Below are 57671 nucleotides of genomic sequence, written 5' to 3'. Positions count from 1 at the left end.
CTTTCAGGCACATAATGTTTTACAGGCAGTTGTTTCTGCGAAAACCAAACAACAGTATCAAATCGATGTGGTAGAGAAAGGATTGGATCAATATATGTTTACCGCTATTTTAGCGGATGATACACAACAACATAAACCAGATCCACAGCCATTATTAGAATGTTTAAAACGTCTACAACTACAGCCTGAAGAAGTTATTTATATCGGAGATGCATTATCTGATTATCTGGCTGCGAAAAATGCACATATAGATTTTGGATATGCAATGTGGGGAAGTGTATCAAGTGAGGGAATTATAGATCCTGCATATATGTTTGAGAAGCCGTTGGATGTTTTAACTTTATTGGAAAAAACAGAAATGGAAAAAATGCTCGCAGGAGAATTATATGATTGTGGGGATCCTCAGCTGATGGCACAATGGCATAAAGCCAAGAATCTCATGCGCACATATAATCAATTAGATTCTGAAGATTCAGATGGTAAACAAAAGATTTTAAAAAGTTTATTAGGAAAATGCGATCAGGTATGGATTACCTCTCCATTTTATGTAGATTATGGCTGTAACATTTATATTGGTGAACACACGGAAATCAATATGAATTGTACATTTTTAGATGATAATAAGATCGTCATAGGAAAACATGGACTAATTGCGCCGAATGTAAATATCTATACAGCATATCATCCAACACATTATATGGATCGTTTTGGAGAAGATACAGGGGATGGTTTTCAATTCTGTAAAACTGAAACTGCACCTGTGATCATTGGTGATTATGTGTGGATTGGTGGAGGCAGTGTGATACTACCGGGTGTACATATTGGAGATAATGTTGTAATAGGCGCAGGAAGTGTTGTGACACATGATATCCCATCAAATGTTATCGCATATGGAAATCCTTGCAAGGTTATAAAAGAAAATAAACGTCAAAAATAGGATGAAAAAAAGGAAGCTTATGACTGATTGACACGTATCAGTATAAACTTCTTTTTTGTTATATTTTTTCAAATACGGAGGCTGGAGCACCACATACAGGACAGATATAATCTTCAGGTAAGGTTTCACCTTCATAAATATATCCACAGATGGTACAACGCCAGCCTTTCTTTTCACTGTTTGCCTGATAACTGCTGGCATTCTTAGGTGTTGTACCATTTTTTACTTTGTGATAATACGCATAAGTCATCACTTCTTCATCAGATAAAATCTGTGCGTCTACAACTTCTCCAATGAATAACATATGGGTACCAATATCTAATTTCTGTACAACATTACAAGAAAGAAGTGCTGCCACATGTTCGTTTACATAAGGAATGCCACGTGCATCACGTTCATATGATATCCCATCAAATTTGTCATGATCTTTACTGCTTTGAAAACCAAAGCGTTTAATCATATCCATGGATACATCCTGTGTTAATACAGTTGCGTTAAACATACCGGATTTTTCTATTATCTGTTGTGTAAAATTGTTTTTATTGACCGCAACACTAACCTGTATAGGCGTTGCCGTCACCTGATGAAGGGTATTGACTACACATCCTGCATCTTTACCTTCATGGGTAGCTGAGATAATATATAAACCATAACTTAATTTAAACAATGCTGTTTCATTCATATTGAAATCCTCCTTTTTAAGAATTATTCTTAATTTATATTTATAGTATGAACCAGAAAAGGGGTTTTGTATACTCAAATGCTCTTATATTTTTTCGTGATTATAAGAAAGGAATTTGGTATAATAGAAATACATAAAAAGGGGATGGAAACCGTGAAAGTACAAGATAAAACACGATTTAAGCTGGCAAAATCTATGAAAGAACTAATGAAAAGCAAACCACTTGATAAAATAACCGTCACAGATATCGTGGAAAACTGTGATGTCAGTCGTCAAAGCTTTTATCGTTTGTTTCAGGATAAATATGATTTGGTGAACTGGTATTTTGAAGTACTTGCCCAACAATCTTTTAAACAAATGGGTGTTTTATATACGCTAAAAGAAGGCTTGATGAAAAAGTTTCAGTTTATTGAACAGGAATATGTGTTCTTTGCGCAGGCATTTGCTTCACAGGATAATAATTCATTGATTCATTATGATTTTGAATGTATTTATAATTTCTATAAGAATCTGATTGAAACCAAAAATAAAGCACCATTGACTTCAGAATTATCTTTTCTCTTAGAGATGTACTGCCATGGTTCTGTAAGCATGACTATGGAGTGGATTGCGACTGACAGAAAACAGGCGATTGAAACAATCGTGGACTTATTGATTGAAGCGCTGCCTGATAAATTGAAGGAACAATTAAAAGAGTTATTGTAAGGTAAGAAAATATTATAATATGAGTATTGAAGATGAGAGGAGGGAATACACAAAAAGGCATCAATAGAGGCTTGCCATTGGAAAAACTATCCTACACATATATAAAAAAGATGTTTGATGATTCAAATTGTGAAAAATGTGACAAACATGAATATCTGTAACTTGCTTATGTGAAAGCGCTTTATTAAAATAAAGGTAGCGAAAAACAAAGAAAAAGGAGTGTTGAAACATGGCAAATCGCTTTATTTTAAATGAAACTAGTTATCATGGATATGGGGCAATCAAGGAAATTGTCACTGAGGTAAAAGCAAGAGGCTTTCAAAAAGGATTGATCGTTACTGATGCAGATTTAGTAAAATTTGGTGTTGTGAAAAAAGTAACGGATCTATTAGATGAGGCTGGATTACCTTACGAAATTTATGATAAAGTAAAAGCAAATCCATCTGTATCTGTTGTACAGGGTGGTGTAGAAGCATTTAAGCAGGCTGGCGCTGATTATTTAATCGCTATTGGTGGAGGTTCTCCACAGGATACTGGAAAAGGTATTGGTATTATTATCAATAATCCAGAATTTAGTGATGTCGTATCCTTAGAAGGTGTTGCGCCTACAAAAAACAAAGCGGTACCAATGATCGCAGTTGCTACTACTGCTGGTACTGCCGCAGAAACTACAATCAATTATGTAATCACAGATGAAGCAAAACGTAGAAAATTTGTATGTGTGGATACACATGATATTCCAGTTGTGGCTATCGTTGATCCTGATATGATGAGCAGTATGCCAAAAGGTTTGACAGCATCTACTGGTCTTGATGCATTAACACATGCCATTGAAGGTTATACAACCTTAGGCGCATGGGAATTAGCTGACACATTAAACTTAAAATCTATTGAATTGATTGCACGTTCTTTGCGTAAAGCAGTAGAAAATGATCCAAAAGGTCGTGAAGATATGGCACTTGGACAATATGTCACAGGTATGGCATTCTCTAATGTTGGATTAGGCGTTGTTCATGGTATGGCACATCCATTAAGTGCATTTTATGGTACACCTCATGGTGTTGCCAATGCGGTATTATTACCATATGTTATGGAATTCAATAAAGATTATACTGGTGAAAAATTCCGTGAAATTGCACGTGCAATGGGTGTAGAAGGCGTTGATGAAATGAGTCAGGAAGAATATCGTCAGGCTGCTATTGATGCAGTACGTCAATTATCTTTAGATGTAAACATTCCTCAGACATTACATGAAATCGGTGTAAAAGAAGATGACTTGGAAGACTTGGCACATGCGGCAATGGCTGATGTATGTACTGGAGGCAACCCTAGACCTTGTACATTTGAACTGGTATTAGAAGTGTATAAAAACGCGTTTTAAAGTTATTAGAGATACGTATGGAAACATATGTATCTCTTTTTTATGGAGGAAGGTCAAGATTCATTTTTAAGTGATTGCATTGGATGATCTGAAGGAATTCAGTGATATTTTAAAAGAAACAATCCAGAATTTATATAAGACAGGAATGTAGGGATATTTGAAAAAATAAATCTGATGAAATGCATACACAAATGTTTTTTATGAATAGAAAAAGTATCCAAATCAGATACTTTTTGCTAGTGGTGTTCTTTTTTCATAGCATGATAACCAATATATACTGTCCATATATAAGCACAAGTCTTTGGAATCATCAACATGCCAATCATCGGTACGATATCTGCGAATAAAACGACGGGAAGATAAAAACCAAAGCTGATGACAATCGTTAGCCACATATATTGAAAGTCCTTATCGTGGTTTTCTTTTGCACTATTATAAAACAAGTATATAATGATGAATCCCATAATTGTAAATGGTATATTGCGATAAATGCCCCAGGATAATGAAGAAGCAGCACTTGTCCATGCATTTTGTGGGAATAGACACAAAGCAATACGAATGATTGCTAATGCATTAACTGCAATTGTAATATTGTTTTTACCCTGAATTTGATAGCGTAAGCGCCAAGCATAGTATAAGATGATGTAAAATATCGTCATTGTTATAGATGTGATAAATTTTCCTATTCCAAGTGCAAACGTATAATCCTGTAGCCCTGTTGTACATAAAGCAAGAGCTCTTGGCACTAAGTGGAAAGAATCACCAAGACCTAAGACGATAGCCATAATACCAAATAACAGATATTGTTTATTTCCATTGTTTTTTTTGATCATGAGAAGTCCCAGGATCATGACACCAGTCAGATAGATACTGTCAAATAATGTTTCAATAATTGCCTGCATATGCAATTCCTCCTTTATCTTTGAAAATTCAGATATTTATGACCAAAGCTTGCACCAGCGAATACCAACGCTAGACCTAGTCCTGTATAAAATACTGCGATAAATAATTGTGGCATCAAATGGAAGTTTCTAATCAGAATACCAAATGTCATCATAAATGCCATGATACAAAAGGATTTTATATCAAAAAAATTCCAAAAGTACTGTTTCTCAGTGGTATATTGTTTGATACGTATGGTATGTTTTTGTACCAGCTTTTGAAAAATCATTGACCAGAAAACAATGAATATAATCAAAGATAAAATGATATTGATAATGGATATATACCCTTGATAAGAAAGAAATCCTATACGGGCGATATTAATACCGGCAATCATCCATACCATGCTGGCAAGTAGTAATAATGTTTTATTTTTTACTTTCATAGTGTCCTCCTTTTTTTATTGTGAACAATGTTCATTTTGATTTAAAATAATAACCCACATCAATTTTCGTGGGATATTTATATATGTGAACACTGTTCATGTTGATGATACAGCGGTTTTGTATTTTTGTCAACACTTATAGATAAAACAAATTTCCGTCTGTATGTATCTTTCATATTGAAGAAAGTCATGTTATAATCAAACCCGTTGAAAGAAGGAATGTTCATGAATATCAAAGCAGTAGTTTTTGATTTAGATGGATTGATGATTGATAGTGAGCGTCTTGTACAAAAGACGTGGAATATAGCGGGAGAAGCGATGGGATATGGCCAGTTGGGTGAACATATTTATCACACCTTAGGCTTTAACGTGCAAAAAAGAAAAGCATATTTTCAAGCAGTATATGGACAGGATTTTCCTTTTGATGAATTTCGTGCAAAAACAAAAGAAGCATGGAATACAGCTATCGCAAAACAGCATGTTCCTGCCAAAAAAGGATTATATCATCTGTTAGATGTATTGAAAAAGCATGATATCAAAATGGGAGTGGCAACATCTTCTTCTAAAGAATATGCTTTCGGAGAATTAAAAGATAAGCAAATTGATACGTATTTTGATGCCTTTGTATTTGGCGATATGGTTAAGGAAGCAAAGCCATCTCCTGAAATATATCTTCGCTCTTGTGAACTCTTACAGGTGGAACCAAGGCATGCAGTTGCGTTAGAAGATAGTAAACATGGTATTCGTTCTGCCTATGATGCAGGAATGATGAGCATATTTGTGCCTGATCTTGTAAGTGATTCATCTGATATTGATGATATCATCAGCGCAAAATTAAAGGATTTAGATGAAGTTGCGCAATGGATTTTGAAACATAAGTAAAAAGAAAGTGATGGCGATACGTTTGATAAAGTGAGAAACACCAATCAGAGCTTGACATTTCAATATGCTGAACAGTTTTAAAGAGAATCAATTAGCGTTTGTAGATGAACAAAAGAGGAACTTTTCATTTGATTGATCATAATGGCTATTAGATATCCTTTTGTAGAATGAAGAAATTCAAAAACATCTAGCCAAACATATTATATAAAATCATATGATAGATAGAAAAAGCAGTTATGAGTATATACTTTTTAAAAATAAAAGCACATCTTCTTATATAGGAAAATGTGCTTTTCTCTTTATTTTTGATTTTGAGCAAATTCCACAAATGTGAAATTGTCTGGTGTATGTCTGGATTCTGTATATTCAAACATCCTGCCATCTTCGATAAATGTATTACTGATGATTACACCAACACAGTTATAGTCTTTTAAAGCTAAAACATCCATATCTTCCTGCGTTGCTTTTTCTACACGAATCATTCTTCGTGATGAAGGTATTTTTAAACCTAAATCATGTTGTATGTAGTGATAAATCGATTTTTGGGCAATTTCAACAGTTAAATCTTTTACTACATCACATAAAAAATAATTAATATCAAGAATCAAAGGTTCATTATTGATATAGCGTAATCGATGAAGATGATATACTTCACTGCCGGTTTTAAAACCAGTTTTTTGGCTGAGTGTTTCATCTATCATCAATCGTTCAAAACTTAACACACTGGTGGCTGCAGACACATCTTTATTTTTTGTGATGATATTTAACCCGCTAAAATTAGAAATACTTAAATTGAATGGTGCAGCATTATTCATTTCTAAAACAACTACACCTTTCCCTTTAATACTTTGAACATAACCTTCACTATTTAATTGTGCAATGGCACGACGAATGGTATTTCTACTACAGTGAAATTCTTCTACAAGTGATAGTTCAGAGGGAAGCATATTTGTTTCCTGATATTTTTTTTGTATGATATTATCTTTCAATGCTTCGTAAATAGATGTGAATTTTTCTTTTGGCACGCAAAATCCCTCCTTGTATATCTATTTTACTACAGAAAAAAATGAATAACAAGAAAATGAATGAGATGTTTAAACATTTGTATGAATGATTATAAAGCGATAAAAGGATATCCTACGATAAGATTATGGAAAAAGTAAAACCTGTTTGAACATGGGACGAGATAATGTATGAAATTTAGAAAATATTTATAAAAGATTGATTTGTCTATGAAAATATAGTGATAAATAACAAAATGTGCAACATGTATGAACAAGATGATTGATTATGATATAAGAAAATAAGGCTTTTTATATGAAAAAAATCGTTACAATCACACCTGTTTAAACAAATTTTATTTTTTCTATTGACAACATGTTTAAACAAGTATAAAATATCAATGTAATCATTGATAACCGCTTACATGTGGTGAGGAGAGGAGATTTTATGAAAAAGTATTTAAGTAAATTAATGCAGCAGTTCTCATTGCTGGGGAAAGCAATGCTAGTACCAATTGCTGTAATGCCGGTTGCAGGTTTGATTGGATTGATATTTGGCGCAAATATGTTAAATATTCCGGCAATTGCAAATGTTTCTTCCGTTGTATTTTCAAATATTGACTTCTTATTTGTATTAGGTACTGCAGGTGCTTATGCAAAATCAAAAGATAAAACAACAGTTCTTGTTGGTGCAGTTGTTGCATTCTTGATTTTTAAAGCTAATTTGACATTATTAGATGATACTTTAAGTCCTGGAGTGTTTGGCGCAATTATTCTAGGAGCTTGTGTAGCAACTACTTACAATAAAACATATAGCCTGAAAGCACCAGCTATTTTAAGTTTCTTCGCTGGAGAAAAATGCGTTGTTTCACTTTCACCAATCATTGGTCTGATATTATCTTATATCTTTAGTTTTGTTTGGGGATATCCTCAAGCATGGATGAACAGTTTTGGTATTTGGTTAGGCGGCATGGGAGCACTTGGCGTATTCCTGTTTATTTTCTTAAACCGCGCATTGATTCCTTTAGGTTTACACCAGGTATTAAATGCTTATATCTTATTTGAAATGGGTTCTTATACAACAGCGGCAGGTGAAGTCGTAAAAGGTGAAATACCTAGATTTATTGCGGGTGATCCAACAGCTGGATGGTTCTGGACAGGATTTTATGTCATTATGATGTTTGGTATTCCGGCGATTTCTTATGCAATGTATAAAACTTCAAATCCAAACAAAAAAGAAGAAGTAAAAGGTATAATGTCTGCAGGAGCATTAACAGCATTTACCGCAACTGTTACTGAACCAATAGAATTTTCATTCCTGTTTGCTTCACCCAAATTGTATTTAATTCACTCTTTATATTCTGGTTTAGGTGGATTAGTATTATATCTGTTAGGATCACGTCTTGGTACCTTTAGTGGTGCAGGTATTCTAGATTATGTATTGTCTTTCCAGTATGGAGATCGTGCATGGATAATTATTCCTGTAGGTATTGTATTCTTTATTCTATATTATGTAACTTTCAAATTTATCATTATTCATGATGATGTACAAACACCTGGACGTGAAAAAGAAATCGTTATTGGAGAAGAAGTAAGTGATGAAGAAAAAGAATTAAAATTAAGTCACAGCAATTATGCTTATATGGCAAAGAAGATTCTTCAAAATTGTGGTGGAGAAAGTAATATTGTGACGGTAAATAATTGTATTACACGTCTACGTTTAGAGGTAAAAGATGCTTCTTTGTTGAATGATGAAAATATCAAAAAGACAGGAGCAAAGGGAATTATTCGCTTATCTGATACATCTGTACAAATTATTATAGGTACAGAGGTTGCAAAAGTTCGTGAAGAATTTGATCTTGTATTAGAAGAACAGCGAAAAGTGGCAGGAAACCTATGAAAAGTCTATTGATACGTGCAGATGATATTGGCTATAGTGAAGCTGTTACTGCTGGAATTAGAAGTGCATATCAAAACGGTATCGTAAAAAACGCAGGCATCATGGTGAATATGCCTTACTCAAAAAAAGCAATGCGTATAGTAAAGCAGGATGTTATTTGTTTTGGACTACATGTAAATCTGGTGGTTGGGAAGCCTTGTTGTTCAGACTTATCAAAAATCCCACATTTGATTCATGAAAATGGAATGTTTATATCAAGTGCAATCAGACGATCACAATTAAAAGAAGGACTACATCCTTTCCCATATAATGAAGTATATATCGAAATACAAGAACAAATAAAAACATATATCAGATATATGGGGAAACTGCCAGAATATATTGATTTACATGGTGTAGAAGATGAAATTATCATCAAAGCGGTGTGTGATATCGCAAGCCATTATGGGATTTTAGAATGTCCTTATACAGAACATTCATTGATTAAAATGCCAAAAGAGTTTCCACAGCATACATTTTATCAGACCAAAAGACCATATGTAGAATTATTTTCAAAAGGCTTTTTATCGATACCGGATGGGGTAAGCATGATGGTAACACATCCAGGCTTTATTGATGAAACATTAATTAAAACATCATCACTGATACAAGACCGTATATATGAACATGCAATGCTGTGTGATCTTGAAGTAAAAAGATGGCTGATTCAAAATCAGATACAGCTTGTGGATTATCGTTCATATCGTAAATATTTAAAGGAGATATAATAAATGAATACATGGTGGAAAACAGCAACTGTCTATCAGATTTATCCAAGAAGTTTCAAGGATACAAATCATGATGGTATTGGAGATATATCAGGAATTATAGAAAAATTAGATTACTTAGCATATTTGGGTGTTGATCTTTTATGGATTACGCCAATGTATGTATCTCCACAAAGGGATAATGGATATGATATTGCGGATTATTATGCGATTGATCCACAATATGGAACAATGGAAGATTTTGAAAAACTTTTAAAAGAAGCTCATGCTAGAGATATCCGCATTATGATGGATATGGTATTAAATCATACATCTACACAGCATGCATGGTTTCAACAGGCTATTTCAAGTAAAGACAGTCCATACAGAAATTATTATTTCTTTAAGGATGAAAAGGAAGATGGCAGTGTACCAAATAACTGGATTTCACGTTTCTCAGGTTCTGCATGGAAAAAAGATGAAAACAGTAATCAATACTATCTTCATTTGTTTGAAGAAACGCAGGCGGATTTGAATTGGGAAAACCCTGAGGTTCGGGAAGAATGTTATCAGATATTAGAATATTGGGCTAAAAAAGGTGTAGATGGATTTCGTCTCGATGTGGTAAATCTGTTATCCAAAACACCAGGATTGCCAGATGATCCTATTGTTGGTCCAAAAGGCGATGGCAGAACACATTATGCCGATGGACCAAGAATTCATGAATACTTACACAGCATGAATGAACGTGTATTTGAACCTTATCAATTGGTCACAGTTGGTGAAATGTCTTCAACAACAGTTGATGAATGTATTCGTTATACAAAAGAAGATAGAAAAGAATTGTCCATGGTTTTTAGTTTTCATCATATGAAAACAGATTATCGCCATGGAGTTAAATGGACAAACGAAATGTTCTCATTACAAAAATTGAAAGACGCGCAATCAGAATTTCAATATAAGATGCAGGAAGGCGAGGGATGGAATGCTTTATTCTATTCTAATCATGATCAGCCGCGAGCGTTATCACGTTTTGGAAATGACCGCTTCTATCGTCAAGAAAGTGCAAAGATGCTGGCAATCACCCTGTTTGGTATGCAAGGGACTACTTATATCTATCAGGGGGAAGAAATAGGTATGACAAATGCATATTTTACACATATTGAAGATTACGATGATCGTGAAAGCCTGGGAGCATATGAACAAATGTTAAAAGATGGAGTAGAAGAACAGGAAGCATTATTGATTCTTCAGCAAAAATCAAGAGATAACGCAAGGACGCCTATGCAGTGGAACCATGAAAAGAATAAAGGTTTTAGCGATGTAAAACCATGGTTAAAAGTCAATCATGACGATATCTGTGTAGAAGATGAATTGAAAAATCCAAATTCTGTATTTTATACTTATAAACGTTTGATTCAGTATCGTAAGCAATATGATGTATTTATGGATGGAAAATATACATTATTGGAAAGAAAACATCCACAGATTTTTGCTTATGAACGTGTATTACAAGATCAACAATTATTGGTTATCAGTAATTTTACATCATCCTATGCACAAATTGAATTGCCATCAAATTATCAAAACAGAGCCTGCCAGATATTAGAAACGAATTATACAAGAACGAGCATAGAGAATCATATGGAATTAAAACCATATGAAAGTCTTATGATAATTTACTGAATCATTGTATAAAATAATTGTTAAAACATAAATAAAGACCCATTCATGGATAATATGAATGGGTTTTACTTACTTAAAATATAGTGATGAATCGCCTCTGCGACTGCACCTTCATTATGATCTTTTTCACAGACATAATCAACGATATCGAGCACATGGTCACTGGCATTTGCGACCGCAACACTGATACCAGCAGCTTTCAACATCGAAATATCGTTATCATTATCACCAATCGCCATCGTTTCTTCCATAGGGATATGAAGATATGCAGCAAGTTGTTTTAAGGCTGTTCCTTTATCTACGCCAATAGGGTTGAGTTCTAAATAGCGATTGCTGGAAAATGAATGACTCACTTTATTTTCTAACAGTGGCTGCATGTTCTTCGCAATATTTTGTAATACTCGTAAATCTTGATTTTCAAATAAGATTTTCACAATAGGTTCATCTTTTAAGAAATCAATCGTATCATCTTCACAAATGATCGCATCATCTTTAAACATCATCAGCCATTGCTTTTCATCATCATTTAAATGAAAGGCATAGACGTCATGATCTGTAAAGACTTCAACACAGACATCCTGTGACATACCATAGGTAAACAAGGCATTCGCTAGTTCAAATGAGAAATGATGAAAACAAATATGTTTAAAATCTTTATTTTCTACAACAATTCCGCCATTATTGCTGATGGTATATTCATTCGCTTTTTGATAACTGTCTAATTGTTTTAAAATGGTATCCATGCTTGTATATCCTCTTCCACTGGCACATACAAAATAAATACCAGCATCTTTTGCTTTTTGGATAGCATCGAGGTTAGAGCGGGGAATGTTTTTGTGTACATCTAATAAGGTTTCATCTAAATCACAGGCAATTAATCGTATCATAGCATATCCTCCATAAATTCGTTCATCATTATAACATGCTTTTTTCATGAAAGACAGTATTCTTATGTAAACATTGCTTGCAATTTCCTGAAGCATCATAGTATCATGTTGTTAGGTGATGGAAATGAAAGAAAAAATAAACGATATGATATTGGATTGGGATGTAGATCAACATCTGCGTATATGTGCGGATGGAGTATTATGGGAAACGATTCCCGAACAGGCATATATGGAGCATGATACAGAAGGCAGGATTTATTTAAAAGATGCATTGCATAAGACATTAAGAAAAATTGATACAGGATTTTCAAAAGGTATGCTGATGGAATTATCAGATTTTAGGCAGAGTGAAATTGCTTTGACATTAAGTGTGAGTGTGGATATAACTAGCAATGAAGTGTATTGCTCCTTATCTACGATAAAAGAAGATCATCAGATTCATAAAATCAATTGGCCGGCGCCATTTACTTTTGAAGAAAAGAAGGATACTCATTATACGTTATTGACTGTGCAACAGGGAATTTTGTTGCCAAATACATGGGAAAATGAAGTAAAACGTTTACCATTTCATGGACAGTTTTGTTGTGCAGACGCATATATGCCATGGTTTTCTCAGATAAAAGATGGAAATGGATATATCGCAATCATAAGACAGCCCTGGGATGCAGGATATGACATAGATCATCCAGCCAATGGACCTTATACACATGTTGGGGTATATTGGCTATCCTCCCTTCACGAGATGCGCTATACCAGAACAATCAGTTATCAGTTTGTAAAACAGGCAGACCATAATACTATGTGTCAAATATATAAGCGATATGTAAAGGAAATCGGTCATTTCACTACATTAAAAGAAAAGGCAATAAGAAATCCGCACGTGGAAGATTTAATTGGGTGTATGTTTGTGCATAAAGGTATTAAAACACATGTTTCAAAGAATTCTGATTTCTTTGATCCTCAAAATCCGGATAAAAACAACTCTTTGACAACATTTAAAAAGCGGGAAGAAGAAGTTAAGGAATACACGAAAAAAGGTGTGAAACAATTATATTATCATTTAGATGGATGGGCACAGCCGGGTTACGATAATCAGCATCCGGATTATTTTCCAATATGTGAGGAAGCCGGTGGGCAAGAGGGTTTACACCATTTATTGGATACAATGAATACATATGGCTATTTATTAGGCCTGCATGATCAATACCGTGATTTTTATCATGAGGCAGACAGTTATCATGAAGAAATGGCAGTATGGGATGCTCATCAGCACATGCCATCGCATAAATACTGGGCAGGAGGAGTACAAAGTTATTTATGCTCTTCCATAGCCCCAATGTTTGTGAAACGTAATTTTGAAAAGCTGTTTCAGGAAGGCATCTATCCACACGCCAGTTATCTGGATGTATTTACCTGTAATGAACCGGATGAATGCTACCATCCGCTTCATCGTGTAACACGTAAAGAAAGTCTTGCCTATCGTGAGCAGTGTTTTGCATATTTAGAAAGCAAGGGAATCCTTGCCAGCAGTGAAGAGGCAAATGACTGGGCAATTGAACATTTGATTTTTGCACATTATGGACCATATCATTCCATGATGCATGCACCTGATGCTTTAACAATTGGAATTGATGTACCATTATTTAATCTGGTATATCATGAATGTATGATCTTACCTTGGCCAATGGAAAAAATCAAAGGACATGATGATCAGATGTTATTCGCATTATTAAATGGAGGCGCACCATATTTAGAAAAGGATGGCGCATATCCTAATACAGATGGTGTTTTTACTGAAATGTATGAGCAGCTTACTTTGGATGAGAAAATCAGAAGAAGCCAGATTGTTTGTGATTTACAAAAGAAAGTAGCACATTGTGCGATGATCAATCACAGCTTTGTGGAAGGCGATTATCAGGTACAAACTATTACATATGATAATGGGATAAAGGTTCTCATCAATCTACATACACAAGAATATCAGATTATAGAAGAGTCCTCACATTGAGGATTTTTCTTTTGGGAAAGTGAGCGGTAGAAGGTATATAGTATGCCAAGGAAAATCGCAAAAGTAATGGAAAATAAAATGGCAAAAAGATTGGTTTGTGAAATGATTTGTAAGAAAAGTGTGATAGGATGAAGAATATCCCAGGAGTTTAGACGAAGAAAGCGCCCCAAGAATACACCATAGCCAGTGGATAAAAATATAAATACCATTAAGATAGCTACAACACAGGTAGGAAATCTTTTTTTGAAATCATCGTGAATGATTGATAGGCTTTTAAATCCTGCAAGCACGCCGATAAAAACACCAAATGCAATATGTAATAATTGTATCCAGGTAAAAATATTTTGAAGATAGATACTGCCTGTTGCAGTAAATTCATAAAAACTAAGCGGTGCAAGATGAATGAAATCTGTGATCATATAAGGGGCATTTGGGAATAATAAAAGCCAGGCGATGAAGGATAGAATGTGAATAACTTGATGATGTGAGGCAGTATGTGTGTAAATGATGGAACATAATAGGGGAAGTACAGCTAAAAAAAGATTCCATACGATTGCACTGTGGATGAATAATCCACTGATCTGTGTCAGATAGACGCTATTAGCAATATATAAAAGTGCAAACAGAATATAAAGCAACAATTTGGTGGATGTTTTGTTCATGACCACGTACCTCCTATAAAAAATTATATGTTAGCATATCTGAATGTTAGATAAGAAGCCCTCTTTATTATGAAACAAAAATGGACGAATTACGATAAAAAAATAAAATTTTTGTTGCCATATTTTTTAATCTATGGTAATATAAAAAGGCAGAAAAACTAGGGGTATAGTACAATGGTAGTATAACGGTCTCCAAAACCGCTGATGGGAGTTCGATCCTCTCTACCCCTGCCAGATGAAACAGATAAGTCCTTGTAGAGAGGACTTTTTTTGTGCGACAGCGGACGCCCATTGTTGCGTACATAAAAGATTTGAAAATAAAGCTTGCCTTTAGTGGAATCTGTGTTATACTGAATAAGTAATAAAAAGCAAAATAACTATGATTCACATGTAATGTTGATTGTAATTATATCTCAGGCTTAACAATCTACATTTATATGTGATTTTTTATACCTAGAGGGCTTCTTATTAAATTTATAGGAGGTACTAAAATGAGTACAGGTAAAGTAAAATGGTTTAATGCAGACAAAGGATACGGATTTATCACATGTGATACAGGAAAAGATATTTTTGTTCACTATTCTAAATTAAATATCGAAGGATATAAAACTTTAGAAGAAGGTCAGAAAGTAAGCTTTGATATCGTATCAGGTGATCGTGGAGATCAGGCTTCTAACGTTAGCTTAATCTAATTGCTGATAATTAACTGCTCAATGCTGGGCAGTTTTTTTTGTATGAAAAAACCAATCATAAGATTGGCTTTATAGAACTAAATTGTAATTTGCGTCATAATGGACACCTGTATCCCTACAGATTCGATCATTAAAGGCTTTTAATGCGTCATAATATTCTTTGTATGAGGGACTTAAACGTATCATATTTGGAATAAAAATATCGTTATAGCCACTGTCCTGTAATCGTTTCATGAACTTGCGATGCATTATCATTGTTGGCTGGTATTTTATAAACCAGTGTTTTCTTAGTTTTGCCTGTTTAATCATCATGGACTTCGCTTTTTCATATTCTTCTTCTGTAGGATGTAGCATGCTTTGTAGTTTTTGATCCATCGCCAGTGTTTGTTTTTCTAAACTGGTATTGGTTTTCTTTTGAATAAATAAGGCGAAACGATAATTCCATGGGATTTTTATATTTGTACGATCACAAAAGGCTAATATGTTACGATAGGCATCTTTTTGTTCTTCACTTTCCAGTTTGATTTGAAGATATGGCTGGAAATGATAGAAAAGATAATCTCCAAAACTGCCAGGCACCATATCTTTGAGCGCATGGGCAATATTTAAATAATCGACTTTCTCTTCTATATTTTCATAATCATCTGTTTTTTCATCAATCAATTGACGAAGCAGCTTTAGACGAGCATTATATTCCAGCTGCTCTTTTTGTTTTTCTTCATAGATCTGTGATAGAATCTGATGCTTTCTTTCGGGATATTCAAGTATTTCTTTGATCTTTTGAATTTCAATATCAAGTTTTCGATAACAGTTGATTTCCTTTAAACGTTTGACATCATCTGTTGTATAACAACGATAACCATTTTCATCTTTTTTTATCTTTATCAGGTGCTTTTCTTCATAGTACTTAATTGCTCTTTTTGTGATATTACATATTTCACTTACTTCATTGATTCTCATATTGGGAAACCTCCTTACAACAAAAGGATATACCTGTACGTCGCGTTCAGGTCAAGTGATTTTTTGATATTCATAAAAAAACCGGAGTTTTTTTCCGGTTTAGCGTTGTGTATAAGCGTAATTTCTCTGGCGGTTTACCTGTTCATCCTTTGTTTCTTCCTGTTTCTTGAAGGTATCATTTAAACGAGCATTGGACAACATCAGTTTTAAACGGTTTTCCTGATTGACCTTTGTGGCACTAGGATCATAATCCACCGCAACGATATTTGCCTGAGGATAGACATTTTTGATTTTTCTCATCATACCTTTGGCAACGATATGGTTAGGCAGACAGCCAAATGGCTGACAACATACAATGTTATCGACACCACTTTTTACTAATGCGACCATTTCACTGGTTAATAGCCAGCCTTCTCCCATTTTACTGCCTCGATTGATGATACCCTCACTGGCTTCAATCACTTCATCAAAGCTGTCCGGTGTACGGAAACTGCCTTCTTCTTTGATGAGTTTGATAGCTTTTCTTTGGATATGCTGGATGTATTTAGAAGCCATCTGTGTTAGACGATAGCTTCTTTTATTTCGGTTGTAGTAGGCATGATCGACACTGCTGTTTTCTAAACAGTACAAACCAAAATCCATTACACCGCTGACAACTGGTTCACAGCCTTCCTGCATAAGGAAATCTTCCAATTCATTATTGCCTAATGGAGCGTATTTCATGTAGATTTCACCAACGATACCTACACGAATCTTTTCTTCTGAACTGCGTTTGATATTCGCAAAGTCAGATATCATTTGACGATAATTCTTTTTCATATGCATAAAGGAAGTTGAATCAAATTGTTTTGTGATTTTATCGATCCATTTATTTACGATGGTATCTGTGGCACCAGCTTCTAATTCATAAGGTTTTACCTGGTTTTTTAACCACATCATTGTATCCGCATATAAGAAGCCAAACATGATTTTCACCAGCATTTTTGGTGTTAAAGAGAAACCGCTGTTTTTCTCCAGATTAGAAAAATTAACGGATATGACCGGTACATGAGGGAAGCCTGCCTGAACAAGTGCTTTACGAAGTAAATGAATATAGTTGCTGGCACGGCATCCACCACCTGTCTGTGTGATTGCCAAAGCGATATGATCGATATCATAATTACCACTTTTTAACGCATCAATCATCTGTCCAATGACTAATAAAGCAGGGTAACAGGTATCATTGTGTACATTTTTTAATCCTTCATCTATGATCTGTTGACCTTTTGTCTGAAGCAGTTCTACCTGATAGCCTTCTTTCAACAGAATGTTTTTTAGAAATTGAAAATGGATAGGCAACATCATGGGAATCAACACTTTATGTGTTTTTCTCATTTCTTTTGTAAATTCTACACGTTCCATTATGCTTCCTCTCTTTCCTCCATTGCCGCAAGTAAGGAACGGCAACGAATTTTGATTGCGCCAAGATTATCGACTTCATCGATTTTAATCTGTGTATATAATTTTCCTTGATTTCTCAGGATATCTTTGACCTCATCACCGGTTATGGCATCAATACCACATCCAAAGCTGACAAGTTGAATCAGCTCCATATTCTTTTGGGTTGTCACAAACTGTGCCGCATTATACATGCGGGCATGGAACGTCCATTGATTTAACACATGTAAACTAGGACGCTGTGGCTGTTTTACTATGGCATCTTCACTGATGACCACAAAACCTAAGTTGGTAAGCAGACGATCAATTCCATGATTGATCTGTGGATCAATATGATAAGGACGACCAGCCAATACGATGACTTTATGATGGTTCTCTTGTGCAAAGGCTAAAGCACGCTGACCTTCTTTTAAAATATCATCTTTAAAGCGATAATAAGCTTCATAAGCATTCTTTGTGGCCATGGATACTTCTTTTTTATCAACATCTAATCCATGCTCCATAAAGTATTCATAAATCTTCTTTTCAAAGGTCTTTGGATCATTCATATACAAGTAAGGATACATGAAATCAATATCCTGTACATCCATGTTTCCTTCTATGACTTCAGGATAATATGCAACAACCGGACAGTTGAAGTGATTATCACTCATGGATTCATCCATGTTATAAGACATACAAGGATAGAAAATCGTTTGCAAGCCTTTATCCAGTAAAGATTGGATATGCCCATGTGTCAGTTTGGCTGGATAACAGATGGTATCAGAGCTGATTGTATGTTGTCCAAGGGCATATAGCTGTTTGCTGGAACGATCGCTTAATACAACTTCATAACCCAAAGTTGTAAAGAAGGCATGCCAGAATGGCAGGGTATCAAACATGTTTAATACAAGTGGGATACCGATTTTTCCACGGCGTCCTTTCTGTGATTTTAATTCCATCAGTTTTTTATATTTATACTCATAAAGATTTGGTAGTTTATCTTTATTGGCTTTTCCAGTAATCGGACGTTCACATTTATTGCCGGCGATATGTTTTGTACCATCCGCAAAGGTATTGATGGTCAGATTACAATGATTGGTACATAAGCCACAGTTAATTGCCTGGGATGTGTGGGTGAATGCTTTCACTTCATCTTTTGAAAGCATTGTGCTAGGTTTTTTATATTTATTTTTTGCCAACAAGGCAGCACCATAGGCTCCCATCAAATGGGCAATTCCAGGACGAATAACATTTCTTCCCAGTTCTAATTCAAAACTTCTTAAGACGGTATCATTTAAGAAGGTACCACCCTGTACAACGATTTCTTTACCGATATCTTCCGGACTTTTCGCACGAATGACTTTATATAAAGCGTTTTTTACAACACTCATACATAAACCAGCAGATATATCTTCCATGCTGGCACCATTTTTCTGCGCCTGCTTTACACTGGAGTTCATAAAGACAGTACAACGAGTTCCTAAATCAACCGGATGCTTCCCAGCTAGTCCCATAGTTGCGAACTGCTGAATGTCATAACCCATGCTTTTAGCGAAGGTTTCAATAAAGCTTCCACATCCACTGCTGCATGCTTCGTTCAATAAGATATCATCAATGGTATTGTCTTTGATTCTAAAGCATTTCATATCCTGCCCGCCGATATCAATAATGAAATCAACATTTGGGTTAAAATGTTTGGCAGCGGTATAGTGAGCGATGGTTTCTACAACACCGATATCTAAACGAAAGGCATTTTTCATCAATTCTTCACCATAACCAGTGACTGCACTTTGTGCAATTGTGATACGATCTTCGATAAGCTCATAAATATTTATCAGTTCTTTTTGAATAACATCCACGGGATTTCCCATATTATTGGTATAACTTTCATATAGGATATTGTCCTGTTCATCAATCAAAATAAGTTTTGTTGTTGTGGAACCTGCGTCAATTCCAAGATACGCATTGCCTGTATAGGTATGAATATCACCTCTGGCAACACTTGCATGGTGATGACGTTCTTTAAAATCTAAATATTCCTGATCGTTTTTAAACAATGGCGGCAATCCAGCATTTACAACTTTTTTCTTTGCCATCGTTTTCATTTTATGTGACAGTTCTTCATAGGTATAGGTCTTTGTTTCACTTGTGGCATATACAGCAGCACCGAGTGCCACAAAGTAAGGGGCTAAATCAGGGAAGTTTGCTTCACCCTCACGAAGCTTCAACGTTTCTACAAAGCGTTCCTGAAGGCCTTTTAAAAAGTGTAAAGGACCACCTAAGAATAAAACATTTCCTTCAATATTTCTACCCTGGGCAAGACCTGCGATACTTTGATCGACAACTGCCTGAAAGATACTGGCAGCAAGATTGCTTTTTTCTACACCCTGATTGATAAGTGGCTGTACATCGCTTTTTGCGAATACGCCGCAACGTGAGGCTATAGGATAAAGCTTGGTATGCTGCAGGGATAATTTATCCATGGTTTCCAGATCAACATTCAACAGGGAGGCCATCTGGTCAATAAATGCCCCCGTTCCACCTGCGCAGGTAGAATTCATTCTTTCTTCTAATGCACCTTTTAAGAAAATAATTTTTGCGTCTTCGCCACCAAGTTCAATGACAACATCTGTTCTTGGATAATATTTCTTTACAGCCTGTGCACTAGCAAATACTTCCTGTACAAAGGGAAATCCTCCATCATCTGCCACACCAAGACCGGCACTTCCGGTAATGGCTAACGCAATATCATGTCCGGATAATATAGAGGAGAGCTCCTCTATTTTTTCAACGCTCATTTCTCTTACTTTTGATTTATGGCGTTCATAGCTTTTATATATGATTTCGTCCTCATCGTTTAAGACAACGGCCTTTAACGTGGTAGAACCTACATCAATTCCTAGTTTATAGGTCATATGGTAACCTCCTTATTTGCATAACTTTTCAACAGTATCCATGATGAGTGGTTTAATCTCTGTCAGGGAATCCGGCTGTTGATAAAAAATGGCATTGTAGCATAGAAAACTGGTTGTTTCCATAATCAGTACAAATTTGTTTAATGCCTGTCTGGTTGATTCATGTTCCTTCTTTAATATAGAAAGGATATCCTGTAAACGTTCAATCTCTTTTAATACCTGATCTCGATGTTCCATCGTATCCAGTGTATTGGTGATATTTTTTTGTATCATCCGCAAGATGTCAGGATTGTTTTCATAGAAAGAAATCATTTCTTCTACCAATGCCAGCATCCAGTGCTTTCCTTCCTTCATCGCTTTTTCGTATGAAGTGTTTAAAAGATCATTCAACATGCGTCCGTGTTTCTTTGTAAGGATTTGGGAAATCAGTTCCTTCTTATCCTTATAGTATACATAAAACGTTCCTTTTGCGACATTTGCTCTTTTTACGATTTCATTCACAGAAGTAGAATCTACACCCTGTTCCTGAAACAGCTGCATAGCGGCAAGCTGTATTCGATTTCGTTTACTGATGTTTTCCATGTAAAAAAATAGCACTTCCTTTTTTCATACTTATTTAGTTTACCCCCATAATGACCACCGGTCAATAGCTTTGCCTGACTTTTTTTCCAATCTCTTTCTTATATCATAAATGTAATCCCTTTCGCAAAATAATTCATTTCTTTTACTTTTACTATTTACAATGTAACAATGTTTTGATATTATGATAGTGTAATAAAACAATGTTACGGAAGAAGGGCGATTATGGATATATCAAAGAAAGATTTATTGAAAGAGACAGGCATCTCTTATGGACAGTTATATCGATGGAAACGTGAAGGGCTGATCCCGGAATCATGGTTTATAAAAAAATCCAGCTATACCGGACAGGAAACCTTTTTTCCAAGAGAAAAGATATTAAAACGTATCAAAGCAATCCAGCAGTTAAAGGATAAATATTCGTTAGAAGAATTAGCCAATATGCTGGCACCGGAAATCACCAATCGTACATTTACAGAAGAAGATTTAGAAAAGTTTGAAGAAATCGATGTGGATGTTGCGGCCTGCTTCATGGATCATATGGAAAAAGATGAATTCACATTTGTGGAAATTCTGGTTATGATGACCTTAAGTGAATGGCGTTTAAAAGAAGGCATTCCATATGAAGATTTAGATGCCATGATTTCAAACATGATCAAGAATCTGGTGGTTATGAAGGATGTAGAAAAAGATATTTTAATGTTAAAGATTGATCAAAAACGCTATATTATCTTTATTTCACAGAAGATGGATCCCATTGATGATTTTGTGATTTATTTAGATAAACGCATGGAGGTTGTATTTCGGGAAAGTCTTTCAGAACTAAGCAATGTGATGAAAATCAAGTACCAGCGAATTTTTAATTTTGAATTTGATGAGGAGGAGAATATATGAGAACTTATTGTAGTCGTATTTTATTTGGCGCATTATTACTTGTTATTGGTATTGGATATCTTGGCGCAGCATTACAATTATGGGATTTCACCATTTTTGTGCCAGGCTGGTGGACTGCATTTTTGATCCTACCTGCCATCAGTTCTATGTTGCATTATGGGTTAAAAATATCAAATCTGTTTTTTCTGTTATTTGGCGCTTATCTGTTGGCATATGCCAATGAATGGATCACTTTTCGCATTTCATGGATGCTGATTGGTGCTGTATGTTGTATTTATCTGGGATGTCGTATCCTGTTTGGAAAGAAGGTAACGTATTATGAATACAAATTTTTCTAAAGCAAGAAATGTAAGTATAGAAGCTATTGGCACCATAAGTGAAGGAGAATATGGCAAGATCGATATCGAAGGTGTTGGTAAGATCAATGGCGATATCGTATTTGATAAATTATGTGTAGAAGGCACCTGTAAAGCAACAGGACGATTAGAAGGCAGTGTGATGGAGGTGGAAGGTGTATTCAATGGACAGGGCGATATCAAAGTAAAACGTCTGGATATCGAAGGTGTGATGAAAACGGCAGATACCAAAATCTACGCAGATGAAATCATTGTAGAAGGGATTTTAAGCAATGGCGATGAAGTGAACGCAGATCGTGTAGAGGTAGATGGCTGTATCAATTTCAATGACTTGTTTGGCGATGAAATATATATCAATTATGCATTCCATGATTTCAGTAATTTCTTCTCTTTTGGAAAAAAACTACAGACCAAAATGAATCAGGCAAACAATATTGAATGTACCACTTTAAAAGCATGTAATATTACCTGTCATAGTATTTCCGCAACGGATATCTACTTAGAAAGTCATTGTGTAGTGGATCATATTTACTGTAATGGAACCCTGCATTATGATTCTACATGTAATATCAAACATATCGAAGGAGAATGTGAACAGTTCACTAGATAAGGGATATGAATACAAAAAATACAATAGAAATCAGAAAATATGGAACTATACATGCAGGAGATTATGGAGAGATTTTCATTCATGGTGCTGGGAGTGAAATTGTATCATAGACTCCATTCAATGTGATGGTATTCTGCGATATGATTGCTCTTGTCAAATTAACCATATCGAAGGCGATTGTGATATTATTCAGGATGAAAAAGGCAGATCAAAAATATCTGCCTTTTTGATTATGTTTTTTTTAACTATATAAATTTTTGGTATTCTGGATTTTATTATATATAGGTTTTTTTGCTTTTTGTAAAAGTTTTTTAGGATTTTTGGACCTTTTTTACGTATGTAATAAGTATAAGGGTATGCACCCCCTGGAAAGATAGAGGACAACGATGAAAAATCTTAAAAAGCGAAAAGAAGAAAATCTTCGTAGACAGCAAAGGAAACTTGTAAAAAGATTAGAGGGGATTGTAGTTCCTTACGACAATGATTACTGTTTTAAGGACTACTTCGGTATGGATGATTTAGATTCTATGGAAATGCGCAATTATATTTGTGAGTATTCTATAGGTAATGGTGTTAAAATCGTAAAATCAACGATCTTAAACGTTGAGATATTACCAGATCAGCTTGGCAACAAAAAAATTATTTTGGATATTTTAGCTGAAGATTCTAAGGGGAATCTTTACAATATCGAAATGCAAAGAGCTCCTACGATTGCTGATTATTTTCGGTGGGAGTATTACGGCGCAAGAAATCTTAGTTCACGTTTGAAAAAAGGTGGAAAGTATATAAATTTAAAACCTGTTTACCAGATTATTTTTATGCGTGGCTATGCTTATGGTAATCATAACCTTATCAATCGTTATATTATGCGAAATGATAATGGCCAACAGGAACATGAAAATCCTTTGATGCACCGTATATATGTAAGCCTTCCAGCAATTGATCACATTGTAGCAGAAAAAGGAAAAAATAATTTAAATGAATTTGAAAAAATCATTTACCTATTTGAACATAACGAGCCTTGTGATACAATAGAACCAGGAAAGATGGTGAATGTTATCATGAGTAGATATAAAAGAATGAAACAAAACAAATCTATATGGACAATGGCCGAGAAACTTGAGGAAGCGCAGATGATTGAAGAAAGTTTGATTGAAATCAGTAGAAAAGAAGGTTTAGAAGAAGGAATCGAAAAAGGCATGGAAAAAGGTATTGAACAAGGTAAAAAAGAAAGAACAGAAGAAATCATAAAACAAATGCTTTCATTAAAATATCACACGGATGCTTCTGCTTGGTTATCATCTTTATCATCTGATCAATTAGAACAAGTACCTGCCCTCATTTTAACATGTGATACTTTTGATGAATTTCAAAATAAAATCAATCAAATATAACCATAAAATAAGAAAATACATAATGGAGCTTTCATTGAAAAAAGGATGTACGAAATCAATTCATACATCCTTTCATCTATTTTATAATTAAGCTGATAATAGCACAAAAAGAGGGGAAATGCTTACGAATATTATGTGGAATATTGTGATAAAAACAAACGCGAAAAAACAGTAAAGGGTGTACAGCTTGTATTCTAACATACTTGTCGCCGTTGAAGTTGGTGCCTTCTGCCTGTTTTTGGATAAAAATTACAAATATTTCGCATTTACAATCTTTTCAACAAATGATAAAATGACCTTGAAACTTGAGGAGAAATAAAATCATGGATAAAAAAGATATAAAGCAGTTTGCCGGTGTGATCATTGGCGGGTTTTTATTTGCGTTAAGTGTGAACTTGTTTATCGTTCCACTGGATCTATACAGTGGTGGAATTATCGGTATTGCTCAGATCATTCGTACATTGATGATTCAGTATTTAGGATTAGATATATTAAATTCATTTGATATCGCAGGTATCATTAACTTTTTAATCAATATTCCATTATTCATCATGGCTTATAGAAGTATTTCAAGAAAGTTCTTTATCAAAACATTATTATGTGTCATTGTACAAACAGTATCCTTTACATTGATTATGATTCCCCAGACAGCAATCTTAGACGATGTATTGGCAAGCTGCGTCATTGGTGGTTTAATTGGTGGTTTTGGTATCGGATTGGCACTTAGAAGCAGTGGCAGTGGTGGTGGATTGGATATACTGGGTGTATATTTCACAAAGAAATTTGATAATTTCTCAGTAGGAAAACTGTCACTTATCGTGAATGCATTTGTTTATATCGTATGTGCGATTTTATTTGATGTATCTACCGCAATCTATTCTATTATTTATATGGCATGCTTTTCACTTGTCGTAGATAAGACGCATTATCAAAACATCAACATTACCTGTATGATCTTTTCAAAAAACGAGAACATACAGGAAGATATTATGCGTGAAACAGGGCGTGGTGTAACCTATTGGAAAGGTGCAGGTGCCTATACCAAAACAGATACCAATATCATGGTAACGGTCATTAATAAATATGAAACCAATCAGATTAAAAAGATTATAGAGAAAAATGATCCCAAAGCCTTTGTGATTTTCCAAGAAGGCATGAATGTCAGTGGTAACTTTGAAAAGCGTTTATAACGCTTTTTTTGTTGTATGTAATCAATAAAGATTTAGATGATGAAATAATTATAACGATTATTGCGGCTAATTATATAAACAGTTAGACATATTTTTTTAAAAGAGTATGATATAAATACGAGGAGGTGTCATATGGATAAAAAATTATTACCAGTCTGTGTACTCAAATTACTTGAAGATTACTTAGATGAAGCTCATCCATTAACAAAAAATGATATCATACAATTATTAAATAAGTATTATGATTTAGAAATAGCCAGAAAAGCAGTTGGAAGTGTACTTCAAAATCTTTCAGATTTAGGATATGATATTTGTAATCAAAAAAGCTATTATTTAAATGAACGTCAATTTACAAAAAGTGAACTAAGTTTTTTGATAAATAGTATTTTAGCAGCTAATATATTAACAAAGAATCAAGCAAAGGATATCTTAAAAAAAGTATTATCAAAAGAAAGCACATATATGAAACGAAATTTTACATTTATTCATAATATTGGTTAAAGCAGTATGATGATTTTGCAGAAAGGGTAATTGATTATGGAAGATAATATGATAAGTCATAATTTATTTCATTATGCGACTAGTGAGTTATCACAAGATGCATTTTTTTGTTGGTTATTAAGTTATTCTAGTAAGGAAGGTAAAATGTTAAATTATGATACGTTCTCTCTATCACAGAAATTCTTAAAGGCAATGCTTGGTAAAAAAGATCAATTCGAATATTTTGTGACGTATATTAGGACTCAGAAAATAGTTTTATTAAATAAAGGAAAAGGAAGACTTGATATTTTTTTGACTATAGAAAAAAGTATAAATAAAGAAAAATTGTATTTAATTATTGAAGATAAGGTAAGTTCGTTGGAACATCATCAAATATATCCATATTATCAAGCAGTATTATACGAGGATAGCACGCTATATAATAATGATAATCTATTTATATCATTTGTTAAATCCGGTTATATGAATAAATGGGAACGTAATGTAATAAATAATAAAAATTCTAAGTATACCATTCTAACATTAAAAGATTTATATTACCTTTTTCAGGGAACAAGTGAAAATATATTAGATTATGTTAAAGATTATTATCAAATAATCAAGGAAAATTATGAATATCAAGAAACAATATATTCTGCTTTATTGAAAGGGAACTTCATAAATATTTATGATCATGAGGTAAATGCTTATTTGTTTTTTGATAGTTTATATGAACATCAAATATTACATGATTTTATATGGTGTGGGCATGTAAGCAAAAATAATTTCGAGTGCTTAACTTGGAATAAAAGAAAAATAAAAACAAAGCCAGAAGATGAAGTTTCAACATATCTTCAATTAGAAGTGCATCATCTCAAGAAAAAAAAGGTAAGAATCATGATCAGGATGAATACAAGTACTGATTTTGACAGTATAAAACTAAAAACAGAGATGAATCAAAATATGATAAAATATCTTAATTACGAATATAATTATAAAATAATAGGTAGTAGACAAGGTAAATCTTTAGGTATTGGATTTATTGATTTTGAATTAGACAATTGGAAGCATATCAAAAATACAATTTCTGATTTTGAAAAAGCATATATAAGAAGTATTGAAAAGCGTTTATAACGCTTTTTTTGTGCATGAGAATAGAAAAAGAACGCATACTTCTGTATGATAGAAACAAATAGGAGGATTTGATGATGAAATATTTTATGGTAGAAGGCATGTTGAAAAATGTGGATAAATTAAATGATGAAATTATGAAACAGCATATGGCATATACCCAAAAAGCAATGGATGAGGGAATGATTTTCTTATCCGGTTTGAAAAAGGATCAAAGTGGAGGTGTTTTTCTAATCAAAAGTGATACAGAAGAAAGATTAAAGGAATATCTGGATTATGAACCTATGCATCTACATGGGATACAGGATTATCGTTATGTGGAATTTGATGCACATTACATATCAGAAGATTCACACTGGTTTTCATAGCTATAAAATGATAAAATGGAGAAGATAAAGAAAAAATATTGACCTTCCTGTTCATGGAAGGTTTATCATATCTTCGAGGTGAGCTTATGAAAATTAAAGAAGTGAGTGAACAATGTGGCTTATCAAGCAAAAGTATTCGTTATTATGAGGCCATGGAATTATTAGATGTAGAACGCAGTGAAAATGGATATCGGGAATATGATGCATCGCAAATTGAACGGTTAAAAGAAATACGCTTATTTCGTGATTTGTTTATTCCAATCGAAGATATTCGTCAATACTACGAAAGTGAGCAATCCATGGATGAATTTATGGCACAGGCAATGAATAAACTACAGCAGCAAATAGAAGAGTGAAAGACTGCAAGAGATTTTTGTGCGTATATCCAGCTGCATTATAAAGAAAAAGATGGTCTGGTATCATATTATGAAAAATGGGGACAGACACATGGCTTTCATTTCGATTTGGAACAACAATACTATAAAAGTACCAAGAATGAAAAGCGCTTGTTATTGATTGGCGCAAGCTGGACGTTAATGATCGGGTTGTTTTTCAATATAGATTTTATGGTTACGATGAAGGGCTTTTATATGGTTGTGATTGGCATCGTATTGTTTCTATCCATTTTGATTTATATGAATGTGTTTTCCATTCATCGAGGCTTGTTGAAAATATTGGATTTCTTATTTATGACAGAGGAAATTCCACATCGTATCGAAAATAAATTAAAACGTTATTTTCCCAACCTGATTATCAGAAAGTTGATTCTTCTACTCATTGTGCTATTTTTATGTGCTTGTGTTCTCGGTGTCATAATAGCTATCATGATGTTTCTTTCTTATCTGATAAATATATAACAGGCTTCTACTTGGATAGCGTAAAAGCCTGTTTTTTTAGTCTTCAGATTTTAATGCGGACACCATATCAATACAAGTGACTTTCTTGGATACGATAAATATAATCAAAATAGATAACAACAGGGTACCACCACAGGCGAGTATGACAACATAGGCAGGAAGGTATAATATAACATCCATACTGTTTTGTACGGTTCCTAACATAAAGCTCAACAGCCAGTATCCTGCAAATATTCCCAAACAGATACCCATAAAGGTTAACCAGAAGTTTTGTTGGAGCATGATTTTACGCAAGGCTGTACTTTGAAAGCCTAATACTTTTAAAGTTGCTAGTTCATGGTATCGTTCCATATAGGAAAGTGTTCCTAAATTATATAAAATCACACTGCCAAGCAGTACTGCCGCAATCACAAAAACAGAAATCATCATCATGGTCGCATCCATCATCGTATCTAAATTCTTTTCCATATCCTCACGATATTGTATAGAAGTGATTTGAGAGGATTGTAAATATGTTTTTGCGGGAGCATGGCCAATGATGGCATTTGCATGATAAGGCAGATGTTGTTTCAGCATTTGAGATTTCATGATGGTAACCCCCTGTTCCATAGGGGTACGAAGGATTGCTTCAATACGATTTGTTTGCCATGTGGAGATACTGGAAGGCTTCCATGTAAGCATATCTCCTTGTTTCAAATGATATTGATCCGCAATATTTTTTGATATGGCGACTCCATTTGTCAAATGGATAAATGTATCTGTATCTGTGGCAAGATGTTGATAACGCGTATTCGATAATGCTGTCAATAAAAGTTGATCGGTTTTGCCATTTGTTTTAATATCTATATAAGCATGCATGACTTCATCACCATCCATTGCTTGTTGAAGCGTATTAATGGTATCCTGATCAAAGTTCCCATTTATTTTACAATCATATGTCTGTAACTTTTCAAATGTCCAAGTTGTTAAATGTGTCATGGTTGTATACATACCAAAGGCACCAATCAAAAGGGCAGTACAGCCAATGACACCAAAGATACTCATGATACTACGTAAAGGATTTCTTGTGATATCTTTGATATTCCATTGGGTAATGAAGGAAGCACGTTGAAATATTTTGGGTAAATGAATGGCATGCATGCGTTTTGTATGGCGGTTAGATAAGATCATCGCTGCAGGATAACGTAAATGTTGATGGGTAATACATAAGGCAATCATAAAGGATAGACCTGCACATAAGCAAGGGAGTGCATATGTGAACATGATCGAAGAAGCGGTTAGCTTTGGTAATGTATAGATTTCATTCATAAAAGGATACGTGATAGAAGAAAATGTCAGGGTTCCTAGGATACATCCAATCATTGCGCCACAAAAAGATATGAGTGTACCATGCGCTGCATAATGTAGGTATAAACGTGTTTTATGAAATCCCAAAGCTTTTAATATAGCGATGATAGATGTTTGTTGGTTCAATAAACGATGAATCGTTGTGATGGAAACTAGTAAGGCAATACTTAAAAAGGTGATGGAAAAGATCATACCCAATTCTTTATGTTGATGAATTTCATCCTGTAGCATACTGTAATTGGGATTATCCTTACGCATGGTAATATAGGCATTTCTACCATCAAAGTCCTTTAATAACACATCTTTTAAATCTTCACGATTACTTTTTACAAGTACCTTGGTAGGTGTGAAAGGGAAAGGGACATGGGATGTGTTCATATATAGAAAACCATTGTGGATATGATCTGCGACCATCGCATTATCTTTTACTTGATAGATATTTTCCGGTGTCAGGACAAGTGCTAAGATTTTCTTTGTGATTGGTTTACTTTGCATCGTAAATGTGATGGTATCATTCACCTGTAAATGGTGTGCTTTCGCAAAACGTTCATCTAGCCATACCCCATCACTGGTAGTATCAAATGGTTTTCCTTCTATGATTTTTATTTTGGATATTTTATTTTCCTTGATGATATGAACATCTAGTGAGGTATCATCATGATCTTGAAAGTAGGCAGAAAGTGACATGACCTCCTGTGCTTGTATATCTTGACTGTATTGTTTTGAAAAACTTTCTGCCATCACAGTTGCATCAGCCATATCACATTCTTTCATGAACGTATCCAGACTTTTTTGCATTCCCTGATATTCACTACTGATACCGGAAAAGATATAACAGCCCATTAACATAAGTAAGAAGATAGCAAGGAAACTGGTCTTTGATTTCCATACATCCCGTAACATTTTTCTAGTTAACATTACCATTCCACTTCCTTTATATCCATGGGATGTTCATGCGTGATGATCGAAGAAATCGTACCATTATGAATAGAAATGACTTTATCTCCACAAGGGGCGATTGCCGCATTATGGGTAACGATAATGGTGGTCTTATGATAGGTATGACACATATTTTGTAAAAGCGATAATATCATTTTGCCTGTATCACTATCCAAGGCACCGGTTAGTTCATCACATAATAAAATATTTGGATTTTTACATAAGGCACGCGCAATGGATACACGCTGTTGTTCACCACCAGATAATTGCCCTGGAAATTGTTTTTCATGATCTTTTAAACCAACATCCTCTAAGATTTGATGTACAGGTAGAATATCCTTTTTGATATCCTTCATCAAGGCAACATTTTCATATACAGTAAGGGTTGGAATCAAATTATAAAATTGAAATACAAAACCGATTTCTTTGGCACGATAATCACAAAGCTGCTGTTCATTTTTCTTCGATAATGCATGTTCATTTACAAGGATCTCTCCTTCATCTAATACATCAATGCCTCCTAAAATATTTAATAAGGTACTTTTTCCAGCCCCACTGGGACCTAAGATTACCACAAATTCACCATCTTCTATGGTAAAAGATACTTGTTTTAATGCATAGATATCCTGACTACCTACATGATAGATTTTAGATATGTTGTTTGCCTGAATCATAAAAATTCCTCCTTTTTTGGCATAATAAAAACATGTATGTGAAACACATGCTTTTTTGACTATTTTTTAATGGTCACAAGTCCTGTACATAACATACGAAACACCTTCATAAATTCCTGTCTGGTTTCTTCTGGGTTTTTCTTTTCTTCCAATACATGACGGATACAATCCACAAACATATTGGTGACAATATCCAAATAACCACTTTCATCATTTTCCATTTTCATATGAAATTTCATATGATTTCTGGCTTTCTCCATAAAAGCTTCTCGCAGTTCTACATAATGCGTTGTCTTTAAATCAAATAAAATCAATAAGCACTCATCCATGAGATAACGAAATTCGGTCAATTCTATTTGTGTATTGATTAAATCAAATGCTTCTTCAATATCATCAATGGTATAATCTTGATCATCCTGAACAAAATGTTCTTCTGCCAGATGATTCAGATTTTCGATAACCGGATCTAGCAGGGTAGTAAGCAGAGCTTCTTTATTATCAAAATAATGATAAATATTCCCCATGGTTGTATTGGCTTTTTTCGCAATCACACGCATGGAACTGTTTTCATAACCTTTATCTAAAAATTCCTGTTTTGCGGCTTCTAAAATCTGTTGGCGTAAATCTTCTTTCTTTACCTGCATAAGATCACCTCCATGCCTCTAGGATACAATAGTTAGATAAAAGAAACAATAGGAAAGGCGGTTAAAAAATCATTTGTGTTCAGGTGATCATTATTGAGTATTGGCTTAAAATAAGGCGATTCTCATATAACGGGAGTAATTCTCGATATACAGGATAGCGCAATGTGTATATATATGTCATAATATAGTTAGAAAAGAGGTGTCAGTTATGGAAAATTTCGCAAAACGTTTAGCACAGCTGCGTAAAGAAAAAGGATATACACAAAGTGAGCTGGCGGATAAAATCGGGGTCAGTAACAAGTCTGTTTCTCGTTGGGAAACAGGGGTTTCACTTAGATAAAGATACCACACCATTCCCACGCTGACTTTTGCTCAACCGATACAGCCGGAGGGCTGGATAACAAGAAAAGGCGGTATGCGCCCCGTGGAGGGGTAGCGTACCGCCTTTCCTTGTGGGGGTTTCCAAAGGGGGCAACGCCCCCATTTGGCACACGACTTTGCGAAGCAAAGTGTAGTGTGTTATACGCTCTGTCGGCGTTGCCGTGAAAATGCCGTTGCCGCCGGGGAGGGCAAGGGCATTTGAAGCGGCAGGAAAACAGGGCTGTGCTTGCGTGGCGTGGAGCCGTAAGCGCAGGTCTGGTTTCAACAGCAGACAGGGCGTATATGAAAGCCCCCGTCCCGCGTTCTACGCTCCGACTTGTGGACAAAGTGTCCCGAAGTTGTGGCTACACTCCCGGAAAAGTAACAGGACAGCGGGTAACCGTCAAGGCTGAAATGAACGGGTTTACACCCGGCCTTGACCGCCGCCCGCCGTCCCACTGAATGGGTGGACAAGGCGGTCAATCCCTCAAAGTGCTTGTCCGCGCTCTTTCTGATTTTGAGGTATTCAGTTTTTCAAAATTGAATAATCAAAATAAATTTTTTCGATTGAAAAAATTTTATTTGTTATCATCTTCAATGCCATATTTTTTCTTTTGCCGAATCACATAATTACTGATTTTTTCATCATATAGTGGATACTGGTAATCCAACTGGCATGCCACTTCTGACGAAACCTCCCGGAACAATGCCATACATTGTTCAAAGGATTCCCACATATGGGGATAGGAATCCATATTATAAGTGGATATAAGTCGTTCCCACAATTCCTCTGGGGCATATTGCTTCATAAATTTATAGTTTTTTCCCAAACTGAAATGAAATCCCTGTTTGATACCAATCAGCCAGGAAATCATGCGAAGCAATTCTTTTCGTACTATATCATTCATATGGTCAATAGCAAAAAGAATTTCTTTGCGGCATAAGCCCTTTACTACATATGTTGTAGTATTCCAAAATTCATTACAGCAATCGTCAAACATTCTTTGAGTAGGCTTCTGCAAGTGGTAGTCTATATCCGTTGGTATTGGCGGCTTTACGATACGGTTGTCTTTATCCAACAGTAACTTTACCAGTTTATCCCATGTAAAATACTCGTCTATCAGTTCCAGCGGCAGCAAAGTTAAATCTATCTTAACATCATCAGTAAACAGCATTAAATATGAAAATCCCTTTTCTACAGCTGGAAATAATTCCATATCTTCCGGCTTTTGCAGAATCAACCTTTCACCAAATATATCTAGCCATTTATCATCACTTGTGAAGCTGTCCATATCCGTAACAAAAAAAGTAATATCAAAATCCTGAAAATCATCAGGCGGAATATTTGTATTTGTTCTAGATCCTTCCAAAGTAACCATGCGAATGCGTTTGTCTGTTTTTGCAAAATTCAAAACAATATCATAAACTTCCTTTTCTGATCTCATTTTTATCTCCTCCAATTATTGAAATAGGTGTGAAACCATTTTAGGGCTTTCCCGCCTTGATTACCCTTTAGCAAAGACGGGCGGGGCTGTCAGCGGCGGCGCATTTATGCGCCGTTCATCTTGACCGTTGACTGGCTCGGCTGGCTTTGCCATTCTCGATAAATAAGAAATTTTGATTATTTTAACGTGTTTAAATATGCAAGTAACTCATTCTTCTTTAATGGCTCACAATGACTTAACACGCAATAATCGCAATCTATGGAATATATTCTCTCGATCAAATGCTGTAATTTTCTCTTGTCCATATAGCCGCCATTAAAAAAATCTTCACTTGTAGAGTCACCTAAAAATAAAACTTTCTCCTCCGGGATATAAATACAAGTTGTATCTTCGGAGTGTGGTGAAACAGTATGGAAAATATGAGCGGTTATATTCCCTAAGTTTAATGTCATTTTTTCTACATATTCAATATCAGCTATTACGATATTCAATTCATTTTCCCCAGCATATTCTTTAGCAAAATGAGTATCATCTTTTTTTAGGATGTCAATATATTTTTTATCATTTGCTCGATCCTGCTGTTCTCTTAAAAACAAGTTCGTTTTCTGGTGTGCGATGCTAACTCCACTTATATCATGTAAGCCAAATGTATGGTCATAATGCCAATGCGTAATGACCGTAAAATCGGGTTCTTTCAAATCGCAACTTCTTAATGCTCTATAAAAATCTTGCACATGTTTTTTTGAATATCCTGCGTCAACGGCTAAGGAAAATTTATCCCCTTTTACATAGGCCAGCATTGGCCTGTCAACTTCAGGCTCATGCGGCAAAAAGTAAATATTTTTGGTCAGATTTTTCAATCCCATTTTTTGTCCCATCTTTCCGGCAATAGTTCTTTTAGCCTTACTTCCTTTTCAAAATCGACGACAACCATTGTGTTTTCATTATAAAGGTCTAATTGTGACATCAATTCTCTGCATCTTCCACAGGGAGGCAAAATGCTTCCATCTTCGTATACAGCTACAATCCTCTTAATTTTTGTTTCCCTATTTTTAAGCATTTCGGCAATAGCCGCTTGTTCCGCACATATACCGATAGAACAAGGCACATCAATACAAATGCCTGTAAATACTACTCCACCAACTGTTTCCAATGCACAACCTACATGCCCTGCTTCCCCATTTTTCTTTAATTTTATAGGGGATACAGTCTGTAACGCAATTTGATATAAATTTTTCATAATTTCTCCATAAATCTCGAATAAACTCTCTTACTTTCGCCCCCGTTGTGGCTTTGGATTTTTCAGCAGGTCCGACTTCTGTGCAATTCTTTTTAGCCACTTTCTTTCTTCCTCTGACAGCTTCCCATAGTTCAGCTTGAGCCGCTTGCAAATAAACGCCATCGCCGCCTGCTCCGGGTCGCTGTCCGGGCTGGTGGTTTCCTCTGCGGTCTGCAAGAAATCTTCCAGTGGGTTGTCCTCCGGGACACTGAAAAAATCGTCCTTATGGGCTTCCCGCAGGTCGAGGGCTATCTTGTTTATATCCTGCTGTATCACATAGCGGCAAAAGCTGTCGTCGTCAATATGGGCGGCGATAAGCTGCCTTAACTGCGGGTCAGTCAAGCCGGGATTGTGCTGTTTCATAATCGTTGCACTCACAGCGTCCACAATGGCGTTTGCGCTCTGCACCTGCTTTCCCGCTACGCCGTTCACATAGATTTCAAGGTCGGCCATGAGCCGGGGAAAATCCGGGTGGGTCGCCAGTTCACACAAAAGAGAATTATCCACCAGCCCGCTTTTCAATAGTTCAATCATATCATCACTCAAATGCAGGTCTGCAAGATCGGCGTTTGGGTGATTTCTTGTTTGAGAACGGCCCAGCAGATAATCAACAGTCACTTCGTAAAACTTTGCCAACTCAATAAGGGCGTAATGGCTGATGTCCTTGAGATTATCCCCCTCATAACTCCCTAAAGCGGACTTGGAGAGGTGGGTTTTCTCCGCAAGCTGTTCCAGCGTCAGACCGCGTTCCACACGCAGGTCTTTCAATCGTTCTTGTATGGATAGTTCCATGCGCTCCCCCCTTGTCTGCAAATATCATTTTTATTATACCACAATTCCGAAAGCGTGGAAATAGCCTGTTTTTTAGGCCAATTTCCTACCTTTCGGATATACGGGACGGGCGGTCATTTAGGTGTAGACTTAGGGTAGTTCATCGATGAACGGCACCTTGAAAACAGAATGACCGTCCGAAAAGGAATACCCCGGCTGGGGAAGCACTGCAAGGAGCCAGCTTCTGGACACTTTGTCCAGAGGTCACTTCGGGACAAGTTGTCCCGAAGCTGCGGGGAGCGTGCCTCGTCGCCGCAAGCTGCGTATCATTCGCTTCCGCCAGATGGCGAAAGCTCACTCGCTCCGCTGCGGCTCCTCTCCCCACAAAGTCTGACGACTTTGTGGGGCCCCATGTTGGGAACACGCCGCAGGAATGGGGCAGGAAACCTTTTCGGAGGAACGGCAACGGAAAGCAAAATGGAGGGAACGCATGAGAGATAACCCCTATAAAGACTTGCCGCCACTGGAACGCAGGCCGAACGGTTCCCTTTACCGCATGACACCGGCGCAGAGGAAACAGGCGGCCAGCCTGATACGCCGGGAGTGCTGTTGCTTTGAGGACGGCAACTGCGTTGTTCTTGACGATGGGGACACCTGCACCTGCCCGCAGACGGTTTCTTTCTCGGTCTGCTGCAAGTGGTTCCGATGGGCGGTTTTGCCGCTGTACGGGACGCTGGAAGCGGAGATTTTCCGGGATAAGGACTTGAAACGCTGTGCGGTCTGCGGCAGCGTGTTCGTCCCTAAATCCAACCGGGCTAAATACTGCCCCGGCTGTGCCGCCAGAGTTCACAGGCGGCAGAAAACAGAAAGTGAACGGAAAAGGAGGTCTGCTGTGGACAGTTAGGAGCGAAGAAAGCCTTGATTTATCAGGCTCCGCAAGCCCCAAACCGGGGCAGGTGGTATAAAGTATCGCCCGCCCCGGAAAACGGGCTTCTAACCGTCCACAAAACACGATATGACAAACACCATTTACATTCATCAGCCGGAAAAGGCGTTCAGCTTCACCCGGCTCCCGAATTTTCTCTTTGAAGCCCCCACATTCAAGGCCCTGTCTAACGAGGCAAAGGTTCTGTACGCCTTTATCCTGCGCCGGACAGAGTTATCCCGCAAGAATGGGTGGGCGGATGACTGCGGACGGATTTATCTGTACTATCCCATCTGCGAGGTGGTTGACCTGCTCCATTGTGGGCGGCAGAAAGCGGTGAATACCCTGCGGGAACTGCAATACGCCGGACTGGTGGAGATCCAGAAGCAGGGCTGTGGAAAACCCAACCGCATTTTTCCAAAATCCTATGAAGCGGTTCCAAACACCGACTTTAAGAAATCCCGTTCTGGTACACCGGAGGACTGAAAACCGTACCCATTAAGTACGGAAATCACTCCTGAGACGTACGAAAACCGGACGGTATATAGAAATACAAAGATAAAAAGATTGATTTATATTCTATCCATTCCAATCCTATCCGAGCTATTTTCTGCGGGATTTCCCTGTGGAAAACCCCGGATAGGAAAGGAATGGGGAAAGGAGCAGAATGGCACAACACGCAATTTTACGGTTTGAGAAGCACAAGGGCAACCCGGCAAGGCCGCTGGAAGCCCATCACGAAAGACAGAAAGAACAGTATGCCAGCAATCCCGACATTGACACAAGCCGGAGCAAATACAACTTCCATATCGTCAAGCCGGAGGGACGCTATTACCACTTCATTCAGAGCCGGATTGAGCAGGCCGGGTGCCGAACCCGCAAGGACAGCACACGGTTTGTCGATACGCTGATAACCGCCAGCCCGGAGTTTTTTAAGGAGAAATCCCCAAAGGAGATACAGGCGTTTTTCCAGCGGGCGGCGGACTTCCTCATTGGCCGGGTAGGACGGGAAAATATCGTGTCGGCGGTGGTACACATGGACGAGAAAACGCCCCACCTGCATTTGACCTTTGTTCCGCTGACAAAGGACAACCGCCTGTGTGCAAAGGAGATTATCGGCAACCGGGCAAACCTGACGAAGTGGCAGGACGATTTTCACGCCTACATGGTGGAGAAATATCCCGACTTGGAGCGTGGGGAAAGCGCCAGCAAGACAGGCCGGAAGCATATCCCCACCCGGCTTTTCAAACAGGCAGTTTCCCTCTCCCGGCAGGCCAGAGCCATTGAAGCCACGCTGGACGGCATTAACCCGCTGAACGCCGGAAAGAAAAAAGAGGAAGCCCTCTCCCTGCTGAAAAAGTGGTTTCCGCAGATGGAGAACTTCTCCGGGCAGCTCAAAAAATACAAGGTCACGATAAACGACCTTTTGGCAGAAAATGAAAAACTGGAAGCCAGAGCCAAAGCCAGCGAAAAAGGCAAGATGAAAGATACGATGGAACGGGCAAAGCTGGAAAGCGAACTGGACAATTTACAGCGGCTGGTTAACCGTATCCCGCCGGATATACTGGCGGAACTGAAACGGCAGCAGCGGCACACGGTAAAGGAAAGGTGATAGATATAAGCAGAAAATTTCGCCGCCCTTGTGCGGCATTGTACCTTGAAAACTGAATATGGAGGACACTGGATGGCAAAAAGCGAAAGCGATACTTTTACACCCCGGACAGGGCAGGTCATACAAGCAGAGAACGGCACGCAGTATTTTGTATGTGGGAACAACCGTATAAAAATCTCCGAACACTTCGCCGCAGGCGGGAAGCCCCTCGGTGATCTGATTGTAGATGTGGTGCGGCACACCGCAGAAAAAGCCGCTTCAACCTGATAGCCCATCATTGATAGCACGCCCACGCTTATGATATAATTGCCATAGAGCAAAAGTATTGTAAGCGTGGGTTGTTTCTTTAGAAGGAGGATTTTTAACGGTGAAACAACCTTACAATACTACGATTTACAACACGGCGCTTTATATGAGATTGAGCCGGGACGATGAAAACTATGGTGACAGCGTAAGCATTGAAACACAGCGGACAATCCTGCAACAGTACGCAAAGGAACAGGGGCTTCATGTAGTCGGTGAGTATGTGGACGATGGCTGGTCGGGGACGAACTTTGCTGGGGTTAGATAGCGATACTTTTTACATCTACCATGTTGCGGCGGTCATGGTTGACAACTTGCGTCGGCTCCTGCTCGGTATCAACCTGTCCGACAAAGCTATAATGGATTTCGATTTTCCGGGTGTTGGTTTCCCGGTCTAATTCATGTATCAAAATACGGTCGATAAACTCATGGACGTTTTCATAGGTCAATTCCTGTATGTCGCTGTATTTCCCGACAATCTGAATAAACCTTGATATATCCCTTTTTCGCTCGGTAACGGTTGCGATCTGCTGTTGTAACTCGTCTATCCTTGCGGCAAGGGATTTCTTTTCGTCCTCATAGCCGGAAGTTAGAAACACAAACCGTTCATCTGTCAGTCTGCCTAATGCGTTGTCCTCATACAGCTTGCGGAAAAGCGTGTCAAGTTCGGTCATACGCGCCTGTGCTTTGAAAAGTTCCTTTTGCTGCTGCGCTAATGCCTTTCTCGCTTCCATGTCGCCGTACTCGGTAGCTTTACAGATAAAGTCCTGTTCGTGTTCCTTAACATACCGCAAAACCCGCCGCATATCTTCCAGCACTAAATCAAGAAGTACGTTTTTGCGGATATAATGAGAGGTACACTCGCTGCCTGTCCTTGCCCTGTTGCGCCATGCGCCGCAAGAATAGGAAAACTTGCGCGGCTCGATATTTACGCCCTGTTGGTAATACATCTTATGTCTGCAACCAGCGCAAAACAGCAAGCCGGAAAAAATATCAATCTCCGCTGCTTTTGTCGGGCGGTGGCGGGTAGCAATCCGCTTTTGCGCAAGTTCAAAGGTTTCCTCGTCAACAAGCGGCTCATGGGTGTTTGGGAAGAAATAGCGTTGTTCTTCTTCGTTCTTCCGGGTCTTTTTCGACTTGTAGGATACCTTGTGAGTTTTCGCGGTTATGGTATGCCCTAAATATTCCTGCCTTGCTAATATGTCATAGAGCGTTTTGTCCGGCCAAGTATAGGGGGCGATCATTGCCCGCTGATACCGCGCCTGTCCTGTACGCTGATAGCGCAACGCTCCAATCGTCAAGACTTTGTTTTCCGCAAGCCATTTTTGGATTTCGCACATACGCACGCCGCTAACAAACATAGCGAAAACCTGTTTGACAATCGGCGCGGTTTCCGGGTCGGGTATAAGGTGGTGGCGGTTGTTCGGGTCTGGGATATAGCCGTATGGATATTCCCCGTTGACGCGCTCGCCTTTTTGCGCCTGTGCCTGTTTAACTGCGCGGATTTTCTTGCTTGTGTCGCGGGCGTAAAACTCGTTAAACCAGTTCCGCAAGGGGGTAAACTCGTTATCCTCCCGCGCTGTGTCAACTCCGTCGTTGATCGCGATATAGCGTACTCCGTTTTCGGGAAATACAATCTCTATGAGTTCGCCCGTTTTCAGATAGTTTCTGCCAAGACGGGAAAGGTCTTTGGTAATGACCGTCGCCACTCGTCCGGCTTCCACTTCCTGCAACATCGCTTGCAGCCCCTCGCGCTCAAAACTCACGCCGGAAAATCCGTCGTCCACAAAAAACTTTGTGTTCAAAAAATGGTGTTCGTCCGCATAGCGTTGAAGTATCATTTTTTGGTGCTGTATGCTTCCGCTTTCTCCGGCTTGCATATCCTCTTGACTTAAACGGCAGTAAAGGGCGGTGATTTTATTCGACTGTAACATTAGTCCTCCTTTCCGACAGCCGAATAAACAGGTATAATGTGTTGCTATCATTATACCATATCCCGCCGCCTAATGCACTACTCGGACGCTAAAAATCCCGGATTTCCGGGCTTTTTCTGCAAATCCTTTACAATGAGTTTCTCAATCTTTTTATGGATTGTATCGGTTGCCTTTTCACTCGGCAACGCTTGAACAAGATAGGTGATTTTCCCTATTTTGCGTTCGGTTGTAATTGTCTGTTTTTTATCCATTAGAAAAACCTCCTTTTCCTGTATGGATAAACTATATTCGTCAAAAGGCAAAAACGGGCGGTTGTTAGCTGCAACCTCACGGGAGTTTCACCCCGGCCCATGCTTATGGGTGCGCCGCGCAATACTTTGAGGGTGTTCAACGCGGGAGTATCATTGTGCCGCCTTGTATGTCGTCGCCCACAAGCTGCTAAACCTGTTTTACGGCGCGGTAGTTCTCGCTCGGCTTTTCCCCTATGGGGAAAAGCTGTCATGGCGTACCCGCCGACTGGCTCGGTACAGACGGAATGTACCCGTTTGCCTGTTATGCTGCGCACCAAAGGCCGCTTTCTTTGTCAAAGAACAATAGGCTTTGTCGGCCTGCAAAAGCACATCAACAGCGGATATGCTTTTGCGGAACGACAAATAGCCCATAACGGGAAGCGTGGAAAGGGGACACGCTCCCCGCATGGGCTAAAAGATTATCCTACATGAAAAGCAAGGGTGCGGGTAATAAGGCGCACTTGCAGCCTGTTACGCATTTCCTCGTCCACATAGGAATAGGTATTGCCCGCGTCGTCTTTCAGCGTGCGGGTACAAAGTTTCGCTATGTAACCCTCGTAGTGCTTCAAGATCGCGCACATGGCGGTTGTGTCGCCGTTTGCCGCTGCGGAAATGACAGGGAACGGCAACAGATTTTCAGACTTCCTAACGGTATTCATCATCTGCTTTTCCCTCCAAATACTGTTTGATTTTCGCAAGCGCGGATTTCCTGTGCCGGAAAACCGTCGTGCGTACAACATTCAGCAGTTCGCCAATTTCCGCGTCGCTCATATCCAAGAAGTAGGACAAAAGGATAATGTCGCGTTTCCTTTCGGGCAAAGCGTTAAGGGCTTCGGCAAGCAGTTCATTTTTGACGAGTACATCAAAGCCGGACACTTGAAAACGGAAATAATCGCTTTCGTATTCGTCCGTTGTGAAAAGCTGCGCGAGTTCGCTTTCGCTCAAATCCGAAAAAGTAACTTCGCGTGCTGCGCGTTTCGCAAGAGTGCGGCGGTGGCTTTTCGCTTCGCCGACCAAAGTTTTCTTTGCTAATGCGTCGTACTGATGTTGTATTCTTTCCTTGTCGGAAGAAGATAGCTCCATAGAGTTCACCTCCTTCCCGCGTGGAGTAGAGGACGGGAGTTAAGGGCTTGTCCTCTCTGCCCCTTTCGCTCCGTACCCGTTCGGGAGATGGCTCTTGAGTGCGCTTTTCAGAAAAAAGTTGAAAAAAGCAAAATGCGCCCGTCCGCAAGACGCGGACGGGCGCAAAGGAAATGTAAGCAGTAGCTAAATGTATTGACAGTTCACATTCATAGCCGGAATATCCCGCTTGCGGAGCATAGCTTTTTTTGACCGCAAAGCATTAGGCGGGTTACAGTAAATAAAAATGGACACGGCGATACCTCCCCGATACCGCCGTATCCTTAAAAAAGGGCGACTTTAATACACTACCCGCAATCCATTCTATAATAGGGAACAGCGGCTTTTGCGCAATATTAAATAAAAAAGCCGATAACACATAGGTTTTTTGACCTAATGCGTTATCGGCTCTGCGTCTATGCGTCTGGCACTTTTAATCATTTTTTTTTGAATTTATTATATGTGTTAGCTAACTGTCCACAAGCCGCGTTAATCTCTCTGCCATGAGAAACTCTCATAGTAACTTCAAGTCCTGCTTGCTCTAATTGATGTTTGAATGCAACTATTTCCCGTTTCTGTGGTGCTTTAATTCTTGAATTGCTTGTTGGGTTGTATTGTAACACGTTAATCATAACTTTTTTGCCCCGAAACCATTTTGCAAGTTGTCTTACATCTGAGGGCCGGTCATTTATACCCGGTAAAAGCAAATACGCAAAGACAATTTTGCGATTATGCCTTTCAGAATAGGATAAGGCTTGCTTAACAACATCTTCAATAGCATATATGCGCATGTGAGGAATAATACGATTTCTTGCAGATTGTGTTGCTGCGTGTAAAGATATTGTCAACTGAATTTTAAGATGTTCCTCGCGCAATTTTTTTAATTGATCGACCGGACCAACTGTTGATATGGTAATGCCGTCGGTTGGAAAGTTGAGCCCATATCTATCTCGGAGAATATGGATTGCTTTTATCAAGTTGTCATAATTGAATAAAGGCTCTCCCATACCCATAAAAACGATACGGTTTACTTTTCGACGCAACAATATAATCTGTTGTACGATTTCTGACGATGTTAGATTACGAACAAAGCCATTTCGCCCGGACTCACAAAAAATACAACCAACAGGACAACCGACTTGTGTGCTCACGCAAACAGTTCCACCATCTCGCCGCTTGATAAAAACCGTTTCAATGTATTTGTTGTCTTTCAGTTCGTAAACATACTTTTCAGTATCACTGCTTTTGCAAATATTTTTTACCAACATTGATAGATTTTTTTTGCGTGGTAATTGCTTATATAATTCTTCATATAAGGCTTTTGCTTCATTCTCGCCAATAACTTCCGACATTTCTTTGTAAGTAAATCCGTATGGATCATTCCGTACTTCCGCAGGCGTATATTTAGGTAAACGTTTCATTTTTATATCCTTTCTTCTAAATAATAAAAGTTTGTTTTTCTGTATTTTTGATTACAATCTCTAATTTTTCTACATCAATGATATGCGTCAATTTGCATTTAGGGCAGAAAAGAGGAAAATCTTTTAATACAGTATTATGAAATACTTGAACTCTCGTCTTTCCGTTACAAATCGGACATTTTATCCAATATTTTTTAAGCATTATATTTCACTCGTCCTTTTTACACAAAAAAATGCAGGTCAATCCTCAACATGAGCATTGACCTGCATTTATAATGCACAGAGCAGTACAACAAAACTAAGGCATAGCTTGCACTATGTCTATACTATATCTATACGTCGTTAGTTTTTTGTATAGCATCCGCAAAATAAGCATGACAAAAAAGCCCATGTTGAAAATGGGAAAATCCTTTTTTTCAATGCTTATCTAATACGCATGCTATGCAACATAAACGCCGCCTCCTTTTACATAAATTTTATTTTATCAGAAAATCAGTCTACTGTCAATACACAACAGGAAGTATTTAACCTAATGATATGAATTGTGTGGACATATCCAAAAAGAAAGGTGAACTGTAAAATGTAACAGGGTGAATGAAAATGGCAAAAAGACCCGTACCATTGTACGACTTTAAGGCTTTCGGGGCAGCTATAAAAGCCGCGAGAAATGAATACGGCGAGAGCCGCAAAAAGGTAAGCGACGAGTTATATATTTCCCCGCGCTACCTTGCGAATATCGAGAACAAGGGACAACAGCCGAGTTTACAGGTATTCTATGACCTTGTAACCCGGTATCATATTTCGGTAGATCAATTTTTCTTCCCGAACAGCAATGCGGAGAAATCCACCGGGCGGCGGCAGCTTGACGCGCTGCTGGACGGTATGAGCGATAAAGGCATACGGATTGTAACCGCAACAGCAAGGGAGATAACGGAAGTCGAAAAAGCAGAGGATTAACCTCACAATATGAGAAATCGGGAGATTGCAGCGCATGGCGGCTGCAATCTTTTTTTGCGTCCAAAATCAAAGGAACGCGCAACAAATACCGCCTTTCGGTGGGGGTATGGAGTAGATAGCAAGCACAGCAAACGAGTACCCGTTTGCGGAAAATGCTTGTTGGGATAATCCCAAACCCTTATACCGAAAGGCGGTGCGGAAATGGAAAACCGAAAGAGAAATATACAGATGAAGTTTTACGTTACGGAAGAAGAAAAGCGGCTGATCGACGAGAAGATGAAGCAGCTTCCCATAAAGCAGTATGGGGCATACTTCCGTAAAATGGCGATAGACGGGTATATTCTTGTCGTTGACCGAAGCGACACAAAAGCATATATCCGGGAACTGCAAGCGGTGAGCCGGAACATCAACCAAATTGCAAAACGCGCCAATGCGACGGGGACGGTTTACAGGCAGGATATAGAGGACATTAAAAAGGCGGTGGACGAGATATGGCGGTTACAAAGACGCACCCTATTAAATCAACCTTAAAGGCTGCGATAGACTATATCTTAAATCCCGAAAAGACAGACGGGAAGCTGCTTGCGTCCTCTTTCGGCTGCGGGCTGGAAACCGCCGATATTGAGTTTGCATGGACGCGGGAAGCTGCCGGAGATCGCGGCACACATTTAGGGCGGCACTTGATACAATCCTTTGCGGTGGGAGAAACCACACCGGAAGAAGCGCACAAAATCGGCATGGAACTTGCCGGGGCGGTATTAGGCGGCAAGTATGAGTTTGTTTTGACAACTCACGTCGATAAAGACCATCTGCATAATCACTTGATTTTTAACTCGGTCAGCTTCGTTGACTACAAAAAGTACCATTCCAACAAACAAAGCTATTACCATATCCGGCGCACCAGCGACAGGATATGTAAAGAGCATGGGCTATCCGTCGTCGTGCCGGGACAGGACAGAGGGAAAAGCTATGCGGAATATACCGCCGAAAAGCAAGGTACAAGCTATAAAGCCAAGCTGAAAACGGCGATAGATAACCTCATTCCCCGAGTGAAAGATTTTGACGAACTGCTGCGCCGCTTGCAGGAAATGGGATATGAAATCAAACAGGGCAAATACATTTCTTTCCGCGCCGCCGGACAGGAACGGTTTACCCGCACAAAGACGCTCGGCGCGGCCTATACGGAAGAAGCGATAAAGGAGCGTATCAAGGGCGTGTATGTTGCCAAAACAAAAACGCTGCGGGAAGATAAAAAAATCCGGCTTGTCGTTGATCTTGAAAACAGTATCAAAGCCCAACAGTCGGCGGGCTATGAACGGTGGGCGAAAATCCATAATCTGAAACAGGCTGCTAAAAGCATGAACTTCCTAACCGAAAATAAGATTGAGTATTACAGCGAACTTGAAAGCAAAATCGCGGATATTATGACCGCCCATGACGCGGCGGCAAAGGCGGTTAAGGAAGTGGAACAGCGTATGTCTGATTTGTCGCTGCTTATCAAGCACACCACCACATACCGACAGTTAAAACCGATTTACGATGAATACCGAAAATCGCCGGACAAGGAAAAGTATCTGCGGGGACATGAAAGCGAAATTATCCTGTTTGAAGCTGCGGCAAGGGCATTAAAGGAAATGCAGATAAAGAAGCTGCCCGATCTCGCCGCGCTGCGCAAGGAGTATAGAAGCTTAAACGACAGGAAAACCAAATTGTATGAAGATTATCGGCAAGCCAAGAAGCAAATGCAGGAATACGGCGTTGTCAAAAAGAACGTCGATAGTATTCTTTACCCGTCCCAAAGCAGGGCGCGGGAGCAGGAGCGATAAGGCGCAAAACATGGGGTGGCAAGTGGAATGTTAAGGGCTGAAAACGCCTGTGTTTCTGCGGCTTCCAGCGCATGAAAACGACATAGACGATAAAGTATATTCAAACCCGCAAAAACGGCTTTCTAATTGTCCACGCAAGGACAAAAAAAGAACAGGGGCTATTCCTCGTCGGTCAAGATAAACTCCCTTTCGGAAAACTCGCTGTCCGTCATGGCTTGCAGCTTGTTCACCGCTGCGGCGGCAAGCTGGCGCATATCCTCGTCCATGTAGGGCATGGCGGCAAGGATATTTTCAAGCGTTGTTTCCCGGCTGTCCTCGGCGTAGATCGCAACAATGTTTTCTTCCTCAATGGTAAAGCGGGTATTCATGCTATCAAACCTCCAAATCCTTTTTATGCTCTTTCTGTTTATCTTTCGGCTGCTGCGCCGCCTGTTTCTTGTATTCGTCCAGCTTCTTCAAAATGGACGGTTTTTTCTGCGGCTGTTCCCGTTTCTCGGCTTTTACCGCTTTTGCAAGGTCGGTAACGGAAATCGCTTCCCCCGCCTTTGCCCGCTGCTCAAAATCCGCGACGGTGGGCGTTTGCGGCGTATTATTGATAAGCCCGTCAAAATTGTTGTCGTTCTGCTCTATGGTGTCCTCGACGTGCTTTAAGGGATTATCCCGCTGCGGCTGCTCGGCGGCTATGGCATAAGCCTGTGTGCCATTTCCCATAATGAGATACTTCCCGTCCTCCGACGCATGATGAAAACCAAAGCCCGCCGCTTCGATCTGTTCACGGCTCATATCGGTAATATGAAAATTGCCCCTCGGCGTTCTAACGGTTTCACCCGTCAAAAGGCTGTCGGGGGTCGCTTCCGGCTGCTGCTTTTCAAGCTGCCCGTCCTTGTAGGAATATCCTTGCGCCGCGATTGCTTCAAGGGTCTTGCCCGTAACGTCGCCATAAATCCGCTTGTCTGCGTCAACCAGCATTTGCAAAGTGTCTTGTACGGTGTCGGACAAGGCTTGCTGCTGTTCGGGCGGCAGCTTGTCAAATACGGGGGTCTGCTGCTCCTGCAAAAACTCCGGCACTTGCTGAAAACCGATACTGTCTACATAGTGGGCGGTGTCCTCGTCGTTCTGATGAAGCACAACAATGTCGGAAACGGAAAGGCTATGCCCCTTAAAGTCGGCGGGGTGGTCGATATTAAACCTTTCCCAAATGTCGCCCAGCGTCATATCCTTTGTAAGCGGTGCAGTATAGACGAGTTCATAATTTACCCGGTCAATGGTAAGTCCAGCCGCTTGCAGACGGTCATAAGGCTCAAAGCGCAAGTCCCTTGTTTCGTCCCCGCGCTTTAACTGATAAATGGAAAAGGTATCGCCCTGCTCCTGCTCGGCTTGCCGCTGCTGCTGCAACTCGGTAAAATGCCCCTCAATCTCGGTAATGAGTTCCTTTGCGGTGGTCTGTATTGTTTCAAGGGACGCTTTTAACTCGGTCATTTCCTTGCCGCTGCTCCAACCAGCCACATAGCCGAAAGAGTAATCGGAAGTATCAAGGCCGAAATGCTGGCAAACCGTATAAGCGACGCTTTCCGCTTCTACCTCGCAGGTATGGCGGTCAACGCGGTTTTGCTGCTCCGGCGGGGCGTTTAAGTCTACGTCGTGCAGCTTCGCATGGGCGATTTCGTGAATGGCGGTCTTTACCGCCTGTAATTCACTCACGCCCTCTTTGATTGCAATACGCTTGTCGGTCAAACTGAAATACCCATTTGCGCCGTTTGTGATCTGCTCAAATGCAATCGGGACGGGGGACGCTTTTTCAAGGGCGGCGAAAAAATCCTCGTACTGCTCCACATCGGCAAGCAGCGGTTTAACGGAAAGGTCGGGAAACTCCTTGCCCTCGGTCTGCGAAATATCAAAGACGGTTATAACCTTAAAGGCGGGGACGGTGATTTCCTTTTCTTCCTTTACCACTTTTCCCTCGCGGTCAAGCATGGGCTTTCTCGTTTCGGGGTCGATTTTATCAACCAGCTTTTTCACCTTGTAGGGCGCGGGGGCAAAGATTTTAATGCCTTTCTCGCCTTTCTTTACATGGCGGTCAAACTCCTTTTCCCATTGACGGAAGCCCATTACCAAATTGCCGCCCTGCATAGCAATTAGGATAGTGTTATTCAAACTATAATCATGGAACTTTGACATAGCGGTTAGAAACTCTTTGTAGCGGTCGCTGTCAAAAATCGCCTGTACGCCCTGTTCCAAACGCGCGGTGATCTCCTTTACCTTTTCGGCGGGCTTTTCGGAAGTAAGGATAATGGGGACGACGGGGCGGGGCTGCTGCGGCTCTGCGGCCTGTGCGTCTGCTTGCTGCGTTTCGGCTGCGTCCATATAGGCTTTGTCCTGTTCGCCGCGCTCCGGCTGCGGGTAACTCATAATGCGGTATTCTTCCGGCACTTCGCGCCCCTCAAACTGCCGTTCCCACTCGTCGCCGCTTTCCACGATATAGCCGTACTCGGTAAACGCGCCTTTTTCCTGCGCGGCAGCGTTCCTGCCAAAAGTAGAAAGGTCAATGCCGCCTTTCCATTCTTCGGGCATTTGTACCATGCCGGATTGATTTAAGTAATAGTCGCCCAAATCGTGGTAGTTATGTACTTCGGGGATATGGACGTAAAAATCCACGTTGTAGGTGAAGTCAATTACCTGTCCAATATTTGCAAGCCCGTTTTTCTGCTGCAAAGCTGCGTTCAGCTTGCCAACCTCGGCGGGGTCAAGCTGTTCGAGCCGCGCCGCAAGAAAATTGAGTTCGTCCACGTCGGCGGCGCATACCATTTCATAAGGCAAGGCAATATGTTTCTCCGGGTCGTCGGAATAGCCGCGAATGGAAAAATCCTGCGGGTTGTCGGCGGTAATGCCGACGTTCCGCATAGCTTCGTGCAACTGCTCCTTTGTGGCGGGCATATCCAACCAATAGCCGCCGGGGTCGCCCGCGTCAAAGCGGCTGCGGTTGCCTATCATAATAGAAAACTGTTCGCTCATGTGTTCACGCTCCTTTTCCTGCCCGGTATTTTCGGGGATAGCTGCCGCCTGTTGCTGCTGCGGGGGTTCTTCGCCCTCTATGGTGTAGTCCGGCATGAGCATACCGTTTACTTTGAAATAGTCGGCGTACTCCTGCGGGATAGGCGGGGAGATTTCCGTAAACAAGCGGTCATACGCTTTGATACGCCCATTCAGATACTTTTCCATAGCTGCCTTGTCGGTGAAAACCTTTCTATCTTGTCCGGCAATCTTCGCTTGCCCGTTCCTGTTCGGGCTGTTGGTATAAACGCCCCATGTGAGAGAATAGGAGTAAGGGACGCTTTGCTGCTTCTCCCTGTCGTAACGGGTGTTTTCGTAAATGTGGTAATTCATCTGATATACCCGGTTGCTGCGAATATGGCGGTTATGCTCGGTGGTCTGCCACTCGTTAGCGGTGTGCTGGACGTGCGGCGTTCTCACATATTCAAGTGTTTTATCCAGCAAAAGCGTTCTTCCCGCCTGTTCTTCCCATGCGGCGGCGCGTTCTTTAAGGTCGTCAAAAATCGCCTGTTCTGCCGCCGCGCTTTCGCTGCGCATGGAAAGTAGCTGCGCAATCGGCAAGGAAGCATAAGGGGCAATCTCCCTGTCCTTTGCTTCAAAATATATCCGGCGTTCTATCCGCATGGTTTCGGCGGCTTCTAATTTGTCATGGTCGTATGAGGAATACGGCATATTCTTTCATCACGTCCTTTCTCGGTCATATAAGGGTTTGGGACTATCCCAACAAGCAAAATGCCCGCGCTCTCTATGGGAAGCGCGGGCATTTCTCGCAAACGGGTACTCGTTTGCTGTGCTTGCTATGTAGTTGTTTTTATCCGTAAACGCCTGTTTCTCTCGCTTTGGGCTTTCTGTCTGCGGCGTATCTTTGCCGCGCAATCGGGGCAGTATTTCGCCCGGTTGCTGCCCGCCGCAAACGTGCTGCCGCATACCGCGCAACGCTTCAAATCGGTTTCCCCGCTGCGGGTGATCTGTTCGCAAAGCTGCCTGTCGGCGGGTAATACCGCTTCGCGGAAATAGCGGCATAGCAGCGAATAGCTGATACTCTGCACACAAACGCAAGTTTCCCCGTCGTCCAGCAGCAGACAATTCCCGCAATCGTTGTTTGCACAAGCGGCGCGGGTCATTTTCTTTACGGCGCGGTATTGCTTTTCATCAAGCCTTATCATTTTCGGTTCTGCTCGACGCGGAAGTTTACATACTTGCCGCCTGTGTCGGCAAGCAGCACAACTCCGTCAAAGGTCTTTCCCGTCTTGGTCGAGTACATACCTTTGATTTTTACCTTTCCGTCTTTCAAAAGGGCGGCGGCAATCGCCTTTGTGAAAGCCTTTTTGCGCTGCTCAAAAAAGCGGTCATTCTTCCACATCACAAAGCTGCAAGCCCTGTCGGAGCAGTAAAAGTTTTTCTTGCCCTCGTAAACCGCCGCGCCGCAACGGGGGCAAGTGCCGATTGCTTCCCGCTGCGGGGTAAACAGCTTCGCTTTATCCTCGGAAATCGCGGAATAGGTCTTGACAAGCCCCGCTGTCATTTCCTCAATCCCGCGCATGAAGTCGGCGGGGCTGTCGCTGCCCTTTGCAATCCCGGTAAGGCGCGTTTCCCATTCTGCCGTAAGCTGCGGGGACGTAAGGCTGTCGGGCAGAATAGCGACAAGGTTATACCCGTCCTTTGTGGGGATTAGCTTTTTGCCCTTGCGCTCGGCAAAGCCCGCGCTAATGAGTTTTTCAATGATACCCGCCCGCGTCGCGGTGGTGCCTAACCCTTTGCGCTCCGCGTCCTCCGGCGTGTCCTCCTTTCCCGCACTCTCCATAGCCGAAAGTAACGTATCTTCGGTAAATGCCTTTGGGGGCTGCGTGTAACGTTCGGAGATCTCCGCTGCCGGATTGTCAAAGGTCTGCCCCTCGGCAAGCGGGGGTAAAACCGCTTCCGGCTCTGCGTCCTCGTCCTGTTCCCCGGACGCGGCGCGGGATAGTCTTTCAATCTCGCGCCAACCCTCACAAAGCGTCGTCCTGCCCTTTGCGGTAAAGGTATAGCCGCCGCAAGTGAAAACCGCCGTAACCGCTTCATACTCATAGGGCGCGGCAACGGCGCAAAGCAGTTTTGCGCACACAAGGGTCATTAGCTTTTTCTCACTTTCGGCAAGGGAAGAAAAGCCCGTTTTCACAAACTCCGCTGTCGGCAAAATGGCGTGATGGTCGGTTACTTTGCTGTTGTCGCAAATCCTCGCAAGGTCGGCTTGCAGCTTCACGCCCTGCATAAAGGGGAGAGCAGCGCAAAGGCCGGTGATAAGTTCCTTTGTGCTGCCCTCCATATCGGAAGTGATATATTTGCTGTCGGTGCGGGGATAGGTCAAAAGCCGTTTTTCATAAAGGGCTTGCGCATAGTCAAGGGTCTGTTTCGCCGTAAACCCATACAAACGGTTTGCTTCCCGCTGCAAGGCGGTGAGGTCAAACAGTTTCGGCGGGGCTGCGGTCTTTTTCTCTTTTTTAAGGGAAGTACAAACGGCCTGCGATTTCTCGCAAGCCGCTTTCATCTGCCGCGCCGCCGCTTCGTCGTCCTGCCTTTCGGAAAGGGCGGCAACGCCGCCAACGTCCAGCCGGACGACATGATATTTCTCTTTCTTAAAGCTGCTGATTGCATAGTCGCGGTTTACCAGCATAGCAAGGGTGGGCGTTTGCACTCTGCCGACATTCAATGTTTTATGGTAGAGGATAGAGAAAAGGCGGGTCGCGTTAATGCCAATGAGCCAATCGGCCTTTGCTCTGCAAAGCGCGGATTGATAGAGGTTGTCATAGCCGCGCCCGTCTTTGAGATTTGAAAAGCCCTCGCGGATTGCACTTGCTTCCATGCTGCTAATCCAAAGGCGGGAAAAGGGCTTTTTGCAATTCGCCTGTTCATAGACAAAGCGGAAAATGAGTTCCCCCTCGCGCCCGCTGTCGCAAGCATTGATAATCTCGGTAACGTCGCTGCGGTGCATAAGGTCTTTGAGAATGGAAAACTGCTGCTCCTTGCCGCTGGCAACAATAAACTGCCACTCCTGCGGGACAATGGGAAGATCGTCGTACTTCCATTTACGGAATTGTTCATTGTAGGTCGCCGCGTCTGCAAGGCTAATCAAATGCCCGATACACCACGACACAAGGTAGCCGCCGCCCTCAAAATATCCGCTGCGCTTTTCATTCGCGCCCATAACGGCGGCAATCGCCGCCCCGACGCTCGGTTTTTCTGCAATTACAAGTTTCATAGATTATCGTCCTCCTGCTCGGTCTGTTCGGTTTCGACTACTTCCGTTTCCTCGTCGTCCTCGTCAAAATCAAGGTCGTCAAGGCTGCTGCTGCCTTTCGCCGCGTCCTTTTTGGGCTTCAAAATCTTAAAGTAGTAGAACGCGCCGCCGCCCGCTGCGGCAACAAGCAGCACGACAAGCAGAATACCCATGCCGCCGCCTTTTTCTTCTTCCGGCGGCTGCTCGGTTTCTTCCGGCTCCGGCTCGGCTTCCTTGCCCGCGCACTCGCTCATGTTGACGCTGCAAACGGGACAATCGGTGTTGACGCTTCCGGCAACGCATTTTTCAGTACAGCTACAAACGGGGGCTTCGGTCTGCCCGTCCTCCATAAGGGCGGTTAAATCCGCTTCGTCCACTTGGTTAAGGAAATGGACGGTATTTTCCCCGTCCTCGGCGCGGTCAATGATGATGTAAAAATAGTTTCCGTTTTTCGTAACGACGGTAATAAACTGCTTATCGCCGGACGCTTCGCCCGTTATGTCGTCCACAAGGCTCATGTTGCCCTCCGGCGTTAAGGGCTGCGGCTCATAGCCGCCCGTCGTTTCTTCCGGCTCGGTTTCGGTTACGGGGGTAGGCGGCTCGTCGCTCACATCACCGCCGCCCGCAAAAGCGGTAACAGAAAAGCCGCCCATGAGTACAAGGGCGGCAAGCAAAGCGGTAACGCTGCGGAACAGTTTTTTATGCTTCATCTTCGGTTTCCTCCTGTTCGTCGGTGTAGTCTGCGTCCGGCTGTGGCAAGGCAATTTCGCCGCTGGCGTAAGCGGAGAGGAACGCGGCAAGCTGCGCCCCGTCAAGGTGTACCGCTTTCACCATTTGAACGATCTGCGCGTTTTCTTCCTCGATTTTCTGCGCTTCAAGGTCTTTCAGCCTTTTTTGGTATTCAAGGATTTTCGCCCTCGTTTTCTCAATATCCCTTTCGATACGGTCAAGTTTCGTGTTTGCCATAGAAATAAACTCCTTTCAAAGTCAGTTGTAATGTAGCCGCCCATAGGCGTAAAAATGGGATTGCCAATAGCTTGTATCAAGTTTTGCGTATTGTATCGGGTCGCCACAATGCAGCATGACGGGGCTTCCGTCCCCGTCCTCGCCAACGTAGATACCCACATGAGATACCCCCGGCGTGTCGTATGTACCCGTAAAGAAAACCAAATCCCCCGGCTGCGGGTTGGAAACGCGGGTTGAAATGTTGTAAAGCCCTTGCGCCCCAAGTCTGCCCGTATTGTATAGGCCGCTGTTCGTCAATACATAACTCACAAAGCCGCTGCAATCAAAAGAGGTTTCCGGGGTGCTGCCGCCCCACACATAGGGAAAGCCGACGTATTTATCCGCTTCCTCTATGAGCCGCGCAAACTGTTCATCGGAATTAAGCAGCGCGGCGGGTACTTCATAATCGGCGGGCGGGTTTTCATAGTATTTAGACACATAGCCGGACGACGGGAACAAATCGGGGCGGTTTCCCAGCGACGACATATACATAGCGTACATGGATAGCTGTTCCTCGCCCATGATGTAGACGGGGACATGGGAAAGGTTGAAGTTTTCCAAATCCACATGGAGAATGTAATAGTTGTAGGGTACTTCAACCTCATATTCGTTGCCCTCGCTGTCCGTCCTCGTTTCGGTGCGGTATCGTACCTGTACTTCTTCCTCAACGGTCAAGATATACTGTTTCTCAAAGAGCATTTCAAGGGTGCTTTGCGCTTCATCAAGGGTAAACACGCCCTCATGCAGCGCGGAAAGGATAGAGATTAGCACATAGGGGTCATGCTCGATCTCGTCCGCGTTCACCCGGTATTCGTCATAGCCGGGGTATTCGCGCTCGATATTATTCAGCATATCTTGTAACTCGGCTTCCATAGCGGCATACGCGCTTTCCGCGCCTGTAATATCCGCGTCCTCGGAAAGATAGGACGACGCAATTAAGCCGCTGCCGCTGTTGCCGCCAAAGAGGGAGCAAGAGGACAAGCCGCCGAAAAGCAGAAGCACGATAAAGGCAATCCCGCCCACAAGCAAGCAGCCTTTCCAGTGCCGGACGACAAAGAACGTCGCCCGTTTGGTTTCCTGCGCGGTTTTCTTCGCCGCCTTTGCGGTGGCTTCGGCGGTCTTTTTCACTTTGCCGCCCGCTTTCAGCGTCTTTGCATACTGCTTTTTAATGCGCTGCTTCTGCCAAAAACGGGAAATCGGGTTTGAGTGCGCAAGGGCGGGGTTATCGTGCAGCGCCTTTTGATAGAGGAAATCGGCGTTTGCCTTTACCGCCTTTCTCTCGGCTGCCGCCGCTGCCCGGTAGGGTTTCAGCTTGTGGCTGCGTATGCCGCGCTTTACCGTCCGCGCCGCCATACCGCCCGCTTTCTCGCCCGCAAGTTCTACCCTGTGCCCGCTTTCCACACCGACATTTTCTTTCTCAACCTCGTAGATTTTCCCATGTACGGTGCTGTTCAACTCCTGCGCCGGACGGGACAAGGGGTTATGCCGCAACTTGCCGTTTGGGGGCTTATCCGTCTTTTCAAAGGAAAGGCGCGTCTTTGCCTTGCCTTTCGCTTCGTCAAAAACGCGCTCTTTCTTGATTTTGGTCTGCTTGGGGATAGCCGCCCGCGCTGCGTCTAAACGGTCTGCCGCTTTCTCGGATTTACGGATAGATTTCTGCAATTCCGGCGTTGCCCGTTCCGCTTCGGAAAACTGCAAGCGGGAAGTATGGGTTTTTAGCTGCGCCGCGTCAAGGGCTTTTTTCCCTGCGCCCTTTGCCGCTTGCCGTTCAACCTCTGCGCCGATACGGTCAACAGCCTTTTCTGCCGCTGCGGTAGGGGCTTGGGAATAGTTTTCCTCCTGCGGCCTTTCGCTGATACTCGTTGTTTCGCCCGTCGTGAGGTTTTCCGCAACCGCCCCGTCGCGGGTCATTTTCTGCGTTACCTTGTCGGGGGCTTTCCATTCCTTGCTCAATCTTCATCACCTCCAATCCGCTGTTTTGCAAGGGTGCAATAGTCGGGGTTTAACTCAATGCCGATATAGCGGCGGGAAAGGTGCTTTGCCGCCGCTGCGGTGGTGCCGCTGCCTAAAAACGGATCAAGGACAATCCCGCCCACGGGACAGCCCGCCAAAATGCACGTTTCCGCAAGTTTGGGCGGGTATGCTGCGAAATGCCCGCCATGATACGCGACATTGTTGATCTGCCAAACGTTGCGACGGCTGCGGACGGGACAAATCAACTCGTCGGCGTATGCGCCCTTTTCGCGGGGGCGGTTGATTTTCTGCGGCTGGTTTTGCCCCGGAACAGTAACGTTATACTTGTTTCCTTTGCTAACTCCGCTTTTCAGCCGCCCCGCCGTTGTGGGGGCTATCGGCTCGGCTACTGCTTGCCAATTGTAGTAATACTTCTTTGACTTGGTAAGCAGAAACACATATTCATAGCAGCGGGTCGGCCTGTCCCGCGTGCTTTCTGGCATGGGGTTTGTTTTGTGCCAAATGATAGAACTGCGCAAATACCAACCGTCGCCCCGCAAGGCAAGGGCTACAAGCCACGGAATACCGATTAAATCTTTGGGCTTACAGCCGGGGGCGCGGTGGTTGAACGCCACTTGCTGCCCGTTCCTGCCTTTGGGATATTTGGGGTCTTGGTGGTCGGCTTTGCTGCCTGTGCCGCAATAAGTGTCCGCGATATTCAGCCAACAAGTCCCCTCCGGCGTAAGCACCCGCTTTACCTCATGGAATACCGCCGTAATGCGGGAAACATATTCTTCCGGCGTTGCTTCCCGTCCGATCTGCCCGTCTGCGCCATAGTCCCGCAAGGCATAGTAGGGCGGGGACGTTACGCAACAATCAACTGCGTTTTCCGGCAAGGTTTGAAGCACCTGCAAGCTGTCGCCGCAATAGATTTTGTCCGTTTCTATCCTCATGCCGACACCTCGCCGGGTTTGGTCGTCATGACGCGGTACAGTTCCGTATCCTGCGGGAAACGGTCAATAAAGGGCAAAATCACGTTGCCGTAGAAAATAAGCCCCTCGCCCGCGTCGGAATGGGTTACATAGGTCATTTGCTGCTGCGAAATGTTAAGCTGCTTTGCAAGGATTTCCCTGTCGCCCTGTGCTTGGTTGAGCATATAGACAAAATCGCTGTTTTCAAAAACGTTTGAAACTTCTCTGCTCGTCAAAAGGTCTTTGACGTTCTGCGTGATACCTGTCGGAATACCGCCCCACTTCCTAAAACGCTTCCAAATCTCGACGCTGTATGCTGCGGTCTGTTCCTCTTTCAAGAGTAAATGAAATTCGTCGATGTAATACCGCGTCGCCTTGCCCTCGCTGCGGTTTACCGTTACTCTGTTCCATACTTGGTCTTGGACGATAAGCATACCGACTTTTTTAAGCTGCGTACCGAGTTCCTTAATATCAAAGCAGACAAGGCGATTATGAATGTCAACGTTTGTCCTGTGGTTAAAAATGTTCAAGCTGCCGTTTACATAGAGTTCCAATGCCGCCGCGATACGCTGCGCTTCCTTTTCCGGCTGCTTCTTGATCTCGTCGTAGAGGTCGCCCAAAATCGGCATATTCTCCGGCTTCGGGTCGGCAAGGTAGTTGCGGTACACGCTGATAACAGCGCGGTCAATCAAGGTCTTTTCGACAGCTTCCAGCCCGTTTTTACCTCCCATAATCAACTCACAAAAGGAAAGGATAAAATCGCTCTTTAAGGCTATGGGCGTGTCGCCCTCGCTGTAATTGAGGTTAATATCCATAGGGTTAATGTACTGCGTGCTGTTCTGCGAAACCTTGATAACCTGTCCTTTCAAACGTCCGACAAGGGGGTAATAGTCGACTAAGTCAGCGAGATTACTCCCGCTTTCTCGTCTAAGAACCGTAC

The 57671-nt window shown here is 40.8% G+C and carries 59 protein-coding genes, 1 tRNA gene and 1 pseudogene (1 of these 61 running past the window's edge); 29 read left to right on the top strand and 32 right to left on the bottom strand.

Translation table 11 applies throughout. The annotated features are described in order from the left end of the window. On the top strand, positions 1-937 hold the 3' portion of the coding sequence (locus DW761_RS21480; RefSeq protein ID WP_117518520.1) for an HAD-IA family hydrolase. Its footprint begins 281 nt before the window's first position; only the last 937 of its 1218 coding nucleotides appear in the window; the start codon falls outside the window, past its left edge; the stop codon is at positions 935-937. 58 nt (positions 938-995) lie between these two features. On the opposite strand, the gene DW761_RS14180 is transcribed toward DW761_RS21480, so the two are convergent. Beyond that, positions 996-1619, bottom strand: a complete 624-nt coding sequence (locus DW761_RS14180) for a flavin reductase (RefSeq protein WP_117518519.1) — start codon at positions 1617-1619, stop codon at positions 996-998. A gap of 153 nt (positions 1620-1772) precedes the next feature. Here DW761_RS14180 and DW761_RS14175 point away from each other — a divergent pair, with 153 nt between their 5' ends. Together DW761_RS14175 and fucO are read left to right on the top strand one after the other, a co-directional pair. Further along, entirely contained in the window at positions 1773-2324 is a 552-nt protein-coding gene (locus tag DW761_RS14175) for a TetR/AcrR family transcriptional regulator (protein WP_117456013.1), read from the top strand. Between the two features lie 229 nt (positions 2325-2553). Continuing rightward, a complete protein-coding gene (gene fucO, locus DW761_RS14170; protein ID WP_117455999.1) occupies positions 2554-3705 on the top strand; it encodes a lactaldehyde reductase in 1152 nt (383 codons plus the stop codon). A gap of 236 nt (positions 3706-3941) precedes the next feature. Here the strand turns inward: fucO and DW761_RS14165 are convergent, their stop codons facing one another. Then, on the bottom strand, positions 3942-4607 hold the full coding sequence (locus tag DW761_RS14165) for a hypothetical protein (protein ID WP_117518518.1): 666 nt from the start codon (positions 4605-4607) through the stop codon (positions 3942-3944). A 14-nt stretch (positions 4608-4621) separates the two neighbouring features. After that, positions 4622-5032 carry a hypothetical protein gene (locus DW761_RS14160; protein ID WP_117455996.1) on the bottom strand — a complete coding sequence of 137 codons (411 nt, stop codon included), beginning with the start codon at positions 5030-5032 and terminating at the stop codon, positions 4622-4624. A 225-nt stretch (positions 5033-5257) separates the two neighbouring features. On the opposite strand from DW761_RS14160, the gene DW761_RS14155 reads away from it, so the two are divergent. Continuing rightward, positions 5258-5914, top strand: coding sequence for an HAD family hydrolase (locus DW761_RS14155; RefSeq protein ID WP_199485637.1), 657 nt, complete (start codon positions 5258-5260; stop codon positions 5912-5914). Between the two features lie 299 nt (positions 5915-6213). On the opposite strand, the gene treR is transcribed toward DW761_RS14155, so the two are convergent. After that, positions 6214-6939: a trehalose operon repressor gene (treR, locus tag DW761_RS14150; protein WP_117518516.1), complete on the bottom strand. Its 726-nt coding sequence runs from the start codon at positions 6937-6939 to the stop codon at positions 6214-6216. 424 nt (positions 6940-7363) lie between these two features. On the opposite strand from treR, the gene DW761_RS14145 reads away from it, so the two are divergent. The 3 genes from DW761_RS14145 to treC are packed head-to-tail and all read left to right on the top strand — an operon-like array spanning position 7364 to position 11247. Continuing rightward, on the top strand, positions 7364-8815 hold the full coding sequence (locus DW761_RS14145; RefSeq protein ID WP_117518515.1) for a PTS transporter subunit EIIC: 1452 nt from the start codon (positions 7364-7366) through the stop codon (positions 8813-8815). Further along, positions 8812-9582 carry a ChbG/HpnK family deacetylase gene (locus DW761_RS14140; protein ID WP_117518514.1) on the top strand — a complete coding sequence of 257 codons (771 nt, stop codon included), beginning with the start codon at positions 8812-8814 and terminating at the stop codon, positions 9580-9582. The genes DW761_RS14145 and DW761_RS14140 overlap by 4 nt, the downstream gene beginning before the upstream one ends. A 3-nt stretch (positions 9583-9585) precedes the next feature. Then, on the top strand, positions 9586-11247 hold the full coding sequence (gene treC, locus DW761_RS14135) for an alpha,alpha-phosphotrehalase (protein WP_117518513.1): 1662 nt from the start codon (positions 9586-9588) through the stop codon (positions 11245-11247). Between the two features lie 65 nt (positions 11248-11312). On the opposite strand, the gene DW761_RS14130 is transcribed toward treC, so the two are convergent. Next, positions 11313-12134: an HAD family hydrolase gene (locus DW761_RS14130; protein ID WP_117518546.1), complete on the bottom strand. Its 822-nt coding sequence runs from the start codon at positions 12132-12134 to the stop codon at positions 11313-11315. Between the two features lie 124 nt (positions 12135-12258). Here DW761_RS14130 and DW761_RS14125 point away from each other — a divergent pair, with 124 nt between their 5' ends. Beyond that, positions 12259-14142 (top strand): DUF5696 domain-containing protein, encoded by a 1884-nt coding sequence (locus DW761_RS14125; protein WP_158553816.1) that lies wholly within the window; start codon positions 12259-12261, stop codon positions 14140-14142. On the opposite strand, the gene DW761_RS14120 is transcribed toward DW761_RS14125, so the two are convergent. After that, on the bottom strand, positions 14115-14804 hold the full coding sequence (locus DW761_RS14120) for a DUF1361 domain-containing protein (protein ID WP_117518511.1): 690 nt from the start codon (positions 14802-14804) through the stop codon (positions 14115-14117). The two genes, DW761_RS14125 and DW761_RS14120, sit on opposite strands and share 28 nt — an antisense overlap. A 160-nt stretch (positions 14805-14964) precedes the next feature. On the opposite strand from DW761_RS14120, the gene DW761_RS14115 reads away from it, so the two are divergent. Together DW761_RS14115 and DW761_RS14110 are read left to right on the top strand one after the other, a co-directional pair. Further along, a tRNA-Trp gene (locus DW761_RS14115) sits at positions 14965-15038 on the top strand. 257 nt (positions 15039-15295) lie between these two features. Then, positions 15296-15496, top strand: a complete 201-nt coding sequence (locus DW761_RS14110; RefSeq protein ID WP_117455986.1) for a cold-shock protein — start codon at positions 15296-15298, stop codon at positions 15494-15496. Positions 15497-15565: 69 nt separating this feature from the next. Here the strand turns inward: DW761_RS14110 and DW761_RS14105 are convergent, their stop codons facing one another. The 4 genes from DW761_RS14105 to DW761_RS14090 form a co-directional block, all read right to left on the bottom strand. After that, complete coding sequence (locus DW761_RS14105; protein ID WP_117518510.1) at positions 15566-16456, bottom strand: MerR family transcriptional regulator; 891 nt, start codon at positions 16454-16456, stop codon at positions 15566-15568. Positions 16457-16555: 99 nt separating this feature from the next. Then, the gene (locus tag DW761_RS21670) at positions 16556-17857 is read right to left on the bottom strand and encodes a 2-hydroxyacyl-CoA dehydratase (protein ID WP_117455982.1); all 1302 of its coding nucleotides are present in this window, start codon (positions 17855-17857) and stop codon (positions 16556-16558) included. Next, positions 17857-20790 carry an acyl-CoA dehydratase activase-related protein gene (locus tag DW761_RS14095; RefSeq protein ID WP_117518509.1) on the bottom strand — a complete coding sequence of 978 codons (2934 nt, stop codon included), beginning with the start codon at positions 20788-20790 and terminating at the stop codon, positions 17857-17859. Before DW761_RS14095 ends, DW761_RS21670 begins: the two co-directional genes overlap by 1 nt. A gap of 12 nt (positions 20791-20802) precedes the next feature. Then, positions 20803-21372 carry a TetR/AcrR family transcriptional regulator gene (locus tag DW761_RS14090; RefSeq protein WP_117518508.1) on the bottom strand — a complete coding sequence of 190 codons (570 nt, stop codon included), beginning with the start codon at positions 21370-21372 and terminating at the stop codon, positions 20803-20805. Positions 21373-21594: 222 nt separating this feature from the next. Between DW761_RS14090 and DW761_RS14085 the strand changes: the two genes are divergently transcribed. The 10 genes from DW761_RS14085 to DW761_RS14040 all read left to right on the top strand — a co-directional run bounded on the left by DW761_RS14085 (position 21595) and on the right by DW761_RS14040 (position 28649). Then, positions 21595-22263 carry a DUF4004 family protein gene (locus tag DW761_RS14085; protein WP_117455976.1) on the top strand — a complete coding sequence of 223 codons (669 nt, stop codon included), beginning with the start codon at positions 21595-21597 and terminating at the stop codon, positions 22261-22263. Then, positions 22260-22601, top strand: a complete 342-nt coding sequence (locus tag DW761_RS14080; RefSeq protein ID WP_117455974.1) for a LiaF transmembrane domain-containing protein — start codon at positions 22260-22262, stop codon at positions 22599-22601. The genes DW761_RS14085 and DW761_RS14080 overlap by 4 nt, the downstream gene beginning before the upstream one ends. After that, a complete protein-coding gene (locus tag DW761_RS14075; protein ID WP_117455972.1) occupies positions 22582-23229 on the top strand; it encodes a hypothetical protein in 648 nt (215 codons plus the stop codon). Before DW761_RS14080 ends, DW761_RS14075 begins: the two co-directional genes overlap by 20 nt. 386 nt (positions 23230-23615) lie before the next feature. Next, on the top strand, positions 23616-24623 hold the full coding sequence (locus DW761_RS14070; protein ID WP_117518507.1) for an Rpn family recombination-promoting nuclease/putative transposase: 1008 nt from the start codon (positions 23616-23618) through the stop codon (positions 24621-24623). 323 nt (positions 24624-24946) lie between these two features. Next, complete coding sequence (locus tag DW761_RS14065) at positions 24947-25813, top strand: YitT family protein (protein ID WP_117518506.1); 867 nt, start codon at positions 24947-24949, stop codon at positions 25811-25813. 132 nt (positions 25814-25945) lie between these two features. Continuing rightward, the gene (locus DW761_RS14060) at positions 25946-26314 is read left to right on the top strand and encodes a hypothetical protein (RefSeq protein WP_117518505.1); all 369 of its coding nucleotides are present in this window, start codon (positions 25946-25948) and stop codon (positions 26312-26314) included. 36 nt (positions 26315-26350) lie between these two features. Next, entirely contained in the window at positions 26351-27427 is a 1077-nt protein-coding gene (locus DW761_RS14055) for a hypothetical protein (protein ID WP_117518504.1), read from the top strand. 71 nt (positions 27428-27498) lie between these two features. After that, positions 27499-27792, top strand: a complete 294-nt coding sequence (locus DW761_RS14050; protein WP_233513104.1) for a YciI family protein — start codon at positions 27499-27501, stop codon at positions 27790-27792. 86 nt (positions 27793-27878) lie between these two features. Continuing rightward, entirely contained in the window at positions 27879-28148 is a 270-nt protein-coding gene (locus DW761_RS14045) for a MerR family transcriptional regulator (RefSeq protein ID WP_158553815.1), read from the top strand. Between the two features lie 108 nt (positions 28149-28256). Next, positions 28257-28649 (top strand): hypothetical protein, encoded by a 393-nt coding sequence (locus DW761_RS14040; RefSeq protein WP_117518502.1) that lies wholly within the window; start codon positions 28257-28259, stop codon positions 28647-28649. A gap of 36 nt (positions 28650-28685) precedes the next feature. On the opposite strand, the gene DW761_RS14035 is transcribed toward DW761_RS14040, so the two are convergent. Genes DW761_RS14035 through DW761_RS14025 form a run of 3 tightly spaced genes read right to left on the bottom strand, consistent with a single transcriptional unit; the run spans position 28686 to position 32253 of the window. Further along, positions 28686-30914 carry an FtsX-like permease family protein gene (locus DW761_RS14035; protein WP_158553813.1) on the bottom strand — a complete coding sequence of 743 codons (2229 nt, stop codon included), beginning with the start codon at positions 30912-30914 and terminating at the stop codon, positions 28686-28688. Then, entirely contained in the window at positions 30914-31609 is a 696-nt protein-coding gene (locus tag DW761_RS14030) for an ABC transporter ATP-binding protein (protein WP_117518500.1), read from the bottom strand. Before DW761_RS14030 ends, DW761_RS14035 begins: the two co-directional genes overlap by 1 nt. A 59-nt stretch (positions 31610-31668) precedes the next feature. Further along, positions 31669-32253 (bottom strand): TetR/AcrR family transcriptional regulator, encoded by a 585-nt coding sequence (locus DW761_RS14025; protein WP_117452854.1) that lies wholly within the window; start codon positions 32251-32253, stop codon positions 31669-31671. A 208-nt stretch (positions 32254-32461) separates the two neighbouring features. Between DW761_RS14025 and DW761_RS14020 the strand changes: the two genes are divergently transcribed. Beyond that, positions 32462-32593 carry a helix-turn-helix domain-containing protein gene (locus tag DW761_RS14020; RefSeq protein WP_117518499.1) on the top strand — a complete coding sequence of 44 codons (132 nt, stop codon included), beginning with the start codon at positions 32462-32464 and terminating at the stop codon, positions 32591-32593. Positions 32594-33191: 598 nt separating this feature from the next. Here DW761_RS14020 and ant(6) read toward each other — a convergent pair. The 4 genes from ant(6) to DW761_RS13990 all read right to left on the bottom strand — a co-directional run bounded on the left by ant(6) (position 33192) and on the right by DW761_RS13990 (position 36129). Beyond that, positions 33192-34058, bottom strand: coding sequence for an aminoglycoside 6-adenylyltransferase (gene ant(6) / locus DW761_RS14005; protein WP_021422333.1), 867 nt, complete (start codon positions 34056-34058; stop codon positions 33192-33194). Positions 34059-34234: 176 nt separating this feature from the next. After that, complete coding sequence (locus DW761_RS14000) at positions 34235-34924, bottom strand: MBL fold metallo-hydrolase (RefSeq protein ID WP_021422329.1); 690 nt, start codon at positions 34922-34924, stop codon at positions 34235-34237. Then, positions 34915-35298, bottom strand: a complete 384-nt coding sequence (locus tag DW761_RS13995; protein WP_021422332.1) for a cytidine deaminase family protein — start codon at positions 35296-35298, stop codon at positions 34915-34917. The genes DW761_RS14000 and DW761_RS13995 overlap by 10 nt, the downstream gene beginning before the upstream one ends. A gap of 30 nt (positions 35299-35328) precedes the next feature. Next, positions 35329-36129, bottom strand: a complete 801-nt coding sequence (locus DW761_RS13990; protein WP_021422317.1) for a helix-turn-helix domain-containing protein — start codon at positions 36127-36129, stop codon at positions 35329-35331. Positions 36130-36598: 469 nt separating this feature from the next. On the opposite strand from DW761_RS13990, the gene DW761_RS13985 reads away from it, so the two are divergent. The 5 genes and pseudogenes from DW761_RS13985 to DW761_RS13960 form a co-directional block, all read left to right on the top strand. Beyond that, on the top strand, positions 36599-37012 hold the full coding sequence (locus DW761_RS13985; protein ID WP_021423970.1) for a cysteine-rich VLP domain-containing protein: 414 nt from the start codon (positions 36599-36601) through the stop codon (positions 37010-37012). Between the two features lie 111 nt (positions 37013-37123). Next, positions 37124-37519: a replication initiator protein A gene (locus tag DW761_RS13980; protein WP_054323976.1), complete on the top strand. Its 396-nt coding sequence runs from the start codon at positions 37124-37126 to the stop codon at positions 37517-37519. A gap of 181 nt (positions 37520-37700) precedes the next feature. After that, on the top strand, positions 37701-38645 hold the full coding sequence (gene mobV / locus DW761_RS13970; protein ID WP_032511066.1) for a MobV family relaxase: 945 nt from the start codon (positions 37701-37703) through the stop codon (positions 38643-38645). Positions 38646-38717: 72 nt separating this feature from the next. Next, positions 38718-38912, top strand: a complete 195-nt coding sequence (locus DW761_RS13965; protein WP_002578728.1) for a hypothetical protein — start codon at positions 38718-38720, stop codon at positions 38910-38912. A 145-nt stretch (positions 38913-39057) separates the two neighbouring features. Continuing rightward, positions 39058-39201: pseudogene (locus tag DW761_RS13960) on the top strand (recombinase family protein); the annotation flags it as partial. Between the two features lie 7 nt (positions 39202-39208). Here DW761_RS13960 and DW761_RS13955 read toward each other — a convergent pair. From DW761_RS13955 to DW761_RS13925, 6 genes are all read right to left on the bottom strand, one after another. Next, the gene (locus DW761_RS13955) at positions 39209-40882 is read right to left on the bottom strand and encodes a recombinase family protein (RefSeq protein WP_002604471.1); all 1674 of its coding nucleotides are present in this window, start codon (positions 40880-40882) and stop codon (positions 39209-39211) included. Positions 40883-40959: 77 nt separating this feature from the next. Continuing rightward, entirely contained in the window at positions 40960-41133 is a 174-nt protein-coding gene (locus DW761_RS13950; protein ID WP_002604472.1) for a transposon-encoded TnpW family protein, read from the bottom strand. A gap of 458 nt (positions 41134-41591) precedes the next feature. Next, positions 41592-41834 carry a helix-turn-helix domain-containing protein gene (locus DW761_RS13940; RefSeq protein WP_002604473.1) on the bottom strand — a complete coding sequence of 81 codons (243 nt, stop codon included), beginning with the start codon at positions 41832-41834 and terminating at the stop codon, positions 41592-41594. Then, positions 41818-42255 carry a sigma-70 family RNA polymerase sigma factor gene (locus DW761_RS13935; RefSeq protein WP_002604474.1) on the bottom strand — a complete coding sequence of 146 codons (438 nt, stop codon included), beginning with the start codon at positions 42253-42255 and terminating at the stop codon, positions 41818-41820. Before DW761_RS13935 ends, DW761_RS13940 begins: the two co-directional genes overlap by 17 nt. Before the next feature lie 473 nt (positions 42256-42728). Next, positions 42729-43712: a 23S rRNA (adenine(2503)-C(2))-methyltransferase RlmN gene (gene rlmN, locus DW761_RS13930; protein ID WP_002584956.1), complete on the bottom strand. Its 984-nt coding sequence runs from the start codon at positions 43710-43712 to the stop codon at positions 42729-42731. A 16-nt stretch (positions 43713-43728) separates the two neighbouring features. Beyond that, entirely contained in the window at positions 43729-43914 is a 186-nt protein-coding gene (locus tag DW761_RS13925) for a cysteine-rich KTR domain-containing protein (protein WP_003431289.1), read from the bottom strand. A gap of 398 nt (positions 43915-44312) precedes the next feature. Between DW761_RS13925 and DW761_RS13920 the strand changes: the two genes are divergently transcribed. The 3 genes from DW761_RS13920 (at position 44313) to DW761_RS13910 (ending at position 46495) form a co-directional block, all read left to right on the top strand. After that, positions 44313-44669, top strand: coding sequence for a helix-turn-helix transcriptional regulator (locus tag DW761_RS13920; RefSeq protein WP_002584957.1), 357 nt, complete (start codon positions 44313-44315; stop codon positions 44667-44669). 201 nt (positions 44670-44870) lie between these two features. Further along, positions 44871-45200: a plasmid mobilization protein gene (locus DW761_RS13915; protein ID WP_002584958.1), complete on the top strand. Its 330-nt coding sequence runs from the start codon at positions 44871-44873 to the stop codon at positions 45198-45200. Beyond that, positions 45161-46495, top strand: a complete 1335-nt coding sequence (locus DW761_RS13910; RefSeq protein ID WP_055143071.1) for a relaxase/mobilization nuclease domain-containing protein — start codon at positions 45161-45163, stop codon at positions 46493-46495. The genes DW761_RS13915 and DW761_RS13910 overlap by 40 nt, the downstream gene beginning before the upstream one ends. Positions 46496-46653: 158 nt before the next feature. Here DW761_RS13910 and DW761_RS13905 read toward each other — a convergent pair whose 3' ends face one another. The 9 genes from DW761_RS13905 to DW761_RS13865 form a co-directional block, all read right to left on the bottom strand. Continuing rightward, the gene (locus DW761_RS13905) at positions 46654-46863 is read right to left on the bottom strand and encodes a transposon-transfer assisting family protein (RefSeq protein WP_002584960.1); all 210 of its coding nucleotides are present in this window, start codon (positions 46861-46863) and stop codon (positions 46654-46656) included. Between the two features lie 4 nt (positions 46864-46867). After that, positions 46868-50218, bottom strand: coding sequence for a YodL domain-containing protein (locus DW761_RS13900; RefSeq protein ID WP_117471272.1), 3351 nt, complete (start codon positions 50216-50218; stop codon positions 46868-46870). Positions 50219-50343: 125 nt separating this feature from the next. Further along, positions 50344-50712, bottom strand: coding sequence for a cysteine-rich VLP domain-containing protein (locus tag DW761_RS13895; RefSeq protein ID WP_002584962.1), 369 nt, complete (start codon positions 50710-50712; stop codon positions 50344-50346). Beyond that, a complete protein-coding gene (locus DW761_RS13890) occupies positions 50709-52784 on the bottom strand; it encodes a type IA DNA topoisomerase (RefSeq protein ID WP_002584963.1) in 2076 nt (691 codons plus the stop codon). The genes DW761_RS13895 and DW761_RS13890 overlap by 4 nt, the downstream gene beginning before the upstream one ends. Next, positions 52781-53512: a DUF4366 domain-containing protein gene (locus tag DW761_RS13885; RefSeq protein ID WP_055143068.1), complete on the bottom strand. Its 732-nt coding sequence runs from the start codon at positions 53510-53512 to the stop codon at positions 52781-52783. Before DW761_RS13885 ends, DW761_RS13890 begins: the two co-directional genes overlap by 4 nt. Further along, on the bottom strand, positions 53502-53768 hold the full coding sequence (locus DW761_RS13880; RefSeq protein ID WP_003508256.1) for a DUF4315 family protein: 267 nt from the start codon (positions 53766-53768) through the stop codon (positions 53502-53504). Before DW761_RS13880 ends, DW761_RS13885 begins: the two co-directional genes overlap by 11 nt. 21 nt (positions 53769-53789) lie before the next feature. After that, positions 53790-55760, bottom strand: coding sequence for a C40 family peptidase (locus DW761_RS13875; protein ID WP_055143066.1), 1971 nt, complete (start codon positions 55758-55760; stop codon positions 53790-53792). After that, positions 55757-56713 (bottom strand): DNA-methyltransferase, encoded by a 957-nt coding sequence (locus tag DW761_RS13870; protein WP_055143064.1) that lies wholly within the window; start codon positions 56711-56713, stop codon positions 55757-55759. The genes DW761_RS13875 and DW761_RS13870 overlap by 4 nt, the downstream gene beginning before the upstream one ends. Further along, positions 56710-57671: VirB4-like conjugal transfer ATPase, CD1110 family (locus DW761_RS13865; RefSeq protein ID WP_394336556.1), on the bottom strand; the 962-nt coding region annotated here is incomplete at its 5' end. The genes DW761_RS13865 and DW761_RS13870, both read right to left, overlap by 4 nt.

Origin of the sequence: Absiella sp. AM29-15 (assembly GCF_003434225.1) — a bacterium.
GTDB classification, from domain to species: Bacteria; Bacillota_I; Bacilli_A; order Erysipelotrichales; family Erysipelotrichaceae; genus Hoskinsella; species Hoskinsella hominis.
This window is presented reverse-complemented; position numbering and strand designations above follow the sequence as displayed.

What these genes read in the sequence shown, in the direction of transcription:
- DW761_RS14035 (WP_158553813.1), bottom strand. Translation starts at nt 30,914, where the DNA reads ATGTTAACTAGAAAAATGTTACGGGATGTATGGAAATCAAAGACCAGT.
- DW761_RS13925 (WP_003431289.1), bottom strand. Translation starts at nt 43,914, where the DNA reads ATGCTTAAAAAATATTGGATAAAATGTCCGATTTGTAACGGAAAGACG.
- DW761_RS14120 (WP_117518511.1), bottom strand. Translation starts at nt 14,804, where the DNA reads ATGAACAAAACATCCACCAAATTGTTGCTTTATATTCTGTTTGCACTT.
- DW761_RS14085 (WP_117455976.1), top strand. Translation starts at nt 21,595, where the DNA reads ATGGATATATCAAAGAAAGATTTATTGAAAGAGACAGGCATCTCTTAT.
- DW761_RS14055 (WP_117518504.1), top strand. Translation starts at nt 26,351, where the DNA reads ATGGAAGATAATATGATAAGTCATAATTTATTTCATTATGCGACTAGT.
- DW761_RS13955 (WP_002604471.1), bottom strand. Translation starts at nt 40,882, where the DNA reads ATGTTACAGTCGAATAAAATCACCGCCCTTTACTGCCGTTTAAGTCAA.
- DW761_RS14000 (WP_021422329.1), bottom strand. Translation starts at nt 34,924, where the DNA reads ATGGGATTGAAAAATCTGACCAAAAATATTTACTTTTTGCCGCATGAG.
- DW761_RS14145 (WP_117518515.1), top strand. Translation starts at nt 7,364, where the DNA reads ATGAAAAAGTATTTAAGTAAATTAATGCAGCAGTTCTCATTGCTGGGG.
- DW761_RS13985 (WP_021423970.1), top strand. Translation starts at nt 36,599, where the DNA reads ATGAGAGATAACCCCTATAAAGACTTGCCGCCACTGGAACGCAGGCCG.
- DW761_RS14080 (WP_117455974.1), top strand. Translation starts at nt 22,260, where the DNA reads ATGAGAACTTATTGTAGTCGTATTTTATTTGGCGCATTATTACTTGTT.
- DW761_RS13995 (WP_021422332.1), bottom strand. Translation starts at nt 35,298, where the DNA reads ATGAAAAATTTATATCAAATTGCGTTACAGACTGTATCCCCTATAAAA.
- DW761_RS14180 (WP_117518519.1), bottom strand. Translation starts at nt 1,619, where the DNA reads ATGAATGAAACAGCATTGTTTAAATTAAGTTATGGTTTATATATTATC.
- DW761_RS13870 (WP_055143064.1), bottom strand. Translation starts at nt 56,713, where the DNA reads ATGAGGATAGAAACGGACAAAATCTATTGCGGCGACAGCTTGCAGGTG.
- DW761_RS14090 (WP_117518508.1), bottom strand. Translation starts at nt 21,372, where the DNA reads ATGGAAAACATCAGTAAACGAAATCGAATACAGCTTGCCGCTATGCAG.
- DW761_RS13915 (WP_002584958.1), top strand. Translation starts at nt 44,871, where the DNA reads ATGGAAAACCGAAAGAGAAATATACAGATGAAGTTTTACGTTACGGAA.
- DW761_RS13905 (WP_002584960.1), bottom strand. Translation starts at nt 46,863, where the DNA reads ATGAATACCCGCTTTACCATTGAGGAAGAAAACATTGTTGCGATCTAC.
- DW761_RS14165 (WP_117518518.1), bottom strand. Translation starts at nt 4,607, where the DNA reads ATGCAGGCAATTATTGAAACATTATTTGACAGTATCTATCTGACTGGT.
- DW761_RS13885 (WP_055143068.1), bottom strand. Translation starts at nt 53,512, where the DNA reads ATGAAGCATAAAAAACTGTTCCGCAGCGTTACCGCTTTGCTTGCCGCC.
- DW761_RS14050 (WP_233513104.1), top strand. Translation starts at nt 27,499, where the DNA reads ATGATGAAATATTTTATGGTAGAAGGCATGTTGAAAAATGTGGATAAA.
- DW761_RS13920 (WP_002584957.1), top strand. Translation starts at nt 44,313, where the DNA reads ATGGCAAAAAGACCCGTACCATTGTACGACTTTAAGGCTTTCGGGGCA.
- DW761_RS13980 (WP_054323976.1), top strand. Translation starts at nt 37,124, where the DNA reads ATGACAAACACCATTTACATTCATCAGCCGGAAAAGGCGTTCAGCTTC.
- DW761_RS14130 (WP_117518546.1), bottom strand. Translation starts at nt 12,134, where the DNA reads ATGATACGATTAATTGCCTGTGATTTAGATGAAACCTTATTAGATGTA.
- DW761_RS14020 (WP_117518499.1), top strand. Translation starts at nt 32,462, where the DNA reads ATGGAAAATTTCGCAAAACGTTTAGCACAGCTGCGTAAAGAAAAAGGA.
- DW761_RS14160 (WP_117455996.1), bottom strand. Translation starts at nt 5,032, where the DNA reads ATGAAAGTAAAAAATAAAACATTATTACTACTTGCCAGCATGGTATGG.
- DW761_RS14095 (WP_117518509.1), bottom strand. Translation starts at nt 20,790, where the DNA reads ATGACCTATAAACTAGGAATTGATGTAGGTTCTACCACGTTAAAGGCC.
- fucO (WP_117455999.1), top strand. Translation starts at nt 2,554, where the DNA reads ATGGCAAATCGCTTTATTTTAAATGAAACTAGTTATCATGGATATGGG.
- DW761_RS14060 (WP_117518505.1), top strand. Translation starts at nt 25,946, where the DNA reads ATGGATAAAAAATTATTACCAGTCTGTGTACTCAAATTACTTGAAGAT.
- DW761_RS13890 (WP_002584963.1), bottom strand. Translation starts at nt 52,784, where the DNA reads ATGAAACTTGTAATTGCAGAAAAACCGAGCGTCGGGGCGGCGATTGCC.
- DW761_RS14045 (WP_158553815.1), top strand. Translation starts at nt 27,879, where the DNA reads ATGAAAATTAAAGAAGTGAGTGAACAATGTGGCTTATCAAGCAAAAGT.
- DW761_RS14070 (WP_117518507.1), top strand. Translation starts at nt 23,616, where the DNA reads ATGAAAAATCTTAAAAAGCGAAAAGAAGAAAATCTTCGTAGACAGCAA.
- DW761_RS14025 (WP_117452854.1), bottom strand. Translation starts at nt 32,253, where the DNA reads ATGCAGGTAAAGAAAGAAGATTTACGCCAACAGATTTTAGAAGCCGCA.
- rlmN (WP_002584956.1), bottom strand. Translation starts at nt 43,712, where the DNA reads ATGAAACGTTTACCTAAATATACGCCTGCGGAAGTACGGAATGATCCA.
- DW761_RS13990 (WP_021422317.1), bottom strand. Translation starts at nt 36,129, where the DNA reads ATGGAACTATCCATACAAGAACGATTGAAAGACCTGCGTGTGGAACGC.
- DW761_RS14125 (WP_158553816.1), top strand. Translation starts at nt 12,259, where the DNA reads ATGAAAGAAAAAATAAACGATATGATATTGGATTGGGATGTAGATCAA.
- DW761_RS13900 (WP_117471272.1), bottom strand. Translation starts at nt 50,218, where the DNA reads ATGCCGTATTCCTCATACGACCATGACAAATTAGAAGCCGCCGAAACC.
- DW761_RS13950 (WP_002604472.1), bottom strand. Translation starts at nt 41,133, where the DNA reads ATGGATAAAAAACAGACAATTACAACCGAACGCAAAATAGGGAAAATC.
- treC (WP_117518513.1), top strand. Translation starts at nt 9,586, where the DNA reads ATGAATACATGGTGGAAAACAGCAACTGTCTATCAGATTTATCCAAGA.
- DW761_RS14030 (WP_117518500.1), bottom strand. Translation starts at nt 31,609, where the DNA reads ATGATTCAGGCAAACAACATATCTAAAATCTATCATGTAGGTAGTCAG.
- DW761_RS14065 (WP_117518506.1), top strand. Translation starts at nt 24,947, where the DNA reads ATGGATAAAAAAGATATAAAGCAGTTTGCCGGTGTGATCATTGGCGGG.
- DW761_RS13895 (WP_002584962.1), bottom strand. Translation starts at nt 50,712, where the DNA reads ATGATAAGGCTTGATGAAAAGCAATACCGCGCCGTAAAGAAAATGACC.
- DW761_RS13940 (WP_002604473.1), bottom strand. Translation starts at nt 41,834, where the DNA reads ATGATGAATACCGTTAGGAAGTCTGAAAATCTGTTGCCGTTCCCTGTC.
- DW761_RS13880 (WP_003508256.1), bottom strand. Translation starts at nt 53,768, where the DNA reads ATGGCAAACACGAAACTTGACCGTATCGAAAGGGATATTGAGAAAACG.
- DW761_RS14140 (WP_117518514.1), top strand. Translation starts at nt 8,812, where the DNA reads ATGAAAAGTCTATTGATACGTGCAGATGATATTGGCTATAGTGAAGCT.
- DW761_RS14155 (WP_199485637.1), top strand. Translation starts at nt 5,258, where the DNA reads ATGAATATCAAAGCAGTAGTTTTTGATTTAGATGGATTGATGATTGAT.
- DW761_RS14105 (WP_117518510.1), bottom strand. Translation starts at nt 16,456, where the DNA reads ATGAGAATCAATGAAGTAAGTGAAATATGTAATATCACAAAAAGAGCA.
- DW761_RS14110 (WP_117455986.1), top strand. Translation starts at nt 15,296, where the DNA reads ATGAGTACAGGTAAAGTAAAATGGTTTAATGCAGACAAAGGATACGGA.
- DW761_RS13910 (WP_055143071.1), top strand. Translation starts at nt 45,161, where the DNA reads ATGGCGGTTACAAAGACGCACCCTATTAAATCAACCTTAAAGGCTGCG.
- DW761_RS14075 (WP_117455972.1), top strand. Translation starts at nt 22,582, where the DNA reads ATGAATACAAATTTTTCTAAAGCAAGAAATGTAAGTATAGAAGCTATT.
- mobV (WP_032511066.1), top strand. Translation starts at nt 37,701, where the DNA reads ATGGCACAACACGCAATTTTACGGTTTGAGAAGCACAAGGGCAACCCG.
- DW761_RS13965 (WP_002578728.1), top strand. Translation starts at nt 38,718, where the DNA reads ATGGCAAAAAGCGAAAGCGATACTTTTACACCCCGGACAGGGCAGGTC.
- DW761_RS13935 (WP_002604474.1), bottom strand. Translation starts at nt 42,255, where the DNA reads ATGGAGCTATCTTCTTCCGACAAGGAAAGAATACAACATCAGTACGAC.
- DW761_RS21670 (WP_117455982.1), bottom strand. Translation starts at nt 17,857, where the DNA reads ATGGAACGTGTAGAATTTACAAAAGAAATGAGAAAAACACATAAAGTG.